Origin of the sequence: Carboxydocella sp. ULO1, from assembly GCF_002049255.1 — a bacterium.
GTDB lineage: Bacteria > Bacillota.
Genome location: NZ_BDLQ01000007.1, coordinates 55096 through 112096 on the forward strand (window position 1 = coordinate 55096; position 57001 = coordinate 112096).

The window sequence follows — 57001 nt, forward strand, 5'->3', positions numbered from 1 at the left end:
TAACAAAACTGGAACTAAAGCTGGACGGTCAGACGGTGGCCAGCCAGAACCTGACCATAAGCCCCGGTGATGGCAGGCCCTGGCAGGAACGGGGTCGGACCGTAGAGGTGGAAATCCACTGGCAGGTCCCGGCTAATCTGCCGGAAAAAGATAGCCATACTCTGACCGCCATCGTTAATGGGGACCGGCAGGCCCACTGGCTGAATCAGAGCCAGCCTTTTGTAGAAACCACTTATGCCGATAATACCACCAGTTTAAAGCTCAATGGTTCCCTGGTTAACCTTAGAATGCTCAGCTTATCTTACCCGTCTCCCATCAGTCCCGGACAGAGCTACCAGGGGACAGTACAGGTGGAAAACCAGGGTAGCCGCCCGTTATCGACAACACTGAAACTGACCCTTAACCAGCGTCAGGTAGCATTATTGCCTGTAACCCTGGTAGCGAAGGAAAAGAAGGCGGTCAGCTTTGCCATCAAGGCACCGAACACTACCGGTTCCTTTAACCTAACTGCATGGATTAATCCTGACCGTCAGATTAAGGAGAAAAACTATCAGGACAACAGTCTGAGCAAGGCCATCCAGGTTCGTCAGGAAGTTAGGGAAGAACAGGGCCAGCTGACCGTCAGCGGCAGGGCGGAACCGGCCCAGATCAAAGCCGGACAGGTATTTGCCCTGGTGGTGGAAACGGCCACCACCCCTTATACCTGGGAAGAAACTGTTTATGAACAGCAGCCTGATGGCAGTGTTGTAGAAAAGAAAGTTAGACGAAGTCGGCCCTGTCCGGGAGCAAAATATGTACAGGCCCGCTTTCCTGATGGACAGCAGGTGCTGCTGGAACCGACAAATCCGGCCGGGACACCGGCTAACACCTGGCAGTTGCCTGTTAATCCCCGGTCGAAAAACAGAGCTCGCATCCATTTCACTGATCCCTATTTACCGGATGGACTTTATCCGGTTACCATTATCGCTGCTGGTGCTGGCGATGATGGTAACCTTTCGGCCCGCACGGTGATAAAGGTGGTGATTAAGGGCAGTATACTGGAAGGAATTAAGAGCAGATTGACATATTGAGAGTTAAGGGACAGGTTTCGACAGTATATCGACAACCTGTCCCTTATTATTCGGTATAGGTTGGGAGAGCAAAGGCAATGATGGTGAAAAATGTCGCAAGAAAAAATGTCATCTCATACCAACTTCGACAAAGAAAATCAGCCCCGTAAGGTATAATTCCTTATGGGAAGGAGGTGAATAGAGGGAAGTGATTGATTGCATAAACCGGAGTTTTAAAGTTTTGAAAGGAGGAGCGCGGATGAGAAAAGGGTGGATTCTTTTGCTGATGACCGCATTGCTGCTGGTCATTGGCAGTGGCACGGCCTTGGCTGCGGCCTTTACTATGCCTTATGTGCCGCAGAATGAAGGTTTGTATGATACCACCTGGGAGTTTTTGAGCCGTCCTGATTGTGAACAGTGTCACGGCTCCAACCTGGCCGATCGCCACCATAGTATTGACTTTGTTAAAATCGAAGGTAATTGTTATCGCTGTCACGGGTTTGAAAATGGCACCATCCAGCCGGTGCCCCGGGAATGTACAACCTGTCACACCGAAAGCCCTCACCACAAGACCGTAGATGCGATTGAGGGCCGGTGTACTGCTTGTCACGATCCTAATGTAGTTAGTGACTTTGGTTCCAAACCACTGCCTACTTATGATGCATCCTTAATCACTCCGGCCATTGCTGATTGCCGGAATTGCCATGCTACCAATGCTTCGGCTGATTTACCCAAACCGATCTTCAAGCCTGGCCCGGTAGATGACCCGAGTGAAAATAGTACTCACCATTATGTAGCTAATGCGGGTATAGATTGTGCCAAGTGTCATTTCGGCAATGTCAGCGCCCCCGTGCGGGATTGTGAGCAGTGCCATGATATCGGCACTTTGCACACCATTAAAGGCCACACTGTTGATGAAACTGGTAACATGCTGGTGGAAAGATGTCAGGGGTGCCATTCCAATTTGATTGCCGAAATGGCTCCGCCCCAGCCAGTTGCTGTGCCTACTATCGACAGTTTTGATATTTATGAAGGACCGATACTGGCCAAGGTAACTGCAACCGGTACCAACTTTGGTGAATTTATTAAAGGTTATTCCAAAGTAATGTTTGGAAATGCTGAGGCTCCGATTGACTACTGGACTGATAACCAGGTAGTCTTTACTGTGCCCATGGTTAACTCAGGCAAGTATAATGTGCGTCTGGTAAACATGAAAGGTGAAAGTCCGCAGTATCGGGTCTTTACTGTTTGGGCCCGTCCGCAAATCAATAACGTCGCTCCAGCAGATGTAGTGTACAAAGCCGGTGGTGAGGTGACTATCACCGGTAAGAACTTCCTGGTTCCGGCAGTGGACAGTGTCAAGCTGAGCTATGGTGCTACTCAGATACCGGTAGAATTTACGGTAGTGGACAATAACACCATCAAGTTCACTGTACCGACTACCTTGAGTCCTGGTTCCTACAGTGTGAGGGTATCCAGCCCGGCCGGAGAAGCTTCCGGGGCTATAGGTGGTACCAATATATTGAATGTCTGGGGTGTGCCTTATCTGGGTTCGATCAGTCCTACTACCGCTAAAGTCGGTTGGACAATATCCGCTATTGGTTACAATTTTGGGGCGCAACAGGGTGCCAGCCAGATCCTGGTTGACGGGGTGCCTGTACCGGCTACCTTCTGGAGTTCTACAAAAATTCAGTTCAAGGTACCCGCTGGGCTTACAGTAGGATATCACAAAGTAAAAATTAAAACTTTTGGTGGCGTAACCGCAGAAAAGACTTTCAAGGTTTACTAAATATTTCAGCCGCACTTCCTCTGTGAAGTGCGGCTTTTCCCCTTAGCTAGTCAGGAAGGCAGGGATTTAAATGAAAAGAGCAATTTTATTTTTATATACCTTAATTTTATTTCTTCTAACCGGACAAGCCTGGGCCCAAACTACCCAGCAGCTGGGCTTTCCGGATCGTACCTATGGTGCACTCACAGAAATGGACTGCCGCAGTTGTCACGGCAGTACTACGCAGAACCGGCATCATTTGAGCTTGAAAGCACTGGTAGTTACCTGTGATTACTGTCACCAGTCTCAGGAGGGGAAAATAACCGCAGTCAGTGATTGCAAAATCTGCCATGTGAAAGACAGTCACCATCTGACTCAGGAAGCCCAGTTGGGTCAATGCACTGCCTGTCATTACGGGGATGTGGTAGATGACTATGGGTTAGCAACAACAGCAGTCACTGATGCGGATATCAATAAATGCCGGCTGTGTCATACAGAAGGGTTGACTTCTTTACACCATGAGGAGGGATTACAGCAGTGTTCCTGGTGCCACAGCAGCAATTCCGGGGGCATATCAGTAAGTCGCTGTCTTTCCTGCCATCAGTCCAGCAAGCTGCATCTCCTGCACGGTGGGGAATGCAACCAGTGTCATGGTAGTGGCACATCTCTGCCGGACCCGGAATTGCCCCAGCCCCGGCCGGTTTTGGTGCAAATAAGCGCTACCGAAGCCAGTCCTGGAGCAATTCTAAGCCTGAATGGAACCGGTTTTGGTGGTTCAGGCTGGGTACAAATAGGGCCACTAAAGGCAGAACTCTTACAGTGGTCGAATAACTATTTGCAAATCCGCCTGCCTGATCTCAATGCCGGCAATTATCCGGTAACAGTAGTTAACAGCAATGGCAGCAGCAATCAGCTCAATATTACTATCCTTGCGCCTGCGGTAGCAACCCGGCCGGAAATACATGGGATGCCGGATAAAACTTATGAAGAAGTAGGGGAAGAAGAGTGCCGGAACTGTCATGGTACCTCCACTGCGGACCGTCATCATCTGGCGGCAGCAGCTGATCAGCGGGATTGTTCTGCCTGTCATTTGCTGACGGCACCGGGACAGGTAGAAGTGGTAAGGAAGTGCCAGCAGTGTCATGCCAGCAGTCCCCATCACCGGAGAAATGAAGCTTTGAGCGGTCAGTGTACAGCCTGCCACTTGCCGGCACTGGTGCAGGACTGGGATATTAACAGTAATGGGACCATTGTGGAGAATACGGCCATGATACCGGGTTTACGCAGTTGTGAACAATGCCATCCTTATCCCGGGCCAGGGCAAAACCACCATGGTACTGGTCTGGAAAACTGCAACCTTTGCCACGAAATCAAGGATAAATGGGCCATCCGGCGCTGTCAGGCCTGTCATCGGTCAGAATTGTTGCATGGCCAGGTCGGACATAAGCTGGCGGCGGATTGTGGCAAATGCCATGCTGGGGGTCTGGCTTCATCCCTGGCTGAGGCGATTGCACCAAATGCTACACCGGTAGTGCTACAAATAGAACCTGAACAGAGTTACGCTGGCGATACAGTTACAATCAGTGGGGCTGGCTTTGGAACCGGGCCGGGTCAGGTGCAGATTGGCAGCACTCTGGCTGCGGTCACCAGCTGGAATGAGAACAATATCCAGATCACAATTCCGTCCTTGCCCCCTGGGAGTTACCAGCTTACAGTGGTGAAGAACGGCGTAATCAGTAATGCCCGCGGGTTTACGGTACTGGAATGGGCCCAGTTGAGTGGTCAGGTGATGTCAGCCAGCCTTGCGCCACTGGAAGAGGCGGTGGTTTATGTTGGCACCACCAGATTGCGTACCAATGAGAAAGGTTATTTCAGTCTCGGCAAGCTGGCACCAGGGGTATATAATGTTACGGCCCGCAAGGAAGGGCTAACTGCCCAGCAAGTTGTCAGCCTGGTCGCAGGGGAGAAAAAATCCATTCAGATGATTGCCAGCAAGAAAGGCTGGACATCAGAAAAAGGAACATATTACAGGGGAACAATCGCCAGGAAAAATACTGTATACACCAATGCACACAACGATGTTTCGACAAAATGGACTATAAAAAAATAGGCCAATCCCTTGATATTCTCCTTCGCTACCATTATAATGTTTGATATACAACAGTTTTACTGGCGAGGGAGGGTATGACGGTGGTAAACAGAAAAATTTACATTGTGGATACCACATTGCGGGACGGGGAGCAGACGGCGGGAGTAGTATTTGCTAACAAGGAAAAAGTACGGATTGCCCGCATGCTGGATGAAATCGGAGTGGACCAGATTGAATGCGGGATTCCGGTTATGGGTGGCGATGAAAAAGAAGCGATTAAGGAAATTTGCCGACTGGGTTTGCGCTGCAGTGTTATGGCCTGGAACCGGGCGGTAGTGCGGGATATCCAGGAATCCATTGATTGCGGTGTGGATGCAGTGGCTATTTCCATTTCCACCTCGGATATTCATATCAAATACAAGTTACAGACCTCCCGGGAATGGGTACTGGAAAACATGGTCAAGGCCGTGGAATATGCCAAAAGTCAGGGAGTTTATATTTCTGTTAATGCTGAGGATGCCTCCCGGACGGACATGGACTTCCTGATTCAGTTCGCCAAACTGGCCAAGGAAGCCGGGGCCAACCGCCTGCGTTACTGTGATACTATCGGCATCCTGGATCCTTTTACTACTTACAATAATGTCAAAACTCTGATCGACTCTGTAGGCATTGATGTGGAAATGCATACCCACAATGACTTTGGCATGGCCACAGCCAATGCCCTGGCCGGGGTGAAGGCGGGAGCCAACTACGTGGGCGTAACGGTAAACGGACTGGGCGAAAGAGCCGGTAATGCCGCTCTGGAAGAAGTGGTTATGGCCTTAAAAATCCTCTATGGAATCGATCTTAATTTTAAAACCGAGCGCTTCCGTGAATTATCCGAGTATGTGGCCATGGCTTCCAACCGGGAATTGCCGGCCTGGAAAGCTATTGTCGGTACCAACATGTTTGCCCATGAATCGGGGATTCACGCTGATGGTGCATTGAAAAACCCCCTGACCTATGAAGTCTTTAAGCCAGAAGATGTGGGTCTGGAACGGCAGATTGTGATAGGCAAACACTCCGGTACTGCTGCCATCAAGAAAAAATTTGCCGAATATGGGGTTAACCTGTCAGAGGAAGATGCCGCTGCTATTCTGGAAAAGGTACGGGCCACGGCGGTGGAACTGAAACGGTCCCTGTTTGATAAGGAATTGATCTTCATCTATGAAGAATATCTGGAAAAGAGGGAGCGCGGTGAGTTATAAAGTTGTTTTGTTACCTGGAGACGGGATAGGTCCCGAAGTAACAGCAGCGGCAGTGGAGGTGCTGGAAGCTACCGGGGTGGATTTTGAGTGGATTGAACTGGAGGCAGGGGCGGCAGTACTTGAACGCGAAGGTACCCCCTTGCCCCAGCGAGTTATCAATCAGATTAAGGAAATTGGTCTGGCCTTGAAAGGGCCAATTACTACCCCGGTGGGAACGGGGTTTCGCAGTGTGAATGTAACCTTGAGGCAGGAACTGGACCTTTATGCCAATGTACGCCCGGCCCGGAATCTCCCGGGGGTACCCAGCCGTTATACCGGGGTTGATATTGTCATCTTCCGGGAGAATACCGAGGACCTTTATGCTGGCGTGGAACACCGGGTGGGCAAGGATGCAGCTGAAAGCATTAAAATCATCACCCGGGAAGCCAGTATCCGCATCTGTGAGGCGGCTTTCAGCTTTGCCCGGCGGGAAGGCAGGCGAAAAGTAACGGCAGTGCATAAGGCCAATATCATGAAATTGAGTGATGGGCTCTTTCTGGAATGCGCCCGCCAGGTGGCGGCCCAGTATCCAGAGATTGAATTTGAAGATGTGATTGTGGATGCGGCCTGTATGAAGCTGGTGCAGGCGCCGGAGCAGTTTGATGTAATGGTGATGCCCAACCTTTACGGGGATATCGTTTCTGACCTCTGTGCTGGTCTGGTAGGCGGTCTGGGAGTGGCTCCCGGAGCTAACCTGGGGGTAAAGGCCGCTGTTTTTGAAGCTGTCCATGGCAGTGCGCCTCAGATTGCTGGCCAGAACCTGGCTAATCCCCTGGCTTTGATTTTAAGTGGCGCCATGCTGCTGGGCCATCTTGGCGAAGTGGAAGCTGCCCAGAGCGTGAGAACAGCAGTAGCCCGGGTCCTGCAGGAGGGCATTAAAACCCCGGATCTGGGCGGGCGAGCCGGAACCAGAGAAGTGGGCCGTGCCATTGCGGAAGCTTTAAAAAAGTAGACTATTAAGTAGACTATTTTTGGACTATTACCCCTCCCTGGACACAATTTCGTAACAGTTTCAGGTTAAAATGAAATTAGTTCAAGGAAGGGAGGGCAAGGCATGAACAAGGAACGCTGGCTGGCCCTGGTGATCGTGCTGGTAGCCATCATCGGCAGTATTGCTTACCTGGAAGACTGGTTTAGTATCGGCGGGCAAAAGCCGGTTGAAAAGCAGAAACTGACAGCCTTTCAGGTAACTTCTAATCCGCTGCAGACCTATGAACGCTGGTACAAGGAAAAACGGCCGATGGTGATCAAATTTCATGCCAACTGGTGACCGGCTTGCAAACAGATGGAGCCCGTGGTTTTGGCTCTGCAGAACAAATATGCAGGTCAGGTGGAATTCCTGATTGTCAATGTGGATGACCCGCAGGGGCAGCAGCTGGCAGCCCAGTTTGGGGTCAGTGCTATTCCAGCCTTTTTCTTCATCAATAGTCAGCAACAGGTAGTTGCTTCAGTAGTGGGGGCCCAGAGTCAGGCTCAAATGGAAGAGTATGTAAAGAAAATCATCCCCTAGCTCATGCGGGCCAGGGGATGATTTTTCTGCCTTTCCTGCCACCATTCCAGGATGCGGGAACGCAAACGGGGTGGAGGAGAGGGGTTTTCGGCAATACTATGACTGAGATCAACAAAACACAAAGGAGGGAAGAGCACACACCACCAGTTTTTACCCTGGGCCTGTCCTAACAAAACCCGGAGAGCCAGATAGCGGCCGGCCGGTAGATTGAAAGTTCCGTAGCTCTTGCTGGGAAAAGGGAAACGGCCGATTTCCACCCGGGCCTGATAAGGAAATTGTTGCGCTGCCAGGGTTTGATTGGCAATCCTGATAATTTCGGGCTCAGCTGCTATGACGATGGCCTGAGCCTGCTCCAGGCTGGTGGCCCTGACCAGGCGAGGAGTAAGATAGGCCAGGATGGCATCACGGACTTTCAGCTTAACTGCCTGGTCGGCAGTCTGATCGCTATTGGCGATAACGTGCAAACGCAAGAGCTGCTGGGGTGGGCCAACGGGGTTAGTTGCTGCAGTATCTGGCTGAAACAGGAAAATCCACGGTATGAGGAAAAAGCTAAGCAGTAAAAGCCAGAGTAAGGTTTTTTGGCTGTACATATTTTTTCCTCCTGTGATAGAATAAGTTCAGGGGGGATAGAGATTGATTGATCTTCACTGTCATTTGCTCCCTGCCTTTGATGATGGCGCCCGGGATTGGACGGAAACTCTGGAAATGTGTCAACTGGCCATTGGAGCCGGAGTGAAAATAATAGTGGCAACTCCCCACTGGCGGGAAGTTAAACGCCATGGCAGCCAGCGCATGTATCAACTGGTGGCAGAATTGAATCAGCGTCTACAGCAGCTGGACTGGCCCCTGGAAATCAAGCCCGGTTGTGAGGCTATGCTGAGTCCGGAATTGCCAGCAGCCTGGCGGCAAGGAAAACTGCCGGGGCTGAATGGAGGAGAGAGACTGTTGCTGGAACTGCCCTGGGATTATTTAGGGCATAACTGGCTGGAACAGATCTATCAATTGCAGCTGGCTGGAGCCAGTTTGGCTATTGCTCATCCGGAACGGACGCCAGCGCTGGCCTGTGATTGGTCCAAAATTCAGCGCCTGGCCGAGCTGGAAGCCGGTTTTCAAATCACCGCGGGCAGCCTGCTGGGGGCCTTTGGCACAGAAGCGGAAAAAATTGCCTGGCGGGTTTTGAAACAGGACTGGCCGGTAGCGGTAGCCGGAGATGCCCATGACGCCAGTTATTATGTCATGGCCCGGGCTTATGAAATGGTAAAGGGAAAACTGGGCCAGGCCAAAGCGGAGGCTGCCTTTATTTTCGTCCCCCGTTCCTGGCTTGGCGGGGCGGATGCTTCCTGAGCAGGCTTTCTAAGGCCTTCAGTTCTTTTTCTACTTCTTTCAGGACAGCGGTTTTTTTCATTTTCAGTTCCTCCTCATGTTCACTTTCTGATGAAATTATTGCCGCTTTAAAAGGGGTTTAAACAAAAATTTTTTAGTTTGACATAAGAGGTAGCATTTGTTATGATAAGTTATTGGAAATGAAAAAGGAGGAATGCACAGTGGCCAAGCGTTTGTTTACTTCTGAGTCCGTTACTGAGGGACACCCGGATAAAATTGCCGACCAGATTTCCGATGCGGTGCTGGATGCCATTCTCGCTCAAGATCCCAATGCCCGGGTGGCCTGTGAGACTTCGGTTACAACCGGTCTGGTACTGGTTTCCGGTGAAATCACTACCAGCTGTTATGTAGATATACCCAAAATTGCCCGGGAAACTATTCGGGAAATCGGCTACACCCGGGCCAAATTCGGTTTTGACTGCGATACCTGTGCTGTAATCACTGCCATTGATGAACAGTCCCCTGATATTGCCATGGGTGTGGACAAGGCTTTAGAAGCTAAAACCGGGGAAATGACCGATGAGCAGATCGAAGCCATCGGGGCTGGCGACCAGGGGATGATGTTCGGTTATGCTACCAATGAAACCCCTGAATTTATGCCTTTGCCCATCAGCCTGGCCCACAAGCTGACCCGGCGGCTGGCAGAAGTGCGCAAGAGCGGGCTTTTGACCTACCTCCGTCCCGATGGCAAAAGCCAGGTTACCGTTGAATATGAAGATGACCGGCCGGTACGGGTGGATACTGTGGTCATCTCCACCCAGCACAGCCCGGATGTGGATCTGGAAACCATCAAACGGGAGATGATTGAACATGTTATCAAACCGGTGATCCCGGCCGAATATCTGGATGAAAATACCAAATACTTCATTAACCCTACTGGCCGTTTTGTTATCGGTGGTCCGCAGGGGGATGCCGGTCTGACTGGCCGTAAGATCATCGTTGACACCTATGGCGGTATGGCCCGGCATGGTGGTGGCGCCTTCTCCGGTAAAGATCCCACCAAGGTTGACCGTTCTGGTGCCTATGCTGCCCGTTATGTGGCCAAAAACATCGTAGCTGCCGGGTTGGCGAACAAGTGTGAAGTGCAGCTGGCTTATGCGATTGGTGTGGCCAGGCCAGTATCCATCATGATTGAAACCTTTGGCACGGGCAAATTGCCGGAAGAAAAGCTGATTGAACTGGTGCGCAAGCACTTTGACCTGCGGCCGGCGGGTATTATCAAGACTCTGGATCTGCGGCGGCCCATTTACAAACAGACTGCTGCCTATGGGCACTTTGGCCGCAATGACCTGGATCTGCCCTGGGAGCGCCTGGACAAGGTGGAAGTCCTGCGGGCTGATGCCGGACTCTAGTTATTGCAGAAGAAATTACCCCGGGTGAGGGCCCGGGGTTTTCTTTTGGGACTATGGTCCTAAATTTTTTGGGACTGGTAGCAGGAATCCGTCTTTTTTAAGCGAATCTATTGATTAACACGAAGTAACAGGGGGAATAGCCCATGCCATCCCTGGAGGCACTGGACAAAGTTGTAAAAAATACCCTGCAAGCTATCGAAAACAGCAAACAACAAATCTACGATATTGCGGAAACAGCCCGCAAGGAAGTGGTACGGCTGGAACGGGAACTGGTCCTGCTGGAAAACCAGGTCAATGATGTAATTAAGGCGGTAGATATACTGGAATTGAAAGTCAAGCAGGCCAGGTTACGGCTGGCAGAAGTGGATAGCAGCCTGGGCAAATATTCAGAAGCGGAAGTAAAACGGGCCTATGATACTGCCAGTGAGCTTCAGACCCAATTGCTGCTGTTACGGGAACGGGAAAACCAGCTGCGCTCCAAACGGGACCAGCTGCAGGTGACATTGAAAAACATGCAGCAAACGGTAGCCAAGGCGGAGAATCTGGCTTCCCAGGTGGCTGTGGTCATGGATTTCCTTTCGGGAAGTCTGAATGAGGTCAACAATCAGTTAGAAGGGCTGGCACAAAAACAAAACCTGAGTATCCGGGTGATCAAGGCCCAGGAGGAAGAAAGAAAACGGGTGGCCCGGGAAATCCATGACGGACCGGCTCAGGCCATTGCCAATATTGTTTTGCGCATGGAATTTTGTGAGAAATTGCTCGAACTGAAGCCAGACAAAGTTAAAGGGGAACTGCAGAGTCTGAAAGAGCTGGTACGCAATACCCTGCAGGATATTCGTAAAATCATTTTTGACCTCAGGCCCATGGCTTTAGATGACCTGGGTCTGGTTCCGGCTTTGCGTCGCTATCTGGAGGATTATAAGAGCAAATATAATTTAAACACGGAATTTATCTTCTTTGGTTATGAAAGGCGCCTGGATAATGCGGTGGAAGTAGGACTGTTTCGCGTGGTCCAGGAAGCCCTCAATAATGTCTGGAAACATGCCCGGGCCAGCAAAGTTATAGTGCGGCTGGAAATGGGCCGGGATAGTGTTAACATCCTGATCAAGGATGATGGCCAGGGGTTTGATGTGGAACAAGCCCTGGCCAACAAGCAACGGGAGAGCCTGGGTTTGACCAGTATGCGGGAAAGGGTGGAACTGTTAGGAGGCACTTTCATCCTGCGCAGTCGACCAGGGCAGGGGACGGAGATTCTGCTGAAAGTACCGCTCAACGAAGGATAGGGAGGTTTAGCTATGGGGATAGTGAGGATTTTGCTGGTAGATGACCATCCTCTGATCCGGGAAGGCTTACGCAAGGTACTGGCTCTAGAGCCCAACCTGGAGGTGGTGGGGGAAGCGGGAGATGGGGCGGAGGCAGTGGCGAAGGCCCGGGAATGTCTTCCCGATCTTGTTTTGATGGATATCAACATGCCCCGTACTGATGGTATTCAGGCTATCCGCCAGTTGAAACAGCTGATGCCCCGGGTGAAGATCATCGCTCTAACAGTAGCGGTGGATGAACGGGCACCGGAGGTGATTAAGGCCGGGGTAGCAGGCTACCTGCTCAAGGACATCAGTGCTGATAACTTGCTGGCGGCAGTGGCCACAGTAACCGGGGGTGGAACCGTGATTGCTCCGGAGGTAATGGAAAAAATCAGCCACATGATGACCCGTCTGCAGGAACAACAGCTTTTGCAACAGCTTACCCGACGGGAAAGGGATATTCTGGGCATGGTGGCTCAGGGTTTGACCAACCGGGAAATCGGGGAAAGGTTGTTCATCAGTGAGAAGACTGTAAAAAATCATCTGACCCATCTTTTTAAAAAAATCGGGGTGGAAGACCGGACCCAGGCGGCGCTGTTTGCTGTGCGCATGGGACTGACCGAGGAACCCAATTCCTGAAGGCAGCATATCATGGCATAGACAAAAATCCCGGAGTGGGGTGGATTATATGTCATGGTGGCTGCCCTTTTTCTGTTTGCTGGGCTTAGTGGGCTTGCTGCTGTGGGGACTGTTTTACAGCCGCCGTCAACAACGGCAACCACAAATGAATGGGATTTCCGTGGTGCTATTGACCAGGAATAATGTGACTAATCTGGAAGGGGTGGTACGCTGGCTGCTGCAATACGAGTATCGTTATCACTGGTTGCTGCAGATTATCATCATTGACCAGGGGTCCTGGGATCAGACTCTGGCCATTGCCGATAAACTGGCGCGGGAACATTTTAATCTGCTGGTAGTAGAGCAAAAGTGGTTTCCGCTCATATCGCCTCGCCGTCTGGCCTATCTGGCAGCCCGCTACCAGCGGGTGGTTTTTCTGGATTTGCGGCAGCGGCAACAGGGGAAACGGGAATTGCAGACATTGTTGCGAATTTTTAATGAGCAGGCTTTTGGGACTTAAGATCCATAGACTAATACCCCTTCATTTATGTATACTAAAAGTAGGAGCCTGAAAGGCGAAGCGGAGGAGGGACCGGTATGGGAAAAGTTCAACGGTTTTGGCGGGAGGAGAAGGGGCAGGCTTTAAGTGAGTACACGCTGATTATCTCTCTGGTTGCAGCAGCTCTAGTATTATCTTTAATATTGTTTAAAGATAAAATTAAACCTTTGTACGAAAAAAACCATTTGTCTGGGACCTAAGTCCTAGAAAAATTAAAGCTGCGGTCCCATAGACATTTGTCCTAATTGGGTATATACTAAAATCAGAACAAGGCAATAAGACACAACGATAAAGGCAAACCCGGTGAAAGCCGGGGGCGCAAAGCCATGGGTCTAAGGCGTATAAGCGCTATGACTGCCAGGCTGCCGAATTGTGGAAGGTCGGTTTGTGACCCCCTTTCGCCGGGCAGCCGGTAAAAGGGGGTTTTTAGGTGTTGTGTCTTATGCATAAGGGTGAAAAAGAGCGAAGTTTAGCAAGGAGGGATTTGGTATGAACATCATCAAAAGATTGTGGAAAGAGGAGTCTGGTCAGGCAATGACCGAGTATGGTCTGATTATTGCTTTGGTGGCGGCGGCTCTGGTTGTAACGGTAATAGCTTTCAAGGATAAGATTAAGGCGGTATTTGAAGGACTAAGCTTTAGTGCTAGCTAAAAAAACCCCAAGGCCCTACGCGGTAGGCCGAGTGCCTCGGTGTAGGGCCCTATTTTTCCCGGGCGGAGGGATGAGTTTGTTCTGGGTTATCATCACACTTGCCATTTATTATGACTGGCGCTATCGGCGCATTCCCAACTGGCTGGTACTGTATACCCTGCCTCTGATCTGGGGCTGGCACTATTACCAGGGCGGTTGGCCTGAATTGAAAGGCTCTTTGCTGGGCTGGCTGGTTGGTCTGGGTCTACTAATCCTGCCCTTTCTGGTAGGTGGAATGGGTGCAGGAGATGTGAAATTCCTGGCGGCCATCGGTGCCTGGGCAGGGGGAAAAGTGGCGTTATATACTTTTCTGGCAGGGGCCATCCTAGGGGGACTTTGGCTGTGTGGCCGACTCCTCTGGCAACAGGGCTGGGCCGGGTTTAAACAAACCTGGTCTAAAGCAGGTGCCAGGCTATTTGTTGGTTTCTTTACCGGCCAGTGGTGGAAGGAAGAAACCAGCCAGACAGATCCGACGGCTATCCCCTATGCCATTCCTCTCAGCCTGGGCTATTTACTGGTGACACTCTGGTTAGGTAGGTGAGGAAAATGGGGATGGGAAGAAAAAGAGGGGAAAGGGGACAGGCACTGGTGGAAATGGCCCTTGTTCTGCCTCTTTTATTAATGTTGCTCTTTGGCATTATTGAATTCGGTCGCATTTTCCATGCCTATCTGACGGTGAACAATGGGGCCCGGGAGGGGGCGCGTCTGGCAGTGGTGGGGGCCCAGGATACAGCTATTATCGCCAGGATTAAAGATACAGCTGTGGGTCTGGATAGCAGTAAACTGCAAATCACCATCGCTCCTGCCTATAGCAATCGCCTGCGGGGGCAACCGGTAACGGTGCAGGTTTCCTACCCGGTACAAATCTTTGCCCCCATTATCGGTGAAATTATCGGTAACCCCTATACAGTAAGTGGCAGTGTGCAGATGCGGATGGAATAGGGGGGAGGAAAGATGAAGAGCAAAGAGAGCGGAGAAAGAGGGACGGCAATCGTGCTGGTGGCCCTGGCTCTGACGGGGCTGCTGGGGATGGTGGCGATGGTAGCTGATTTTGGCCAGTATTATCTCTGGGAAAACCGCCTGCAGACCATGGCCGATGCGGCGGCTTTGGCCGGGGTGCAGGAATTGCCGGATCATCCGGATGCAGCTGTGGCGGTAGCAGAACAATATCTGGCTGCCAATGGTGGTACAGAGTTACTTACGAAAGAGATTACCATTGGAGCTGATAACAAATCCATTACTGTGAATTTGAGCAAAGAAGTGAATTTTGCTTTTGCTCCGGTGCTGGGAGTAGAAAAAGGGCAGGTCAGCAGACGGGCGACAGCCCGGGTAGCCCCTGTTAAAGCCATGAAGGGTCTGGCCCCGCTGGCAGTAAAACAACAGAATTTTGTTTTTGGCCAGGAATATATCCTCAAAAACGGGGGCGGTGCTGGTGATAATGGCTGGTATGGGGCTGTTGCTTTAGGTGGACGCGGGGCTTCAACTTATGAAGATAATTTAAAATACGGTTACCAGGGAGTTATCGCTATTGGAGATATAATCGAGACGGAACCGGGGAATATGTCAGGGCCAACCCGACGGGGCATTCAGTACCGGCTGGGGACTATGACCGATAACAGTACCCCGGATAACATTGATCCCAACAGCCCCCGGCTTTTATATGTACCGGTAATTGACGATATACCCAAAAACGGTCGCTCTACCGCCCGGGTGGTAGGGTTTGCGGCATTTTTATTGAAAAATGAATTGCCCGGCAATGGCAATGATTGCCAAATAAAAGGTTATTTTGTCAGGGTCATTGTACCAGCAGAGCAACTGGATGACACTAGTGCTGGTTTCGGGTTATATGGGACCAGGCTGAGCGAGTAGGGGGAAAGAGCATGACACCGAAGAAATTGTTTGTTCTGGCTTTAATCTGCGGGCTGGGGGCAGCTCTGGCCACCAATTATTATTTGCAAACCATGAAAAAACAGATCAATAATGTAGTAACCGGCGAAGTAGTGGTTGCCAGGACGGAAATACCGGCCAAAACTGTGATCACCCAGGAGATGGTGGAAAAAAAGGTGTTACCGAAAGAGTATATTCATGCTCAGGCGGAACGGGATCTGAAAAAGGTAGTAGGCCGGATTACTCTGGATCGGATTGTGAGCGGGGAACAGGTTTTGGGGCCAAAACTGGTAGGCAAAGATGCCTACAAAGAAGGGCTAGCCTACACTGTACCTAAAGGTAAACGGGCCCTTACTATTGGAGTTAATAACATTACCGCATTGAATGGGCTGCTCAAACCCGGAGACCGGGTGGATGTGATTACCGTAATGAGTGTGCCGGTTATGGAAAACAACCAGGTGGTAGAGCGGCCTCTCGCCAAAGTTTATCTGGAAAATGTGGAGGTGCTGGCTGTTGACAGCCAGCTCACATCTGAGCTAAATACCCTGGAGCAAAAAGCGGAAAAAAGCAAAACCGATGGGGTAAAATCTGTGACCCTGGCGGTGACACCGGAGGAAGCGGCCAAACTGGCTCTGATTAACCGTAACGGGGTCATTCAGTTAGCCCTGCGTTCCCCTGTGGACCAGGATAAAAACAATGTGACTCCGTATCTTTCCACTGATTACAAGCTGAGATAGCGTGAGGGGGAAATCCCATGGGTAAGATCAGGATTATGATTGTGGATGATTATGCCGAGACCAGAGAAAATGTTAAGCGGCTCTTATATTTTGAAGACGATATGGAAATTGTCGGGGAAGCAGGAGACGGGAAAGAAGCGGTAGAAAAAGCGGAAAAACTGCGCCCGGATATTATCCTGATGGACATCAATATGCCGGTAATGGATGGGATTGAGGCTACAGAAACCATCTCCCTTCGGGTACCTACGGCGGCTATCATCATCATGTCAGTACAGGGGGAACAGGAATATCTGAAAAAAGCCATGATGGCCGGGGCCCGCGAGTATATGATCAAGCCTTTTTCCAGTGATGAATTGACAGAAACCATTCGCCGGGTGTATGACCTGGAGAAAAAGCGACGGGTCAACTTACATGTTGAAGATACGGCGAAAAAGCGGGAACCCCAGGTGGTAGTCGTTTTCAGTACTAAAGGTGGGGTGGGCAAGACTACTATTGCCACCAACCTGGCAGTAGCACTGGCCCAGGAGAGCCGGGGCAAAGTGGTACTGGTGGACCTGGATTTACAATTTGGCGATGTGGCGGTAATGATGAACATTGTGCCCAGACGGACCATCACCGAGCTGGTGCAGGAAATTGCTCACCTGGATAAGGAGACCATGGAAAGTTATTTGATCGAGCATCCCTCCGGGATCAAGGTTTTGCCAGCACCCAGCCGGCCGGAATATGCTGAGCTGGTGATTGCTGCTCATGTGGAGAAGATTATCAATCAGCTGAAGGAAGAATACGATTACATTATCATCGATACACCGCCCTTTTTCCATGAGACCAACTTGACGGCCCTGGATATGTGTAATCAGATTTTGCTTATCCTGGCCCTGGACCTGCCGACTATCAAAAATGTCAAACTCAGTCTGGAAGTACTGGATTCCCTGCATCACAAAGGCAAAGTTAAACTGGTGCTCAACCGCTCTTCTGGCGATATTGGCATCAATTATCAGGATGTAGAGAAAAGCCTGGGCATGTTAATTGCCGCCCATATACCCAGTGATGGCCGGGTGGTGGTGGCAGCGGTTAACCGGGGAATTCCCTTTGTGGTCTCTGATCCCCGTACCAAAATCTCTCAGGCCATACGCGACCTGGCCCACCTGGTAATCAGTGATCAGGGGTATCAGGAGGATTTGCAGAAAAAAGAGAAGAAAGGGGTCTTTTCCAGATGGTTTGGCTAAAGGAAGGTGAGACAGAATGTCCCTCTTGAAGCGTCTGGAAAAAGAAAAGGGCAGTGAAGGGGAAAAAAGCCGGGAACACAGCGGGTTTAGTGGAGCTTCCGCTCCTAAAGTTACCCGGGACCCCTATGCTGATTTGAAGGTACGCATTCATAAGGAAGTTATCAATGAACTGGAAGAAGAAATCAGCAAGGGCGGGAAAATGGAAGACCTGGATGAAGCTAAACTGGCCCAGCAAATTGAAGATGTGGTGCAGACTTTCCTGGATAAGGAGGCAGCCTTCATCCCCCGGCAGGACCGGCAGAAAATCGTGCAGGAAATCATCGATGAGGTGCTGGGGTTTGGTCCCATCAACCCCTTGATTAATGATCCTACTGTTTCGGAGATCATGGTCAATGGGCCCAATCAGGTTTATGTAGAGCGTAAAGGGAAACTGGAATTAACGGATATTAAATTCAGGGATAATGACCATGTTTTGCATATTATCGAAAAAATTGTAGCCCCTATTGGCCGACGGATCGATGAATCCATGCCCATGGTGGATGCTCGTTTGCCGGATGGATCCCGGGTGAATGCCATTATACCTCCCCTGGCCTTGAAGGGGCCGACCATTACTATCCGGAAGTTTTCCAAAGACCCCTTGAAAATTGAGGACCTGATCCGGTTTGGCACTCTGACAGTGGAAATGGCCAAATTTCTGGATGCCTGTGTTAAAGGGAAACTGAATATAGTGGTTTCCGGGGGTACGGGCTCGGGGAAGTGTATGCTTGGTAGAACACCGGTACTCTGGAGTGATGGCTGGAATTCTATCGGGAAAAAAGTGGACGAGGCCATGCTGAAACAGCCTCCATATACTGATGGAGATGGCTGGGAATATGTTGATACAAATTTAAAAGTCTTGTCTTTTGACTGGACAAAGGGTGAATATAAATTAGCGGAAAATGTTAGATTATGGCGTCATCGGGCACCAGATCAGATTTACAAGATCAAAACGGCAACTGGAAGAGAAATTGAGGTTACTCCAGAACATCCATTTTTCACTCTGGTTAATGGAAACATAACGGAGATAAAAGCAAGTGATTTATCTACAGGACTGATGATAGCTGTGCCGTCTTATCTTCCTATTCATCCTGAAAAAGTAAATATTTTAGATCAATTAATGGAATCTAATGGACTATATGTAAAGGATGATTTTGCAGATATTAAACCCATTTTAGCCCATGAAGAACTAAAAAAATTAGCTAGAAAACTAAATAAAAACTATTCTACTGTCCGGGAATGGTTTAAGGAAAATAATATTCCGATTAAATTTTGGTGGTTAATTAGAAAACATTTTAATAAAACGGAAGAGATAAATAGGGTTATTGTTAAAGCAAAAACTAGTAATGAAACAATTAATATTTCGCTTGATAAGTTTAATACAGATATATTCTGGCTACTTGGGTTACTTCTTGCTGATGGTCATCTAGGAAAAAAGTATCTTGAAATTCATGGAAATAATGTGGATTTACTGGAACAGGCACAAAGGATTGTTAAGGAAAATTTTGAAGTCTATGGGCAACTGGAATTTCCCAGAAACAGAACGCCGAGAATTAGATTTTATTCAAGTGCCCTGGTTGAAATTTTTGAGGGTTTGGGAGTGCCAAGAGGCAAAAAAGCAGATAAAATTAAGCCTCTACCATGGTGGTATAAGCTTGATAATGATAGTTTATCCGGTTTTATTAGTGGGCTTTGGGACGGCGACGGATATATAGGGAAAAATGCTCTGGAATATAGCAGTAAAAGTCCTGAATTAATAGAATTTATTAGACAGGCACTGCTTCATTATGGAATAATTTCTATCTACCGACGTAAAAGGGAACATCATTATGCAATTATAAGCGGTTTAGATAATATAAAAAGATTTTATGAATGTTTTTCTTTAAAAAACCGAAAAAAATTACAACACTTAACATTTTTGGCCCAAAGTCCAATTGTTTCAAATCAAAAAATAGGGCAGATTGCAAGTTATCCGGTTTTCTGGGACAAAATTATTGAAGTTGAATTAATTAAAAATACTGAGCCTTATGTTTATGATATTACAGTAAGTGATTTGCACAATTTTATAGCTGGTACGGGTGGGGGGTTTATTACCCATAATACCACTACCCTGAATGTCCTCTCCTCCTTTATCCCCAATGATGAGCGGATTATAACTATTGAAGACGCAGCTGAGCTGCAACTAAGGCAGGAGCATGTAGTTACCCTGGAAACCCGCCCCCCCAATATCGAAGGTAAGGGAGCTATTACCATGCGCGATCTGGTCCGTAACTCCCTGCGGATGCGTCCGGACCGGATTGTGGTGGGGGAGGTGCGCAGCGGTGAGGCCCTGGATATGCTGCAGGCCATGAATACCGGCCATGATGGCTCCCTGACCACAGGCCATGCCAACTCTCCCCGGGACATGCTGGCCCGGCTGGAGACCATGGTCTTGATGGCAGGGATGGAATTGCCAGTACGGGCGATCCGGGAACAAATTGCCTCAGCTATTGATGTTATTGTTCAGCAAAGCCGGCTCAGGGATGGCAGCCGCAAAATCACTCACATTACGGAAGTAGTGGGTATGGAAGGGGATACCATTGTGCTGCAGGATATTTTTGTCTATGAGCAAATGGGTGTAGATGATAAAGGCAAGATTATCGGGCGGCATCGGGCCACCGGCATCAGGCCCAAGTTTATGAGTAAACTGGAGGCAGCGGGTATCCATTTGCCTGAGGATATCTTTATCAATCGTTAGCAGGAGGTGAGGGCTATGGCAAGTTTGATTTTATTACTGACTTTTATCAGTGTGACTGCCTTTGTATGGGCCCTTTTCCTCTTGCTGACCAGAGAGCAGCGGGCACTGGCGGAAAGGCTGACCGTTTATACCAGTAAGTCTATATACGGGCGACGGGAGAAAAAAGAACGGCCGACTCTGAGCTGGAAGGAATTTATTAACCAGGGAGCCAAATTGTTTGCAGCCCGGGAGATAGCAAAGAAATGGGAAGCGGAGATGATCAAGGCCAATATTCCCCTGCGGGGAGAAGAATTTGTCTTTATTAATCTGTTAACTACGGTAGGTGGGGGGCTGGTGGGCTGGTTGCTGGCCAGAAATATCAGCGGAGGCATTATCCTGCTTATGCTTGGTTTTTTGCTGCCCCGCCTGCTGGTCAATTCTCGCAAAGCCAAACGCGTGCACATGTTTGATAACCAGTTAGGGGATGCGCTGCTGGTTATGTCCAATTCCCTGCGGGCCGGGTTTTCCTTTTTACAGGCGATGGATATGGTCAGCCGCGAAATGCCGGCCCCCATTTCGGAGGAATTTGCCCGGGCATTGCGGGAAATGGCCCTGGGGACTACAACTGAAGAGGCTCTGGAAAAAATGACCCAGCGCATCGAATCCGAAGATCTGGATCTGGTAGTTACTGCTGTTTTGATTCAACGGCAAGTAGGGGGTAACCTTTCGGAGGTGCTGGAAAGCATAGCCAACACCATTCGTGAACGGGTGCGGATCAAGGGCGAAATCAAGACCCTGACGGCCCAGGGACGAATTTCCGGGATGATTATTTCCCTGTTGCCGGTGGCTGTGGGAGGTTTTATTTTCCTCATCAACCCGGAATACATGATGCCTCTTTTTACCAGTCCTTTAGGTTGGAGCCTGATTATAGGCGGGCTGGTTTCCCAGAGTATTGGCATGTTGATTATCAAAAAAATCATTAATATTAAAGTGTAAGGGGGGGTGGGCATGGAGTTATTGATTTCTCTATTAAGTGGTCTTTCCTTTACCCTCCTGAGTTATGTTTTTCTTTTTCACCTTTACAGGGATAAGATTACCGTTCAGTCCCGTTTACAACAGGTGGGTTCCCTGTTGAGCTGGCGAAAAAAGTACCTGGATGAGAAGTTATCCCAGCCCTTTTTTGAGCGGGTGATTCGCCCTCTGTTAAACCTGGTGGCGGAAAAGCTGCCCAAAGGGACAAGAGCTGCTGATAGCAAGCAAAAGCTGGATTTGCAGAAAAAATTGTTGATGGCAGGGAATCCCTGGGATTTGACAGCAGGGGAATACCTGGCCCTGCAGTATGCCATGATGATTGGGCTGGCTCTGGTTTGCTTTTTCCTGGCCCTGCCCTCGGGGGCAAGCCCGCTGGTGCTGGTGCTGGCTCTGTTGCTTGGCGCAATCCTGGGTTATTTGTTACCCAACTATTACCTGGGGGTACTGGCTACCCGGCGTCAGGAACAAATCCAGGATACCCTGCCGGATATCCTGGATTTGTTGACCGTTAGTGTAGAAGCGGGTTTGGGGTTTGATGCCGCTCTGGTTAAAGTGGTGGAGAAAAGCAAAGGGGTACTGGCCGACGAGTTTTCCCGTTTGCTGCAGGAAATTAAGATGGGTAAGCCGCGGCGAGATGCTCTCCGAGATCTAGGGCTAAGGTCAGGAAACGAGGACTTGCAAACCCTGGTAGGGGCTATTATCCAGGCTGACCAGCTGGGGGTTTCCATCGGTAATGTCCTGCGTTTGCAGTCAGCGGAAATGCGGGGGAAACGCAAGCAAAGAGCGGAGGAAAAAGCAATGAAGGCCCCGGTAAAAATGCTAATTCCGATGGTTCTCTTTATCTTTCCTACCCTTTTCGTAGTGTTGCTGGGTCCGGCAATAATGCAGATGATGAAAACCATGGGCAACTGACAAGCGGGGTGACTTTATGGAACTGATCAATGTGACCAATCAAACCCAGATTGCCAGCCGGGTGCAAATAGCTGATACCTTCTGGAGGCGATTAGTTGGCCTTCTGGATCGCGAGAAGATGGCACCCGGGGAGGCCCTGGTTATCAGGCCCTGTCAGGGTGTGCATACCTGTTTCATGCGGTTTCCTATTGATGTAATTTTTCTGGATGATACCAATCGGATTGTGCATTTGATTACGGGCATGCCGCCCTGGCGCTTTAGCCCGGTGGTCAGGGAAGCAAGAGCGGTGGTGGAGTTGCCGGCAGGAACCATTGAACAGCTGGGCTTGAGAAAAGGACATGTGTTGCGCTTACTCGGAAGGATTATCTAAAATTATCTACAATTTAGCAGGAATTTTATGGCTATATGTCGAATGAAGTTAGAGCGAATTAAGGGAGGTGGCCGGATGAAGCGGCATACGAGCCCCTGGTTTGCCGTGTACGGCCTGATGGTGATTTTGCTGGGAGCAGCAGCTCTGGGGCTGATGCTACCGGGGCTGAAAGCTGATGACTGGCAGTCCTATGTTATTCTGCTGGCCATGGGCATGTTTCTGGAGTGGTTTGTGATTTCTACACCAAATGGGGACTTTTCCCTGAGTTTTGTGCTGGTGTTTGTGACATTTATCCTCTTTGGCACTCCCGCTACAGTTTGGATTTCAGCGCTGGCTACGGTTTTCGCCCGGGGGATTGTCAATCACGGCCATTCCATGAAAACGGTTTTGTTTAATGGCGCTCAATATGCCCTTTCGGCTTTGCTGGCCGGGATTGTCTATGAACAGGCAGGCGGCCAGATAGCGCCTCAGGCGGACAAGTTGATGGCCTCCAACTGGTTACCGCTGGCGGCGTATGTTGTATCCTATTTTGTAACCAACCATCTGCTGGTCAATATCTATGCGGCCAGAGAACAGGCTCGGGCCCTTTATCCCTACTGGCGGGATGTATTCAAACTGGAGCTGTTTACCTGTGCTCTTTCCATCTGCCTGGGGGCACTAACAGTATTACTCTATCGGGTAATCGGCAGTGCTGGTGTTTTTTTGCTGTTAGGGCTGATTATTCTGGTCAATGCCCTGTTGAAAACTTATTTTGAACTGGGACTGGCTCACCGTGAGTTAAAGGCATTGCATGAAATTGCCTTACAGGCTTCGCTGACTCTGAAAACCGGGGAGCTATTGCATAAAATTTTACATCAGGCACTGAAGGTGGTAAAATATCATACAGCAATTATTTATCTCTGGCGGGAGGAGCTGGAACAACTGGTTCCCCAGGTAGTGATCAGCAATAATCCCAATTACAAAGCCTGGTTGGAAAATAATACCGTTGAAGCCGGGGATGGCCTAATTGGCCAGGTTGTGCGTACCCGGCAAACGGTAATTGTTTATGATTGCAAACGGGATAAGCTGATCCGGCGCATGCCGGGGATCTACCAGATTATGCGCTCTCTCCTGATTTTACCCATGGTAGCTGATGATAAACTGGTAGGTGTGATGGTACTGGGTAAGAGAGAGCCCTTTGGCTTTAAAGAAAACCAGAAACAATTGCTGACCATCATGGCAGGGCAGGCAGCCCTGGCCACGGAGAGGGCCCTGCTTTATGAAAAAATCGAAAATATGGCCATAACCGATGGCTTAACCTGCATATATAATCACCGTTATTTTTATGCCCGGCTGGAGGAAGAATTTCAACGGGCCAAGCGCTATCATCATCCTTTTTCCCTGTTGCTGCTGGATGTGGATCATTTCAAGAAATTCAATGATACTTACGGGCATCAGGCCGGAGACAAGGTGTTGCAGCGGGTAGCGAAAGTACTGACCCGGGAAACCAGAAGGTCGGATGTGGTAGCGCGATATGGGGGGGAAGAATTTGCTGTGCTACTGCCCAACACAGAACTGTCCAATGCCGTGCGGCTGGCCAACCGGATTCGACTGGCAATTAAGGGAGAACCGGTGGAGATCGGCAGCAACCGCCCGCTGGTGAGTGTCACTGTCAGCATCGGGGTAGCGCAGGCTCCCATTCATGGCCACGAACCGGGGGAGCTGATTGAAGCTGCTGACCGGGCCCTCTATCATGCCAAAGGGGCAGGGAGAAATAGGGTTAGTACTGCTGAGGAAGCAGAGGAGGTAGATTGAAGTGGGAAGTTTGTTACAAAAGACCAGAGCGATGAATCGTCTCATCCAAAAAACAGCAGGTCAGCCGGTGGATTTCTGGGAGATGGCCCGCGTGCTAGCCCGGTTGACGGAAACGCGATTCTGGATTATTGGCCGGCGCGGTAAGCTGCTGGGGTGGTCAGATGCTACCGGGAGTGGGGTAAACCCTCTGGAAGCATATATTGAAGCTGATGGCCATCTGCAGGATGCCTTAAATGAACAATTCCTCAATTATAACCGGACCGAAATAACCGCTGGTGGCCAGGAAGGCTGGGTTAGAGCAATTGTCCCGGTTTTCGGTGGTGGTGACCGACTGGGGACCCTGATCTGTGAAAAGGAAGGTCAGGAATTCACTGATGATGATCTGATCCTGGCTGAATATGCTGCAACTATCACCGGAATTGAAATCATGCGCCTGAAAAATGAGCGTCTGGAAAAAGACACCAGAGATCGGGTGGCTATTCAGACAGCTATGGAAGTTTTGTCCTATTCGGAAATTGAGGCATTACGCTTTATTTTCCGTGATCTGGCCGGGGAAGAAGGGTTTGTGGTAGCCAGCAAACTGGCGGAAAAATACCATTTAACCCGTTCCGTGATCGTCAATGCCCTGCGCAAGCTGGAAAGCGCCCGGGTTATTGATTCCCGCTCCCTTGGTATGAAAGGTACATACATCAAGGTATTAAACCCCTACCTGCTGGATTATTTGCGTTTACATGACCCCATGGAAGCCGAGGAGGAGTAATCAATGCAGAGAAAGGTTGAGCGCAACCTGTGGATTATTACCGGGGTGACCAGTTTTCCTTTCGTTATTCTAGCTCTGGCCAACCCGGATAAGGTGGTATTTCCCCACTTATATATACTGATGGCAGTCGCCGGTATTTTCAACGGCTTATTTGTGCCATTCTTCTTAATGCGGGGGGAAGGTAACTGGTTGCGCTACACTCTGGCCATTGGGGGTAATTTGCTGATTTCATATTTCTGGATTAATTTTACCGGTGGGGTGGAAAGCATCTTTTATCCTGCCTTTTACCTGTTGCCGATTGTAGCAGCTACTTTGTATGCCGACTTCCTTGGCGCGATGGCAACAGCACTGGTAGCCGGTGGCTTATCTATTTATGCCAAAGGCCAGGCAACAGGCTGGAAGGTAACTATGTGGCAGGATACGCGGATGCTGGCCCAGATTGTGCTCTTTTTCCTGGTTGCCGCCATTGTTGGTTATCTTTTGAAGGTACAAAGGGAACAATTCCGCCGTAACCAGAAGATGAATGAGGAACTGGAAATCGCCTATAGTCAGCTGATGGCTTCCCACGACCAGTTACAGAGTTACACTAATATTATTGAGAAAATGAACCGGGAAATGGAGCAACTGGCCATTACCGACGAGTTGACCGGTTTATATAACTATCGTTATTTCCAGATGACACTGGATAAGGAATTGAAACGCAACCGTCATTCTTCTTTAACCTTGATTATGCTGGATATAGATGATTTCAAAACCTATAATGACCGCTACGGGCACATGATGGGTGATAAGATGCTGGCCGAGGTGGCCCGGACCATTAAAAGCCTGGTCCGGGAAATAGACACCGTAGTGCGCTATGGCGGGGAGGAATTTGCCGTTCTCCTGCCAGCCACCAGAAGTGAAGAAGGTTTCCAGGTGGCGGAAAAGCTGCGCCAGGCTATCGCGGCTTTAAGGGTGCCGACAGCAGATGGGTTGCAGACCAGTATCACCGTCAGTGCCGGGATTTCCTGTTTCCCGGTCGATAGCTTGAACAAGTCGGAATTGATCAGTCATGCTGACCTGGCCCTTTATCGGGCTAAAGAAGATGGACGAAATTTAAGCCGTATTTATGAGAAATTACAGTAAGAGCAAGGCCGGACGCTGTCCCTGCCGGGAGCAGCGGCGGCCTGCTTTTGTAAAGGGGTAGGGGGATGAAGGGAGAAATCCAGCCGGCGGGACGATTGTTAACAACCCAGGAGCTGAAGAAAATCGGTTTAACACCCCAGCAGGCCCAGGCTTTAGGAGCGGTAAGACTGAAGGGGGAAAATGAGCAGGGCCGATGTCAGCGCTGCGGAGCTGTGTTGACTGATCCTGCTTCCTGCCCTCTTTGTCGGGCAAGCCATGGCTGGTGTGAGGCCTGTGCAAATATGGGATTAATTACTTCCTGCACGGACCTGTGGTTGTTTCCCGCCGGGGAGCTAACCCCACCACAACCTGCTTTCAAGGTAAAGCTGGATTTTACCCTGACTCCGTTTCAGAAGCGGGCAGCGGCGGGAATCCTGGACTGGTTGCGGTTTTCTCCGGAAAAACAGGCCCTGTTATGGGCCGCCTGCGGGGCGGGGAAAACGGAAGTAATATTCCCCGCCCTGGCCCTGACTTTGAACCGTGGTCAGCGGGCCTTACTGGCAGTACCGCGGCGGGAAATTGTGGTGGACCTGCAGGAACGGATTAAAAAGGCCTTTCCGGCAGTTGATCTCACCTTTCATTATGGGGGACAACCGGAACTGGCCAGAACGGGGGCTCTGGTGGTTGCTACCACCCATCAGGTGTTGCGCTTTCGCCATTGCTTTGCCCTGGTGATAGTCGATGAAGTAGATGCCTTTCCCTACCGTCAGGATGAACGGCTGGAGCTAGGAGTAGAGCGTTCTTTGTCGCCCGGTGGTAAAATGCTGACCATGACAGCTACTCCTGACCTTAAAGACGTGGAGAGAAGGCGGCAGGCGCGCACCCTCTTTTATTTGCCCCTGCGCCATCACGGGCAGCCGCTGCCGGAACCGGAAGTACTCCCTGATAGCCGGGAGGAATTGTTGCTCTGCCTGAAGCAGGCGGGGCCCTGGCTGGTGTTCGTGGCTTCGGTTCGCGAGGCCCGGGAGTTAAGCAACTGGTTAAAGGAACAGGGAATTGCCGCCAGTGGGGTATGGGCGGCGGACCCGGCGCGGGAGGAGAAAATAGCCGCCCTGAAGACAGGGCAATTGCAGGCCCTGGTAACTACCACCTTGCTGGAAAGGGGAATAACCATTCCTGGCGTAAATGTAATAGTCTGGCGAGCTGACCGGGAAAGGATTTTTGAACGGGCAGCCTTGATTCAGATCAGTGGCCGGGTGGGCCGTACTGCCGACCGCCCCGGCGGTCGGGTAATCTGGCTGGCAGCACAGCAAACGGGGGCAATGCGGGAGGCCCTGGAGAGTATTAGATACTTGAACCGAATAGGCAGGGAAGGTGAAGGAAATGGGTAGACTTTTACGTCCTGTTATTAAAGAAATAGGCCGCTGGCTGTTTCCCGAGGAATTACCCTGCCCTTTTTGCGGCACAGTAGGGATGAAATGGCATCCCTGTCCTACCTGTCGCCGCCAGTATAAACTGATGCGGCAACAACAGCACTGCCCCCGCTGCGGCCGCCTGGGCTATCAGGGATTGTGTCCGGCTTGCCAGAGCAAAGGCTATTTTCAGGTCGCCAGAGGTACTGGCCCTTATGGGGGGATATGGCAAAAAGTCCTCTATGAGTTCAAGTACCAGGGCCGTCGCTCTCTGGGCTGGCATATGGCCCACTGGCTGGCAGAAACGGTACTGGCGGAGCCTGGCTTTAAAGGCAGCCAGCTGGTAGTACCGGTACCTGTGGGACCGCAAAAAATCCTGGAGCGCAAGTTTAACCAGAGTGCTGTTCTGGCGGAGCATCTGGCCTGGTTTTTGCATTTACCGGTAGAGGAGGTTCTAGTGAGGACCAGGGATACCAGACCGCAGAGTAAACTGGGGCGGGTAGCCCGTTTATATAACCTGAGAGATGCTTTTAGTCTCTTCAACCCTGATGTGGTAAGGGAGAGAAAGATAATCCTGGTGGATGATGTCTTAACCACGGGAGCGACAGCAGAGGAATGCAGTCGTATTTTACTTGCTGCAGGCGCCAGGGAGGTCAATGTCATCACCTGGGCTACTGGCCAGGGGGAGGTGGATGAAAATGGAACTAAAAAACTGTGAAGAGTGTGGCAAACTGTTTATGTCCGCCGGGGCTTTGCGTTGCCCGGAATGTTTGGACAGAGAGGAAGCAATTTTTTCCCGCATCCGGGATTATGTTTGGGAACATCCCGGAGTAACGGTGGATGATGTAGTTAGAGAACTGGGGGTAAAACCGGAAAAAGTGCTGGCTTATTTACGGGAAGGCCGTCTGGCCATCAAAGGCCTAACCTGTCAGAGATGCGGGGCGCCTTTCAACATGGGGCGAATATGCCAGCGTTGTGCGAAAGAACTGGAACAGAATGTGAACAGGACAATCAAGGGACATAGAGCCAAAATGCACACTGCCAGCATGAGAAGAGAGGAAAAATAAGAAAACGAGAGGAAGAAAGAAATATTTTAATTTTATGGCCAGGAATGCAAATTAAGGTCTTGGCTTTTTTCTTCGATTAATTGACAGGACAATTTTTGCATTTAAGGTCGGTGAAGGATATGATAATCTCCAACCAGCAAATTCAATATATTTTAAAAGCCTATGGTCAAAAACCTGTTAATAAGGGAACAGTTAAAACTGGCGGAACGGCAGCCGGGGAGGGGCGGGACCAGGCCCAGCTTTCTCCGGAGGCGAAAGCGCTGCAAGCTGCCCTGGCGGCAGTAAAAGAGGCACCGGAGGTCAGGGAGGAAAAAGTGGCGGAATTGAGGGAAGCCGTTCGTTCCGGTACTTATAACGTGTCAGCGCAAGAGATTGCCGATAAAATGCTGGGACGGTTACTGGTAGACGAGTTGGTCTAGGAAAGGTGGTGGCCCCATGGCAACAGCAGCCGGGGTTCTGCAGGAATTGACACAGGTGCTGGCCGGGCAGAGGGATGTCTACGGCCGGCTTTTGTCATTGGCCAGAGAAAAACAGGAAGCGCTGGTGAGAGGGGATTTGCCGGTTATTGAGCAAATCGTGGCTCAGGAAGAACAGCTAGTGGTTCAGGTTGGAAAATTGGAGGAAGCCCGCAATCAACTGGTGGAAGCGCTGGCAACTGAACTGGGGCTGGAAGACCGGCAGCTTACTATTTCCAAACTGCTGGAACTGGGGGCTGGGGATACTTCCCGCCTGCAGGGGATTGCAGTGGAGCTGACCCATGTCCTGGAGGACCTGGGCAAAGTGAATGAACAAAACAAACAACTGTTGCAACAGTCCTTGAAGTACCTGGACTTTACCGTTAACCTGCTGGCCGGGCAGGAGGATTTGCCGGTCTATCATGGCAAAGAGGGAAATAACCCGGGAGAGCGGCCACCGGCGCGATTATTTGACAAGAAGGTGTGAGGAGATGCGGAGCACATTTTTTGGACTGGAGATAGCCCGTTCAGCCATCCAGGCCCAGCAGCGGGCCCTGGATGTAACCGGTCATAATATTGCCAATGCCAATTCCCCCGGCTATACCCGCCAGGAAGCGGTACTGGGGGCAAAAGCGCCCTATACGGTACCGGGGATGAATCGCCCCACTTCACCGGGTCAGGTAGGAACCGGGGTAGCAGTAGAGGAGATCCGGCGTTTGCGGGATGGCTTTATTGATGCCCAGATCCGCACAGAGAATAAAAACCTGGGCTACTGGGAAGCTAAACGGGATGCGTTGCAAAAAATCGAGGTCATACTGAATGAACCTTCTGATGCCAGTTTGCGCAATGTTCTGGATCAATTCTGGCAAGCCTGGCAGGAGCTGTCCAAAAATCCGGAGAGCCTGGCGGTGCGTTCTGTTGTCCGCCAGCGGGGGATAGCTGTGGCGGAAACCTTTAACCATCTGGACCAGCTCTACCGGGAGCTGCAGTCTGACCTGAATGATAATATCAAGGTCAAGGTACAGGATATCAACTCCATCGCCCAGCAGATTGCGGAAATTAACCTTCAAATCTTGCCAATTGAGGCTCAGGGAGACCGGGCCAATGACCTGCGGGACAAGCGGGATCTGCTGCTGGACAAACTGGCCAAAATCGCTGATATTCGCATCAGTGAAAATAAACTGGGTCAGGTAAATGTATCTATTGGCGGACGGGAGATCGTAACCGGCAGTCAGGTTTCCTTGCTGCAGGCAGTAGCCAATCCGGCCAATAATGGTTTTGTGGATGTGGTCTGGGCTGATGACCGGCAACCGGTCAGATTCAGTGCCGGGGAAATTCAGGGCTTGCTGGAGGCCCGGGGTTATTCCGATCCATCCACAGGTGAGTTCAAGGGGATTATTCCCGAGTTGCGGAAAGAACTGGATATGATGGCTAAAACCATTGTGGAAGAGACCAATAAGCTGCACCGGGGCGGTTATGACCTGACCGGAAATCAGAATAACAACTTCTTCAAACCCTATGTGGAAGGGGTGTATCCTCCCAGTGGAATTTCCCTGGCCCAGGCTATGCAGGTGGATGATGCCATTCTGGGCAGCCTCAATGCCATTGCGGCCGGCAACACTCCGGAAGCGGGGGATGGCGAAAATGCTCTGGAGATTGCTCAATTGAAACATAAACAGCTAATGGATTTGACCAAAGGTCAAAGCGGGCTGCTCAGCACCTGGCAGACAGAAAAGCCCTACGCCACCCGAGCCGATGGGCTCACATCAGTCGCCTATTCCGGCACAACTAATATCCTGGGCGGACTGTTTAATTTAGCGGATTTCCAGCCCAATGCAGCCCTGGTCTTTAAACAGGGTGACAAATCCTTTACTATCAGTATCACCGACGGCGCCGGGGCAGACGCCCTGACTCCGGCTGGAATAGTGACAGTCAATGATTTGCTGGCCAAAATCAACAGTGAGGCTCTGGCTCAAGGAATGGATCTGACAGCTTCTCTGGTGGAAAAACCCCCTGCCTCTGGCCAGTATGTACTGGAAGTAAAGGCAGGAAGCAAGGGGCTGGATAAACAAATCACCATTGAGGAGCGCAATTTCCAGGGGGCTGCTACCTTTGGCTGGGCCAATGCCAATGTAACTGGCACTGTGGATGATTTCTATCGCTCCCAGCTGGGGAAAATAGGGGTAGACAGCCAGGAAGCCAGCCGTATGGTGGAAAACCAGCAATTGCTGGTGGATCAGCTGGAAAACCGGCGCCAGTCCCTGGTCGGAGTGTCCATCGATGAAGAGATGACCAATCTGATCCGTTTCCAGCATGGCTATAATGCGGCTGCCCGGCTGGTAACGGTAATCGATGAGATGCTGGATAAAATCATCAATGGCATGGGGGTAACCCGATAGGAGGTGAAGGGTTGTGCGCGTAACTAACCAGATGATGATCAATACCTTCCGTAGAAATCTCAGCAGCAGTATGCGGGAAATGGACCGCCTGCAGGAACAACTGTCCAGTGGCCGCCAGATCAACCGCCCTTCTGATGATCCGGTAGGTTTAACCTATGCCCTGCGGCTGCGGACTAATCTGACGGAAAATGACCAGTATCAGAGGAATGTTTCTGACGGCCTGACCTGGCTGGAAAATACAGATAGCGCCTTGAATGAGGCCGGCCAGGCTTTACAGCGGGCCCGTGAGCTCGCCGTCTATGGGGCCAATGGAACCCATAGCCAGGAGTCCCTTGATGCCATTGCCAGGGAGGTGGCTCAGATCCGCCAGCACCTCGAGGCGGTGGCCAATACGGAGGTAGCCGGCCGCTATCTCTTCGCCGGCACCAAAACTACTACTAAGCCCTATGACAATGGGACCTGGCAGGGCAATACAGCGGTGATGAAATATGAAATCGGTCCGGGAGTTACGGTGCCGGTGAATGTTAGCGGGGCCGAGGTGTTTGGAGATAATACCGACAGTGTGTTTAAGGCGCTATCAGATTTGGAAAGCAAACTGCTGGCAGGGGACACGGCCGGAGTGTCGGCCCAGATTGGGGTTATTGACCAGTGGCTGAACAAAAATCAGTCGATTCGGGCTGAAGTAGGAGCGCGGACCAATCGTTTTCAACTAGCCCAAAGCCGACTGGAAGATGGTTATATAAACTTCAGCACGCTTTTAACCAAGACTGAGGATATAGACACTGCCAAAGTAATAACTGAGCTTAAAATGCAGGAAGAAGTTTATCGGTCAGCTCTGGCGGCCGGGGCCAGGATTATTCAGCCTACATTAGTGGACTTTTTGCGCTAATTTTAAGGCCAGTGGTTAACACTGGCTTTTTTTAAAGGAGTGGTGAGCCATGCAATTCCGCATAACTCATGTATGGCCACGAATTGAAATAAATGCCATTCCGGCACAGCAACGGCTGGAACAGATACCGGCTAGGATTGAGATTACAACTCAACCTACCAAAACGGAAATGGTAGGGGAGCCTTTTCGGGTGGAAATCAATCAATATCCCTGTTTTGCTGAAACTGGATTGAAGAATGTGTTTGATCTTACGCGAGATGAGGCGGAGCGGGCTAAACAGCTGGTATTAGAGGGCATTGGAAGGCGGGCAGAAGAAGGAGATGAACTGGCCGCTATTGAACATAAGGGTAATCCCCTGGCCGAGCAGGCTGAGGCTGTTGCTAATCCACCGCCGGCAGAGTTCAACATTGCCTTCATTCCTCAGTCACGACCGGAAATCACTGTTAGTGGAGGTAAAAAGCTTTTGATCGAACCGGGAAAGGTGGAAATTAGTTTTCGGCCGGGACAGGTAATCCATGATTATCAACCGGGCAAAGTGGAAATCTACCTGGCCCAGAAACCAGAGTTGCAAATAGAATTTATCGGTAGCGTTGTAGACATACGCAAATAGGGGGAATTGGGATGGAAATTACCACCAAAGCTTTTGGCGTCATTAAAATAAATGAGGAAGATATTCTTAATTTTATTGGCCCTATTCTGGGTTTTGAAGATATCAAACAATATGTGGTGTTGCATGACCAGAACAACCCTGGTCCTTTCTTCTGGCTGCAGGCGGTAAACAGTCCGGAACCGGCCTTTGTGGTAGTAGAACCTGGCACAATTTTAGCAGACTATCATCCTGTTTTCCCGCCGGAAGAACTGGAATTACTGGAAATTGAGGAACCGGCGGATTTGCGGGTTTTATTGATTGTCCGGATTCCGGAAAATATTAAAGAAATCAGTGTGAATTTAAAGGCGCCTGTACTAATAAATGCGCGCAAAGGGCTGGCCAAACAGGTTGTGCTGGAAGACAAACGCTATTCAGTGCGCCACTATTTGCTGCCAGCCGCTCAAGGGGGTGAAACCCGTGTTGGTACTGAGTCGGAAAGCAGGTGAGTCCCTGGTTCTGGGGGAAGGGATTGAAGTAAAAGTGGTGGAAATCAAGGGGGATAGAGTGAAACTGGCCATCTCTGCTCCCAGAGAAATTGGGGTCTGGCGGAAGGAGGTTTATGAAGCGATCGTAGTTACCAACCGGGAAGCTCAGGGGGTAAATTTAGAAAGTTTGGCGGAGATGCAAAAAATCTTAAAATAAGTTGTCAATCAGAGTAATCAGGAGATATTTTTTTATAAACAATCTAGAATGCATATATTTTCTGAAATACGATGTAAATAAAAATTATCATCTTACGATAATATTATTGAGCAAATCACCCACCGTCATAGCGGCCGGATGACGGCGGGAAAAATTTCGGCATGGATGCCGAAAAATAATATCAAGGAGGATGAAAAATTATGAGAATTAATCACAACATTGCATCTCTAAACACCTATCGGCAGTTGACTGCTAATACTGCTGCAGCTTCCAACTCGATCGCCAAACTTTCTTCCGGTCTGCGCATTAACAAAGCTGGAGATGATGCTGCTGGTCTTTCCATCTCCGAAAAAATGCGGGGTCAGATTCGGGGTCTGCAACAGGCTTCCCGGAACGCCCAGGATGGTATCTCCCTGATCCAGACTGCTGAAGGTGCTCTGAACGAGACCCATGCTATCTTGCAGCGGATGCGGGAACTGGCAGTACAGGGGGCCAATGATACCAACGTTACAGCAGACCGAAGCGCCATCAAGGATGAATTATTGCAACTGAAGCAGGAAATTGATCGTATTGCAGCTAATACTGAATTTAACACCCAAAAACTGCTCCAGAAGAATGACTCTTATATCTTCCAGGTAGGAGCCAATTCCGGACAAAATATCAAGCTAGTTATTAATGCAATGAATGCATCAGCGTTGGATGCTAATTTAACCCAGGCTAAAATCAGCGGTTTGTCTACTTACGGTAACTTTACTTCCTTTGTAACAGTAGTAAATAACGCCATTACCAAAGTATCTACCGAACGTTCCAAGCTGGGTGCCTATCAGAACCGGCTGGAACACACCATCAACAACCTGGATACCAGTGCTGAGAACCTGACAGCTGCTGAATCCCGGATCCGTGATGTAGATATGGCCAAGGAAATGATGGAATTCACCAAGAACAACATCTTGACTCAGGCTGCTCAGGCAATGCTGGCGCAGGCCAACCAGCAGCCGCAAGGGGTTCTGCAGTTACTCCGGTAATAAGTTTATGATTGATACTAAAATAGGCAGCCTTTACAGGTTGCCTATTTTAGTATTAGTTTTAAGGAGAAATGGAAATGGGAGAAATAATCAAACTAGAAAATAGTCAATTTAAAGAGTTTCAAATCAATATACTGAACAGTAAAAAAGGTCAACCTTATGTAATTGTCAATGGCTTGTTTTTGCACAGCCGCTATGATCCAATTAAAGAGGCTCAACGTTGGGCAGAAGTTCATTACCAAAAAAACCATTTACACATTTTATTCGGTTTTGGTGCAGGGTATTTTGCTCAAGAACTTTTGCGACACCTGGATGAAAATGATTTTTTGCTGATCATAGAACCTGTTGCTGAACTCTTTCTAGAAGCAGCTAAATTTATTGATTTACACCAGTTTTATGCGCATGAGCGCGTACTTATTTTGGTTGGATTTGAACGCATGGAAATTGAACGTCATTTGCGCTTTATAATTAATCTGCAATATGCAGGTCGAGTGGAAGTTTTATGTTCTCCCAATTATGACAAACTTTTGCCTGAGGAAAAAAATCAACTGGAAAAACTGGTTTTGGAAGTAAGCAAACTGGAACTGGTAAATTTGAATACTATCAAGTATTTTGCCCAAACCTGGCAGGATAATTTTTTGTCTAATCTCTATTTTTCCTGGGAATCAATACCTTTTCGGCGTTTGGCAGGAAAACTGGATTGCCCTGTGGTAATTGCTGCGTCAGGGCCATCTTTAAATAAACAGCTCGAATTATTAAAGAAAATTAAAGATCAAGCATTAATTATAGCTGCAGGGTCAACCATTAATCCTCTGTTAAGCGGGGGAGTTAAACCCCATCTGGTAGTAACCATTGATGGCAGCACAGCTAACCTGAAACATTTTGAAGGGATAGAAATTGATGATATTCCCTTATATTATGCTTTGATTGTGCATAAAGAGATTCCGGCAAAACACAGGGGTATAAAAGTGGTTTTTAATAGCGATAACCAGCAACTGGCAGAATGGGCTGACCAGGTTTATGGAGAGCCTCTGGGCTATATCAGAGGCGGTCCTTCAGTAGCCAATTTTTGTTTTGACCTGGCCAGACAGATTAGTTCGGGGCCGATTTGTTTTATTGGCCAGGACCTGGCCTATACAGGCAATAAATCCCATGCAGAAGGAAACAAATATTTTAAAGAAGTACAGCTGGAACCGGAAAAAGTGGATGGTAAAAAATATTTGCGTACTAAAGGTTTTTATGGAGAAGAAGTTATTACCGATTATCCTTTTCTCAACATGAAGAAACAATTTGAAGACCAGCTGCTGACCATGCGAAAAGTCTACGGGGACCTGCGACCGGTTTATAATGCTACTGAAGGTGGAGTTTACATCGAAGGAATGGAACACATTAGTTTTAGAGAGTTTATCGAACGCTATTGTAACCGGGATGTCCGTGCTCACCTGGCCAGTCTCTATTTGCAAGATATTGAACCGGAACAGGTTAGGGACAGGATTGAGAAAAGTTACGAGGAGGAAATGGTTAAACTAAAACAAGTAGAGCGATTATGTCATAAGGCACTTGACTTATTAAAGGGGGTTTCCCGGCAAACTGAACATGTTAATGCCAAAATTCTGACTAAATTGGATAAAATAGATGAGGAATTGAATGAGTTGTTAAAGAGTAATTTAGTACATTTTGCCATTATGCCGGAAATTTTCCGCATCAATCATCTCTATCTGGAACCAGCCAGGGAAACGGCTGTGGAACGGACTAAGAGAATTCTGGATAAATCAGAGGCTCTTTACCGTTCCATCAATAAGGCTGTTATTTATGTTACTGAGATTATTGAAAAACTAAGAGAGGATAATGCAGATGAATAAAGAAGATTTACTAAATGAAACCATGGCCAGTTTGGCGGAATATCTGCCCAAATTGATTGCAGGTTGTCAAAAAATTGCCGAGCAATTTCATACTGCTGATGAAGCCAGTGCCATGCAATTACTGCCGGCAGCCATTGAAGGATTAGAGTGGGTTATCACTGCTGTAAGTGAATTGCAAAAATTTGGCCTTTTAACAGAGATTGATCCAAGCAAATTAACTATGCATTTTTCGGAACTGGAGTCAGCTCTCGCTAACCGCGATTATATTCTGCTGGGCGATCTGCTGGAATATGAGATTGTACCAGTCCTGGAAGAGTGGTTGGATAATTAATGAGCATTACCTGGGAGAAAATTATAAGCAGAACTGGTTTGCCGACGGTAAAAATCAGAGAGGGAAATAAGGAAATCTATTTACACAGTAAATACGACCCTTTACGTGAAGCCGAGCAGTGGGTTAAAGGCTGGACAGAGATGATGACCGGTCACCCTCAGGCCCTGGTGGTAATCGGGCTGGGGCTGGGTTATCATGTCCATATTCTGGCTGAACAATACCCCGATTTTCCTATAACAGTATGGGAATTTAACCCGCACTTCTATAATTGGATAAAAGAACAACACCTGCTCAGACTGTCCGAGAGAGTTAAAATCTATTGCAGTGAAAATATAGAAGAAATAAAGAATATATTATTACCTTTGCTTCTGGCTCCTGAAAATATGGTTTTTATTCACAATCATTCTCTGGCCCTGATGTCTGAGGCTCTGTCACCAGTTAAAAAAGTCCTGGAAAGTTATCTTTTACAACAGAGAGCTTATAAAAATCAGAAAAAGTTACTTGAAGAAAATTTTGCTCACAATCTTACTTTAAACGATCCTGGTCTTACAGCTTGCAATAAATTCATCAACGGCAGCCCTGTTCTTCTGGTCTCGGCAGGACCGTCTCTAACCAAACAACTCTCGATTTTAAAAGAAATTGCTGCAGAAGGCTCTATTAAAATTGCGACAGTGGGTACAGCCCTGAAGCCCCTGGTTAAGGCAGGTATAATACCGGACCTGGTAATGATTTCTGACCCCAATGAAAAAATTAGTGAACAATTTAATGTAGAAATTAATTTACCACTTCCACCTTTGTTTTATCTTTCAACGGCAAATCATTCTGTAGTGGCCAGTTATCAGGGGCCAAGGTATATTGTCTGGCAAAAAGGGTTTGTACCTGCGGAACTGGAAGCAGAGAAACGCAATCAACCCCTTATTTTAACCGGTGGCTCAGTAGCTACCTGTTTACTGGATCTACTGGTGAAATTGGGTGCATCCTCTGTTGGCCTGGTTGGACAGGACCTGGCTTATACAGACGGTTACAGTCATGCAGCAGATACGGTGGCGGCACGGCAGATAATCGCGGATCATAGCTTACTCTGGGTAGATGGTTATGATCAGCGGGGTAAGGTACCTACTTCCCTCAATTTGTTTTCTTACCTCAAATGGTTTGAGAATTATGCCCTTATGTTTCCTGGAAAGGAATTACTCTGGAACTGTACGGAAGGCGGAGCATATATTCCTGGTTGGCGGCATGAACCACTGGCGAGTTACTGGCGTTTTGCCTTAAGGAGGCGGCAAGAGGATGGAAGAGATTTATAAAGGAAAACGCATCCTGGTGACCGGGGGAACAGGCACGATTGGCAGTGAACTGGTCAGGCAGCTTTTGCAATTTCAGCCTGAAGTTATTCGCCTTTATAGTCGGGATGAATCGAAACAGTTTGAACTACAACATGAGTTTCGTTCACATACCAATATCCGCTATTTACTGGGGGATATCAGGGACAAGGAAAGACTCAAACGGGCTATGGAAGGGATTGATGTTGTTTTTCATGCGGCGGCTCTGAAACATGTTCCTGCCTGTGAGTATAATCCCTTTGAGGCAGTTAAGACCAATGTCCTTGGTACCCAGAATATTATTGAATGTGCTCTTGATGAAGAAGTGGAACGGGTAATTGCCATCAGTACAGACAAGGTAGCTAATCCTACCAATACCATGGGGGCAACCAAACTATTAGCAGAGAAACTCATGGCTGCTGCCAATTACTATAAAGGAGCCAGGAAAACTGTTTTTGCCTGTGTGCGTTTTGGCAATGTTATGGGGTCCAGGGGGTCAGTCATTCCTTTGTTTATCCAACAGGTTGCCCGGGGTGGACCTTTAACTATAACTGATCCGGAGATGACCAGGTTTATGATGTCCATTCCCGAGGCAGTGGCACTGGTCCTGAAAGCAGGAGAAATCGCTCGGGGCGGGGAGACCTTTATTCTGAAAATGCCAGCTTTAAGGCTGGGAGATCTGGCGGAAGTGATAATCGAAGAGGTTGCGCCAAAACATAATTATACAGCCAGGGATATCAGAATCGAGGTTATTGGTTTGCGAGCTGGAGAAAAACCCCATGAAGAATTGATGACAGCTGATGAGGCTACACGGGCAGTGGAACTACCCGGTATGTTTGTTATTTACCCCAGTATCGATCCGGCCAGTTATAATACCGAAGGTCAGTATCAGGCCTATCGTTCCGATGCCGGACCCTTGCTGACTAAAACAGAGATTAAAGAAATGTTATATCGATTAGGTTTACTGTACAAACGGGCGACTGACTGAGAGTCAGGAGGAAATGCGCATGATTGTATTAAAGGATAGGCAAATTGGGCCCGAACAGCCAGTTTTTATCATTGCTGAAGCAGGGGTTAATCACAATGGAGACCTGCAATTAGCGAAAAAAATGATAGATGTGGCAGCTGCAGCAGGGGCTGATGCTATCAAATTTCAAACTTTTAAAGCAGAGAAACTGGTGACCAGAAATGCGCCAAAAGCAGATTACCAGAAGAAATCTACTGAAACCGGGGAATCCCAGTTTGCTATGTTAAAAAAACTTGAGTTAAGTGAACAGGACCATTATGAGCTGTTTGCCTACTGTCAGGCTAAGGGAATCCGTTTCATGTCTACACCTTTTGATGAAGAGAGTTTGTTATTTCTACATTCGTTAGGGGTGGAGTTGTTTAAGATCAGTTCCGGAGATTTGAATAACCAGCCTTTTTTGCATAAAATCAACTCCCTTGGCAAACCCGTTATTTTATCTACGGGGATGGCTAATTTATCAGAAATAACCGAAGCGGTTCAAATACTTTCCAACTGCCCTCTTGTTTTATTGCATTGCACAACTGCTTATCCAACTCCTGTAGAAATAGTAAATTTGCGAGCGATCAACTTACTACAAGAAAAGTTTGGGCCGATGGTAGGATATTCCGACCATACACTGGGGACGGAAGTAGCAGTAGCTGCAGTTGCCCTGGGAGCGATCGTTATCGAAAAGCATTTTACTCTGGACAAAAACCTGCCGGGCCCAGACCAGCAGGCTTCCCTCAATCCCGAGGAATTAACTTTAATGGTACGGCAAATCAGAAATGTAGAAAAAGCACTGGGCAACAAAAGGAAGGAATGTACAGAAATAGAGACGGCCAATAAACTTGTAGCACGAAAGAGTATCGTTTCCAGTCAGTTTATTCCCAGCGGGGTGACTATTCGAGAAGATATGATTGCTATTAAGAGACCGGGTACTGGGATTGAACCAGGGTTATATAGCAAGGTCATTGGCAGAAAGGCAAAAGTGGATATTGCACCCGATCAGCCATTGACCTGGGATATGCTCGAATGATTTTGAGGTGAATTATGAGGAAAATTGCTGTAATTACCGGCACCAGAGCCGATTATGGTATTTATAAACCGATTTTGACAGCTATCAGCCAGCACCAGGAATTAAGTTTGCAGTTAATAGTAACAGGTATGCATTTGCACACCCGTTTTGGGCGGACTATTGAACAAATCAGGCAAGATGGTTTTGCCATAGCAGCGGAAGTACCCATTCTCTCTGAAACGGACGGTCCAGACGAGATGGCAAAGGCTATTGGTCGGGCGATTCTGGGGTTGACAGAAGCAATAGGTCAGCTTGAACCTGATTTGGGACTGGTACTGGGGGACAGGGGGGAAATGCTGGCTGCAGCCATTGTTTTTTCTCACCTGGGTATTCCTGTTGTCCACTTACATGGTGGAGAAGTTTCAGGAACGATCGATGAGTCGGTCCGTCATGCAATTACCAAACTGGCCCATATTCACTTTCCTGCCACTGAAAGCAGCAGAGAAAGACTGATTAAAATGGGGGAAAAACCGGAAAATATCTATGTCGTCGGAGCAGCCGGGTTGGATTATATTATCAATAAACAATATACCGCCAGAGAAATTCTCGTACAAAAATATCGGATCGATGAGAAAAGGCCTTTGCTACTGGTTTTACAGCATCCGGTCAACTGGGAATATACTGAGGCAGGCTGGCAAATGGAACAGACAATGCGGGCGCTGGAACGGCTACAGTTGCCAACTATTCTCATCCATCCCAATTCCGATGCCGGGCACCTGCGGATGCTGGAAATAATTAGGCAATACCAAAATAGGGCCTGGCTGCAAACCTTTCCCAGCATCCCTTCTGCCGATTTTCTGGGTTTAATGCAGATTGCTGCTGTGTTGATAGGAAATTCCAGCAGTGGAATTATTGAGGCCCCCAGCTGCGGTTTACCGGTTATAAATATTGGATCTCGTCAAGCTGGTAGAGAGAGAGCAACGAATGTGATTGATGTCGATTATAATGAGGAAATGATTTATGCTGCTATTATAAAAGCACTTAAAGATGGGCGTCGAACTTATGATAATCCATATGGAGATGGTAAAACCGGCCCAAGAGTTGCAGATTTACTGGCCAGAATTGAGATAAATCGGGATTTATTAAATAAACAGATAGCCTATTAATGGTGGGGGTTAAAATGGCTAAGTTGATTATTGTAGGAGCTGGTGGGCATGGGCGGGTGGTGCTGGATATAGTTTTAGCACAATCCCAGTGGGAGGATATTGTTTTTGTAGACCAGAATCCGCAATTGTTCGGGCAAAAAATAAAAAATATACCTGTCATAGGTAATATCGAAAAATTGCTGGGATTAAAGGAGGCTGGCTATACAGACTGTATAATTGCTATCGGAGACAATCAGGCGCGGGCGCAAATGGCTGAACAAGCAAAAAAAGCTGGACTGAAATTCATCAATGCCATTCACCCATCAGCCCTGATTAGTGTTACTGTCAGAATGGGGGTCAATAATGTAATTGCAGCTGGCAGTATTGTTAACACCGATGTGCAAATTGGTTCCAATGTAATAATCAACACTGGAGCCATAGTTGAACATGATAATATAATTGAAGATAATGTACATATTTCGCCCGGTGCTAGATTGGCTGGTAAAGTCCAGGTTGGCCGGGGTGCCCATGTTGGTATTGGTGCTACCGTTATTCAAAACATAAAAATTGGGGCAGAGGCGGTGATAGGAGCTGGTGCTGTGGTGATTTCCGATGTTCTGCCCAGATCTACGGTAGTGGGGGTTCCGGCCAGACAGCTTGAGAAACGGAGGTAAACTAGATGAAGATACCGCTTTCAGCTCCGGATATAACGGAGAGGGAAATAGACATGGTTGTGGAGGTTTTACGCTCAGGGCAATTAGCTTTAGGGCCCAGGATGATTGAATTTGAAACCCGGATGGCAGAATATACAGGCGTAAAACACGCCATCGCTGTTAACAGTGGTACTAGTGGCTTGCATTTGGCAGTTAGAGCATTGGGGATCCAGGAAGGGGATGAGGTAATTACTACCCCTTTTAGTTTTGTTGCCAGTGCCAACTGCCTGTTATTTGAGCGCGCTCGCCCTGTGTTTGTGGATATTGAACCTGAGACATATAATCTGGACCCAAACAAGATTGAAGCTGCCATAACTGAAAAAACCAGGGCTATTTTACCGGTCCATGTTTTTGGACAGTGTTGTGAAATGGATAGAATCCGAGAGATCGCTGCCAAATACAATCTCACGATTATTGAGGATGCCTGTGAGGCAATAGGAGCCGAATATAAAGGCAGAAAAGCAGGAAGCTTTGGGGAAGCAGCGGTATTTGCTTTCTATCCCAACAAACAGATGACCACCGGTGAGGGTGGGATTATCGTAACAGACAGGGATGATATTGCCGAACTTTGCCGTTCTATGCGCAATCAGGGCCGGGGTAAAGAGGGACGCTGGCTGATACATGAACGATTGGGCTATAATTACAGAATGGATGAGATGAGCTGTGCCCTGGGTTTAGCTCAGTTGAGCCGGATTGAGGAGATTATGGCCAAGAGGGAAAAAGTAGCACAGGAATATAATATGCGATTAAAAGAGCTGGATGAAATCAAGATACCTGAAGTAAAACCGGAAAATAAAATAAGCTGGTTTGTTTATGTGATTACATTAGCGGAAAATATTAACCGGGAGTTATTTATGCATGAATTGCAAGCCGAAGGGGTTGCCTGCCGGGCTTATTTTGAACCCATACATTTACAACCTTTTTATTGTGAGACATTTGGATACCGCAAAGGGGATTTTCCTGTATGTGAAAAAATAGCCAGCAAAACTGTAGCCCTACCTTTTCATAATAATTTATCTGAAACTGAAATCGATTATGTAGTCAATGTTATAAAAAAAGCCATTAGAACAGCTAAAAAATAATGAGAATAAGAGTTATTTAAGCCAGATGGCATTTGTTTTTTTTGGGTTGTTTACGATAATAAATTTAAGGATAATTGTGCGGAGGGATTATCATGAAGATTGATAATCGGGTGGTTAATAATGTTAATAATATTGAGCCAGCCAGGATTAATAAAGAAGCGAAGTTGCCGGAAGAAAGTCAACAGCAGACTGATATGAAGATTGAAAACCAGGAGCAAATGTTGCAGCTGGTTATAGAAAAGGCAAATAAAGTTTTGGAAGGATCAGAAAGACATTTTGAATATGAAGTACACAAACCGACTAATCAAGTGGTCATTTCGGTGATTGATGATAAAACAAAAGAAGTTATACGGGAGATTCCACCCAAAAAATTACTGGACATCATCGCAAAACTCTGGGAGCTAGCCGGAATTATTGTAGACAAAAAGGCCTGATTTGAAAGTGGGTGAATACCATGAGCGGTAACTTGCGGATTGGAGGTCTGGCTACAGGCCTGGATACAGATCAAATCATCAAAGATTTAATGAAAGCAGAACGAATACCAGTCGATAAATTAAAACAGCAGAAACAGATTATCGAATGGAAAAAAGAAGATTATCGCAGTTTGAATTCGGCACTGGCTGCATTACGTAATGAAGTTTTTAACCTGAAACTGGAAGGGACTTTTCGGGCCAAAAAAGCAACATCTGCAGATGAAAAGGTCGTTCAAGCCTATGCCAGTTCAGCAGCAGTTGTAGGTAATTATAAAGTGACTGTGCATAGTTTGGCCCAGGGAGCAAGCAAATCATCAACAGCGGCACTGGGGGTTGCGACTAATCCCAGTCAGAGTCTGACAGCGGTTAATTTAACTTTTCGATTAAATGGTAAAGATATTACAATTAATGCCGGTGATAATATTAATCAAGTTGTGAGCAAAATTAATGCTGCGGGAGCAGGGGTTAATGCTTCTTATGACACTACAACAGACAGACTTTATTTGGTAACTACTGCTATTGGAGCGACAGCACAAATCGATTTTTCCGGTACAGTAGCAGGCAGTGACGGTGCCAATTTTTTAACCAATACTTTAAAACTCAATGTATCCCTTGATGCTGCAAATAATGATACAACGAAAGTCATAGGGAAAAATGCGATAATTGATTTTAATGATGCAACCAATTTAACCTTTGGCAGCAATCAGGTTACAATCGCTGGTATAACCTTAGATTTAAAAAGCGAATCTGCTACACCGGTTAATATTAGTGTTAATGCTGATGTGGATTCGGTAGTAGCCAAAATAAAAAGTTTTGTTGACAAATACAATGAAACTATTGAGCTTTTTAACAAAAAGTTTTCGGAAGAGCGTTATAAGGATTACCTGCCTTTGACTGACGAACAGCGGCAACAGCTCTCCGAAACTATGCAACAAAAATGGGAAGAAAAAGCCCGAAGCGGCTTGCTGAAAGGAGATAGTTTAATAAGTTCTGCGCTGGGTGGGATGAGGAGTGTGTTAAGCAGTATTATCCAGGGCCTACCCAGTAGTTTCAACCAGTTATCCCAGATTGGTATTACTACTGGCTTATATCAGGAAAATGGCAAACTTTATTTGAACGAGTCGAAATTAAGAGAAAAACTGAATACCAACCCTGATGATGTGATGAACATTTTCCGTAAGGATAGTACAGTAATAGCGGAAAAAGGGATAGCCATACGTTTATATGATGAGATCAGCAACCAAATCAACAAATTTTCAGCTAAAGCGGGGTCAATTTACACATATAGTTTGGTTGATAATAGCACCCTTGGAAAAGAACTTAAAGAAATTAATAACAGAATTAGCGCAGCAGAAGATCGTTTAAAAGAAAAAGAAGACCGCTACTATCGACAATTTGCAGCTTTAGAGCGGGCTATTAACATGATGAACGCACAAAGCAGCTGGTTAGCTTCCCAGTTTGGTGGCGGAAAATAGAAAGCGGGGGATTAAGTAATGACAGTAACCAATCCGTATCAACAATATCTTGATAACCAAATAAACACGGCAACCCCGGAAAAACTCCTTTTAATGCTTCTGGATGGTGGGATCAGGTTCTGTCAAAAAGCTGTTCAGGCAATAGAGCAGAAGGATATCAGTGAAGCTCATACCAACCTGGTAAAGGCCCAAAATATAGTCCTGGAACTACTGGCAACCCTGGACAGGAGTTATCCCATTGCGGAAAATTTAGCAGCTCTTTACGATTATATGAATCGTCGTTTAATTGAAGCCAATATTAAAAAAGATGCAACTATCATTAATGAGGTTACTGGTTTTTTCAAAGAACTGAAAGAGGCTTTTGCCCAGGCTGCCCTGATTGCAAAAAACAACAATAACAGCATGGTCCGAGGTGGCCTGAATGTGGCAAAATGAGATAGAACGGGTGCTGATCCGTCTCCTCGATTTAACAGAAGAGATCATCACTCTATTGTTGAATAAAGAAATAGATAAACTGGAAGGCTTATTGACGGAGCGCGGAGATTTATTGCAATGGCTAGGAAATGTCCAAGAAAATAATATTTCTGCTTACAGCGATCTCATGACCACAATCAGAGAGAAAGATCAGGCGATGCTGGAGCTGGCTTTAAAGACAAAAGAGGAACTGGCCAGTCAGATAAAATTTCAGCAACAGGCCCGAAAAGCTGTCTGGACTTATGAAGCGGATAATAATTTCATTCTCGATGCCATTTTCTTTGACCGCAAAAAATAATTCCTCTTTCCTCTTGCACTTTCATCAATTACCAGCTATAATAAGATTATACCTTTGCTTGAGTAATAGCCATATTACCTGGGCGAAGGGAATAATACCTATTCAGGAAAGAGGGATTTCTACATGTACCAAGACAAGACTCTCGTGTGTAAAGACTGTGGGCAGGAATTCGTTTTCACCGCTGGTGAACAACAATTCTATGCCGAAAAGGGTTTCGAAAACGAACCCCAGCGCTGCCGTTCCTGCCGGAACGCTCGCAAAAACAACCGGACCGAAAGACCTCAGCGGGAAACCTATGCTGCTGTTTGCGCTGAGTGCGGTGCCGAAACTCAAGTTCCCTTCATGCCCAGAGAAGATCGTCCTGTCTATTGCCGTGACTGCTACTCTGCCAAGCGGGCTGCTCTGTAAGTAGCGCCTGTGCTGTTACAATAAACGGGATAACAAGGGAAGAACGACCCGGAGTTTTAGCTCCGGGTTTTTTCTTTCGACAGAATTTTTGTAGCGAAAAAGTTGTCCTAAAAGTTTTCCACAGAAAAAAGGTTTGAAATAACAGTTATCCACTGACTTATCCACATTATCCACAGGTTTTTATTCACAACCGGGCAGGAAGAGACCAGTCGATAGCGAAAGAAGAATAATAATGTCATTAAAAATGTCGAAAGAGGTTTTAAGATGTCAGCAAAGGTTACTTACTGGAAAAAGTGGATGGTAGTTTTCTTTTTACTTTGCTTTTATGTCCTGGCTGGCTTGTTTTTCTGGTCGGAAAAAGGAATATCTGCGCCTGAAGCAACAGAAATTCCCCATTTACCGGTGCCCATTGCCAGGGAACCGGTACTGGTAACCGGCCTGGGACAGGGGCCAGGCGGAGTAATAATCAACCGCCTTACATCTGTCTTGAATATTGACCATACCTTTCGATATAAAGCGGAATACAGGGATTTAACCGGTTATAAAACCCTGATCGTTGTTATTGATTACAATGTTCACAGCATGAAGGCGGCTTATACGGACTGGCAGGAAGAGAGGCAGCGGGTTTTGAATCTGGTGGCGGTGGCCAGAGGGCAGGGGATGAGGATAATTGGAGTTTTGTGCCAGCCGGGGCCGGATTTAACCGCCATCTGGCCCTATCTTGATTATTTGCTGGTTATTGAAATAACACCCGGGCAAGATTGGCAACTGGAAACCTATCAAGGACTTTTAAGCCGGGTATCCAGTTTTGAACAGGCCAAAATTCCTCTCAATGCAGTTTTTCGCTAAGGAGGCAAACTGATGGCGAAAAAGATTCTGGTGATATGCTTTTTAATGCTTGCCCTGGTAGGACCGCCTCTGTTTCAACCTCTGGCAGAGCTGGCAGTGAACTATTATGAAAAGGCCGGGATAAGCGGAGAGGGTATGGTGCTACTGGGGCTGGCTTATGGCTTTTTATATTACTTTCTGCTGGACCTGGTACCTATGCTCTTGTCCTTTACCCTCTGGAAATTAAGCTGGCCCCTGGGGAAAAAGGTGGCGGCCATAGTGGCGTTCCTGGCCTTTATAGGGGCGGAAAGCTATGCTTATTTTTTAGGGGGTGAGACTCCACCCTGGTTTTTAACCCTGGCCATCTGGTTCTGGAGTTTTGCACTGGTCATGGTAATAACTATGGCAAATTATAAACCGCCTTTAACGGTATTATTTTTGATGCCGTTAAGTTTAGCTACCATGGAATGGCTGCGCTTTTGGCCCCTCTGGCCGCAGGGGCAGTTAGCCTACGCCCTGGCCGAGGTAAGCAGTTTTCTGGGTGATGCCACAGCCATCAGCCTGATTCTGGTGAGTCTGGCCATATTGACTGCATTGCTGACCATAGTGGCCACCCAGTTACAGGCTATGTACTATCATAGTTATAAGGCCGCTGTTCAATCAGGGGAAGAACGCTTACGCTGGCTGGAATTGCGCAATTTACAGGAAATGCACACTCTTGTGCATGACCTCAAGACACCCTTGACTACTATTGCTGGCCTGAATTCTCTGGTGGGTCTTCTAACGGTACAGGAACAAATCCGGGAGTACAGTGAAAAAATCGCCCAGGCGGTGGATAATGCCAGTGCCATGGTTTCGGAAATCCTGGCAGAGGCTAAAAGAACCAGGATTTCCGTCGGAGATCTGGTCAATTACATCAGGGCCCATGTATTGCCCCGTTATACCGGGCAGACGGTGATTTTTGATATCCAGGGAGCAGAGCGGGAATTAGCGATTAACCATATTCGCATCACCCGGGCCTTGATCAATATCCTGGAAAATGCCTTTGAAGCAACTGCCCATCAGCCGGATGCCCGGATTAAGTTCAGCACCAGAGGGCATGACGGTTGGGTGGAATTTATTATCGAAGATAACGGTCCGGGCATGGAACCGGAACAGCTGGAAAAGATCTGGGAGTGGGGGTTTTCCACCAAAAAACAGCCATCGGGGTTAGGGTTGTTTTTTGTCAAACAGGTGATAACTCAACATCAGGGGAAAATTGAGATCAGCTCAACAAGAGGTCAGGGGACAAGGATAAAAATATTGCTACCGGAAGAGCGGGAAGGAGGTAGTTTGCTTGGCCAAAATCCTGATTATCGATGATGATGCCGCTATTCGCTATACTGTCGGGGAAATTTGCAAATTTGCCGGCTGGGAAGCGATAGAAGCGGAAAATGGGGCTCGCGGGCTGGAGCTGTTCACCCGCCATCATCCGGATCTGGTGCTGGTGGATTACCACATGCCGGCCTTAGATGGCCTGGAAACCGTTGAGCGTTTGCGGGAACTGGATAGCCATACACCGATTATTGTCCTTACAGTGGACGAACGGCAGGAAATCTGTGATGCCTTTCTGGCTGCAGGGGCCAGCGATTTTGCCTTAAAGCCTATTAAAGCCCCGGACTTGATTGCCCGTTTGCGGGTTCACTTGCAGTATGGTCAACTGCGGCGGGAACAGGTTTCAGATTTACCAAAAGGCATGAGTGCCAAAACCCTGGAATCCATTGCTGCTTTTCTGCGCCAGCAAACCGAACCTCTGACCATTGAGGAGATTCAGGCCGGGGTGGAGCTGGCCTATCCCACTGTCCATCGCTATCTCATGTATCTGGTGCAGGAAGGGAAAGTGGTCATTTGCTGTGATTACGGTCGGGTAGGACGGCCCAAAAACAAGTATATTTGGCAAAAGGATTAAAACATGGCATAATATTAGTACAGCCATCTTCTGGAGATGATTTTATGCCAGAGCGAGTATTTTTGCCCAATTGGGATGAATTGAGAGCGAGAGAGCAGAAGAAAATCGAAGAGTTGCAGCAACTGGGCTGGCAGAAAGCACGAATTATTGCCGATTATTTAAAACAACAATGGCAGGTAGAAAAAGTCTGGTTGATCGGCTCACTGGCTCAGGGGAGATTTGGTGTCAATTCGGATCTGGATCTGGTAATTAGTGGATTTAAAGATCAGCAACGATATTTCAAGGTCCTGGATGATTGCCTGAGACTGGCAGATCCTTTCAGTGTAGATCTTTTATTAGCGGAGGAACTGCCTCCCGGCTGGGAGAAAAACCTTTATTATTCATCATACTTATGGCTTTCAACTGGTCTGGAGTCGTATGGAACCATTGGTCAATGAGTTACCGGAAGTATACCAGGAAGCTAAAAAACAAATTAATGCCTTTATTCAGTATTTCAGTAAGCCTGGCAATTAGTTCAGGCTTTTTTCTTTTCTGAGATAAATATGAGAAAAAATAGCAAAGTATTTATATTTATGCCATAATAGCAGCAAAGAAACAAAGGTGTAATAGAGCAGAAAGATTGAATACAGGAGCGGCGAAAATGAAGACAGAGGAAATTTTGCTGGAAATCAAGGATTTGCGCACATATTTCTACACTCCGGAAGGGGTGGTCAAGGCGGTAGACGGGGTCAATCTCAGGCTCAACAAGGGCGAGACCCTGGGGGTAGTGGGAGAATCAGGTTCCGGAAAATCCATTACCGCTATGTCGATCCTGGGGCTAATCCCCAAACCGCCGGGTAAAATCGAGGGCGGGGAGATCTGGTTCAATGGCGAAAACCTGCTCACCAAATCGGAAAAAGAGCTCAGGGCCATTCGGGGTAATGATATTGCTTTCATTTTCCAGGACCCGATGACCAGCCTCAATCCCCTGCTGACGGTAGGGGAACAGATTGCAGAAGCTATTCGTTTACATCAAGGGCTGGGTCGCAAGGAGGCCTGGGCGAAAACAGTGAAGATGCTGGAACTGGTGGGTATTCCGGAAGCGGAACGCCGGGCTCAGAGTTATCCCCACCAGTTCAGTGGCGGGATGCGGCAGCGGGCCATGATCGCCATGGCGCTTAGCTGTAATCCTAAACTGCTGATTGCTGATGAACCTACTACGGCCCTGGATGTAACCATCCAGGCCCAGATTCTGGACTTGATGCAAAAACTGAAAGAGGACTTCCATACCTCTATCCTGCTTATCACCCATGACCTGGGGGTGGTGGCGGAGATGTGTGATGATGTCCTGGTGATGTATGCCGGGCGGCCGGTAGAATATGCCCCTGCTGAGGTTCTGTTTGCCGAACCGAAACATCCCTATACCTGGGGCTTGCTGGGCTCTTTGCCAGACCTGGAGGCCGAGGAGAAAAAGCCGCTGGAGCCCATTGAAGGCGGACCGCCGGATTTGCGCAATCTGCCAGAAGGATGCGCTTTTGCTCCTCGTTGTAAGCACAAAAGCTCCCTCTGTGAGAAGAAAAGGCCGCAGTACAGGGAACTGGCACCGGGCCACCTGGTAGCCTGTCATCTCTATGCCGAGGAAAAAACGGAGGTTTAAGCCATGACCCAGCCATTACTGGAAGTAATCGATTTGCAAAAACATTTTCCCATTACTAAAGGTTTTATCCGGCAGAAACAGGTGGGGGCGGTGAAGGCGGTAGATGGTGTTTCCTTCAGTGTGGCCAGAGGGGAAACCCTGGGTTTAGTAGGGGAATCGGGTTGTGGCAAATCCACTACCGGGCGTTGTGTTTTGCGGTTATTAGAGCCCACAGGCGGGAAAGTGTTGTTTGAGGGTCAGGACCTGCTGGGACTGAGCCGGGAAGAAATGCGGCAAAAACGCCGGGAAATGCAGCTGATCTTCCAGGATCCATATGCAAGCTTGAACCCGCGCCTGACGGTAGGGGAGATTATCGCTGAGCCCCTGCTGGTTCACGGGCTGGCCGATCGTAGAGAGGCGGCCCGGGAAGTCAAGAGGCTGCTGGATGTCGTGGGATTGCCCCATTACCATGCCGAGCGTTTCCCCCATGAGTTTTCCGGCGGGCAGAGACAGCGTATCGGTATCGCCCGGGCCCTGGCTGTTAAGCCCAAACTGGTTGTTTGCGATGAGCCGGTATCAGCCCTGGATGTATCCGTGCAGGCTCAAGTAGTTAACCTGCTGGAACAATTGCAAAAAGAGTTTGGCCTGACCTATATCTTCATTGCCCATGACCTGAGTGTGGTAAAACACATCAGTCACCGGGTGGCAGTAATGTATCTGGGCCGGATTGTGGAAATAGCTTCAGCCGGGGAGCTATACCGCAATCCAATGCATCCTTACACCCGGGCCCTGCTTTCCGCCATTCCCTTACCTAAACCGGGCCGCAAGGCGGAACGCATTATCCTGCAAGGGGACGTGCCCAGTCCGGTCAACCCGCCAGCGGGGTGCAATTTCCATACCCGTTGCCCGCTGGCCAGAAAGAGCTGCCGGCAGGAGGTACCACGTTTGCAGGAAGTGGGACAGGGACATCAGGTTGCCTGTCCGGTAGTAGTGGGCAGTCATTGAGGTCAGGCAAATATCAATATGAGGAGGTTGAGAGTTGTGAAAATGCGGAAACTGTGGTCCCTGGCCCTGGCTGGTGTGCTGGCTTTAAGTACTCTGCTCAGCGGCTGCGGTGGCGGCAAAAGCGCCGACAACGGCGGCAAACCGGCAGGGGAAGAGAAGAAAGAAAAAACCTTCATCTTCGCCAAGTCCGGTGACCCCGTCGGTCTGGACCCCATCAATGTTACCGATGGTGAATCCATCTATGTTACCCAGCAAATTTTTGACACTCTGGTAGAATACAAGCAGGATAGCACTGAGATCCAACCGGCACTGGCCGAGTCCTGGGAAGCTTCCAAGGATGGGCTGGAATGGACTTTCAAACTGCGTCAGGGAGTTAAGTTCCATGATGGTACGCCCTTCAATGCCGAAGCTGTCAAATTCAATTTCGATCGCTGGCGCGACAAGAACAATCCCTATCACCAGGGAGATTTCGAATACTATGCCGCTATGTTTGGCGGTTTCCCCGGCATCATCAAGGAAGTTAAAGCTGTAGATGAGTATACCGTCAAGTTCATTCTGGAAAAACCCAATGCTCCTTTCCTGGCCAACCTGGCTATGGCTGCTTTCGGTATTTCCAGCCCGGATGCCATCAAGAAATACGGTCAGGACTACTTCAAAAACCCGGTGGGCACCGGTCCCTTTAAGTTCGTGGAATGGAAAAAGGATGACAAAGTAGTCCTGGTTAAGAATGAAGAATACTGGGGCGAAAAAGCTAAAGTTGACAAGGTTATCTTTCGCACCATCCCTGATAACAGTGCCCGGCTGATGGAACTGAAAGCTGGCACTATTGATGCTATGATCGGGGTGAACCCCGATGATGTAGAAGGAATCAAGAATGATCCCAATCTGCAGTTATTGCTGCGTCCTTCTATGAACGTAGGCTATCTGGCCATGAACACCGAGAAAAAGCCTTTTGATAACGTAAAAGTACGCCAGGCTATTAACCATGCCATCAACAAGCAGGCTTTGATCGATGCCTTCTATGCTGGTCTGGCCAAGCCGGCCAAGAACCCCTTGCCGCCTTCTCTCTGGGGTTACAATGATGAAGTGAAGGACTATGAGTATGATCCGGCTAAGGCCAAAGCTCTGCTGGCTGAAGCAGGTTTCCCCAATGGCTTCAAGACCAGGCTCTGGGCCATGCCGGTCGCCCGGCCCTATATGCCGCAGCCCAAGCAAATTGCTGAAGCCATTCAGAAGGATCTGGCGGCTGTGGGCATTCAGGCTGAAATCGTAACCTTTGACTGGGGTACTTATCTCCAGAAAGGGGAAAACGGGGAACACGAACTCTATCTCCTGGGCTGGACCGGGGATAATGGTGACCCCGACAACTTCCTCTATGTTCTGCTGGACAAGGACAACACTACCAAAGGTTCTGCTTCAAATGTTGCTTTCTACAAGAATGACAAGGTTCATGACCTGCTGATTAAAGCCCAGCAGGAATCCGACCAGAACAAGCGGGCTGAGCTGTACAAGCAGGCTCAGGTGCTGATTAAAGCGGATGCTCCCTGGGTACCGCTGGTTCATTCCACCCCGCCGGTTGCGGCCAGGAAAAATATCAAGGGCTGGGTACCTCATCCCACTGGTAGTGAATGCTTTAACACCATTGACAAAGAGTAAGCTGGTAAAGACAGAGGAGAGGCCGGTTGCGGCCGGCCTCTTGCTCTCTCTTTCAGGGAGGAAAATTCATGGCACAATATATTGTTCGTCGCTTGCTCCAGATTATTCCCGTCTTTTTTGGTGTAACCCTGCTGGCTTTTTCCTTAATCCATTTTATTCCCGGGGACCCGGCCCAGATCATGCTGGGCGAACGGGCTACACCCGAGGCGCTAAAAGAACTGCGAGAACAATTGGGTTTAAATGACCCTTTATATATTCAATACGGCCGTTTTTTAAGCCACATTCTGACTGGAGATCTGGGCCGTTCCATAGTTACCAATGAACAGGTAAGCAAGGAACTGGCTACTTTTTTCCCGGCCACCCTGGAACTGACTCTGGCGGCCATGCTGGTGGCGGTGATCGTCGGTCTGACTGCGGGTATAATTGCGGCAGTGAAACAATACTCTTTTTTTGATAATATCTCCATGGTAGGAGCTTTGTTCGGGGTTTCTATGCCCATCTTCTGGTTAGGTCTGATGCTGATCTACCTCTTTGCCCAGACTTTAGGCTGGTTCCCTCCTTCCGGACGCCTGAGCACTGAATATACTGTTCCAGTGATTACCGGCTTAATTACTGTGGACGCCTTGCTCAGCGGGGATATGGCTGCTTTTAGGGATGCCCTCTGGCACCTGGCCTTGCCGGCGCTGGCTCTGGGCACTATCCCCATGGCTATCATTGCCCGCATGACCCGCTCCAGCATGCTGGAAGTGTTGCGGCAGGATTATATTCGCACCGCCCGGGCCAAAGGGCTGGCGGAGTGGCTGATTGTGCTCAAGCACGCCCTGCGCAATGCCTTCCTGCCCGTTTTAACGGTAATCGGCTTGCAGTTTGGTTCCTTGCTGGGTGGAGCTGTAATGACGGAAACCATCTTCTCCTGGCCGGGAATTGGCCGCTATATCTATGCTGCCATAATGGCCAGGGATTTTCCGGTGGTGCAGAGCAGTATTGTTTTTATAGCCATGCTGTTTGTGTTAATCAATCTTCTGGTCGACCTGCTTTATACCTATATTGATCCCCGCATTCGTTACAGTTAAGGAGGAGCGCCATGAGCCAGAACAAAGGAGGACTATGGGCTGACGCCTGGCGTCGGCTAAAGCGGAATAAAGTTGCCCTGCTGGGTGCGCTGATTGTGGCTATCTTGCTGTTTACTGCTCTGGCTGCCCCGCTCATCGCTCCTTATGACCCCGTTCATGATGGGAGCTTGAAGGAGCGCTTGCAACCACCCAGCGCCAAGCACTGGCTGGGAACGGACAAGCTGGGCCGGGATATTTTTAGCAGGATTGTTTATGGTGCCCGCATCTCTGTTGAAGTGGGGGTTATTTCTGTAGGCATCGCTTTGATAGTAGGCACCCTGATGGGGGCGTTGGGCGGCTATTATGGCGGCTGGCTGGATTCCATCCTGATGCGTATTGTTGATATAATGCTGGCATTTCCCAGTGTCCTGCTGGCAATCGCTATCATGGCAGTGCTGGGGCCCAGTCTGGAAAATGCCATGGTGGCCATCGGACTGGTGAATGTGCCAACCTTTGCCCGGGTGGTACGGTCTACTGTTCTGGCGGTGAAAGCCACTGAATATATCGAGGCGGCCAAAGCTATCGGGGCCAGGGATGCTCGCATTATTTTCCGCCATATTTTGCCCAACTGCATTGCGCCCATTATTGTAACAGCTACCCTGGGCATCGGTACAGCTATTCTCGATGCCGCCGGCCTCAGCTTTCTGGGCCTGGGGGCTCAGCCACCTACACCGGAATGGGGGGCGATGCTGGCCGATACCCGGGATCTCTTGCTTAAAGCGCCCTGGGTGGCCATATTCCCCGGGATTGCCATTATGCTGAATGTACTGGGCTTTAATCTGCTGGGAGACGGTTTGCGGGACGCCCTGGATCCCAGGTTGAAACAGTAAAACGCATTGCCCGGTGGAGGTTAAATAACAAAGCCGCAGGCTTTGCCTGCGGCTTGGATTTTTACTGGGTAATGGAGGCATTAACAGTTGTAGTAGCCTGAGCAGTTTGATTCAAAGCTGAGGTAGCGGCAGCCAGTTCAGCTTCCAACTTTTTGATTTTAGCTTGTAATTCAGCGATTTTACGTTTGGCTTTTTCCGCTTTGGCTTTGGCTTTCAGTTCCTGTTTCAGTTTCTTTTCCTGGGCTTTTAATTGAGCCAGTTCCCGCTTGTCTTTTTTCTGTTCTTTCTTAATTTCATTTTCCCGTTTGACAATTTCCTTTTTCAGCATCCTGGCCAGCTCATTGATCCGGTGAATGCGTTTCACATAGGTCTTACTGTCTTTAGTTTTCTTGAAATCAGCCACTGCATCTTTTTTCAGACTATTGATAGCCTGGGCCAGAACCCGGATATCTTTTTTGCTGGTGATCAGCTTGTTCAGCTCAGCCTTGAGTGCTGTATCGGTCGGATTGTCCAGCAGCTTAACCAGCACCGCTTTTACCTGCAGAACCTGCTGCTCAAAAGGATTGACCTGGGTAGTAGTAGTGGTATTGCCATAGGTGTCGGAAGTAACAGTGGTCTGGGTTGTAGCATCAGTGGTAGTGGTGGTTTCCCCTTCAGCAAAAACAGCGGAAACAGGACCAAGAGCCAGGATTGCGGCAACAAAAGTGGCCAGGAATTTGTGTTTGATAGTCATAAGACATACCTCCTTTTAATGCTCAAAATTTTACCTCCTGCCAGAGCAGGAGGTAAATCGCCTCGCACTCGGGCAGCTGGCTGGCCTGGCAACGGAGTTGCGGTAGCCCCTTTAGCTTTGCGTCACCACCTTTCGATGGTTTTGCCTTTTTCCTTTTCGCTATATTATACGAACAGGCAATCATTTTTGGGGGGACCTAAGAAGTTTTTCTAAAAAATTTTTTTCGACAACAAAACAGGAAATCCTGCTCCAATGGGGAAAATAAGTAGCAGAGGAGGTTGAGAATATGGTAGAGATCGGCTTCAAGGCCCCTGATTTTACCCTGCCCGCTACCGGGGGACAGGAAATCACTTTATCCCAATTAGCTGGCAAAAAGGTTGTTCTTTATTTTTATCCTAAAGATAATACTCCTGGTTGAACCAATGAAGCGGTCGATTTTAATGACCGGATGGAGCAGTTTGCTGCCATCAATACCGTTATTCTCGGAGTAAGCCGGGATTCCATAGCCAGTCATGAGAAATTTGCGGCCAAACTGGGTCTGAAATTTCCTCTGCTCAGTGATAGTAACGGGGAAGTATGTCAGTTGTATGAGGTATTAAAAGAAAAGAATATGTATGGCAAGAAAAGCATGGGGATTGAAAGATCCACTTTCCTGATCGATGCCGATGGTGTTATCCGACAGATCTGGCGCAAAGTCAAGGTAGCCGGCCATGCCGAAGCTGTCCTGGCTGCAGCCAGGGAGCTATCAGAGCAATAATTCCAGGGCTAGATAGACCCCGGCTCCGATCAGGCTGGTAGCTGGCAAAGTGAGAAACCAGGCGGTAATAATCTGTCGGGCCACCCCCCATTTTACCCCGCGAAAGTTTTTGGCTGTGCCCACTCCCATGAGTGCGGAAGCGACTACATGAGTAGTGCTGACGGGTAGGCCAAAGCGGGAAGCCAGCAATATTACC

General features: G+C 48.5%; 62 protein-coding genes, 2 pseudogenes and 2 riboswitches (1 of these 66 cut by a window edge). Of the genes and pseudogenes, 61 read left to right on the forward strand and 3 right to left on the reverse strand.

Annotated features, from left to right (window positions below; genetic code table 11):
- The 7 genes and pseudogenes from ULO1_RS01050 to ULO1_RS01080 all read left to right on the forward strand — a co-directional run.
- Positions 1 to 1070: CARDB domain-containing protein (locus ULO1_RS01050; RefSeq protein WP_200806915.1), on the forward strand; the 1070-nt coding region annotated here is incomplete at its 5' end.
- A 238-nt stretch (positions 1071 to 1308) separates the two neighbouring features.
- On the forward strand, positions 1309 to 2838 hold the full coding sequence (locus ULO1_RS01055) for an IPT/TIG domain-containing protein (RefSeq protein ID WP_079932744.1): 1530 nt from the start codon (positions 1309 to 1311) through the stop codon (positions 2836 to 2838).
- A gap of 70 nt (positions 2839 to 2908) precedes the next feature.
- On the forward strand, positions 2909 to 4927 hold the full coding sequence (locus ULO1_RS01060; protein WP_078666110.1) for an IPT/TIG domain-containing protein: 2019 nt from the start codon (positions 2909 to 2911) through the stop codon (positions 4925 to 4927).
- A 74-nt stretch (positions 4928 to 5001) separates the two neighbouring features.
- Positions 5002 to 6153 carry a homocitrate synthase gene (gene nifV, locus ULO1_RS01065; protein ID WP_078666109.1) on the forward strand — a complete coding sequence of 384 codons (1152 nt, stop codon included), beginning with the start codon at positions 5002 to 5004 and terminating at the stop codon, positions 6151 to 6153.
- Entirely contained in the window at positions 6143 to 7144 is a 1002-nt protein-coding gene (locus tag ULO1_RS01070) for an isocitrate/isopropylmalate dehydrogenase family protein (RefSeq protein WP_078666108.1), read from the forward strand. The genes nifV and ULO1_RS01070 overlap by 11 nt, the downstream gene beginning before the upstream one ends.
- A gap of 102 nt (positions 7145 to 7246) precedes the next feature.
- Positions 7247 to 7462 carry a hypothetical protein gene (locus tag ULO1_RS01075; RefSeq protein ID WP_078666107.1) on the forward strand — a complete coding sequence of 72 codons (216 nt, stop codon included), beginning with the start codon at positions 7247 to 7249 and terminating at the stop codon, positions 7460 to 7462.
- A 12-nt stretch (positions 7463 to 7474) separates the two neighbouring features.
- Positions 7475 to 7702: pseudogene (locus ULO1_RS01080) on the forward strand (thioredoxin family protein); the annotation flags it as partial.
- Here ULO1_RS01080 and spoIIR read toward each other — a convergent pair.
- Positions 7699 to 8292 (reverse strand): stage II sporulation protein R, encoded by a 594-nt coding sequence (gene spoIIR, locus ULO1_RS01085; RefSeq protein WP_078666105.1) that lies wholly within the window; start codon positions 8290 to 8292, stop codon positions 7699 to 7701. The pseudogene ULO1_RS01080 and the gene spoIIR overlap by 4 nt on opposite strands.
- A gap of 43 nt (positions 8293 to 8335) precedes the next feature.
- On the opposite strand from spoIIR, the gene ULO1_RS01090 reads away from it, so the two are divergent.
- From ULO1_RS01090 to nikC, 53 genes and pseudogenes are all read left to right on the forward strand, one after another.
- The gene (locus tag ULO1_RS01090) at positions 8336 to 9046 is read left to right on the forward strand and encodes a tyrosine-protein phosphatase (protein ID WP_078666104.1); all 711 of its coding nucleotides are present in this window, start codon (positions 8336 to 8338) and stop codon (positions 9044 to 9046) included.
- 200 nt (positions 9047 to 9246) lie between these two features.
- A complete protein-coding gene (gene metK / locus ULO1_RS01095) occupies positions 9247 to 10437 on the forward strand; it encodes a methionine adenosyltransferase (protein ID WP_079932747.1) in 1191 nt (396 codons plus the stop codon).
- Between the two features lie 143 nt (positions 10438 to 10580).
- Positions 10581 to 11720 carry a sensor histidine kinase gene (locus tag ULO1_RS01100; protein ID WP_079907165.1) on the forward strand — a complete coding sequence of 380 codons (1140 nt, stop codon included), beginning with the start codon at positions 10581 to 10583 and terminating at the stop codon, positions 11718 to 11720.
- 12 nt (positions 11721 to 11732) lie between these two features.
- The gene (locus tag ULO1_RS01105; RefSeq protein WP_078666101.1) at positions 11733 to 12380 is read left to right on the forward strand and encodes a response regulator transcription factor; all 648 of its coding nucleotides are present in this window, start codon (positions 11733 to 11735) and stop codon (positions 12378 to 12380) included.
- A 49-nt stretch (positions 12381 to 12429) separates the two neighbouring features.
- Positions 12430 to 12879 carry a glycosyltransferase family A protein gene (locus ULO1_RS01110; protein ID WP_079907167.1) on the forward strand — a complete coding sequence of 150 codons (450 nt, stop codon included), beginning with the start codon at positions 12430 to 12432 and terminating at the stop codon, positions 12877 to 12879.
- Between the two features lie 77 nt (positions 12880 to 12956).
- The gene (locus tag ULO1_RS14490; protein WP_107754147.1) at positions 12957 to 13118 is read left to right on the forward strand and encodes a Flp family type IVb pilin; all 162 of its coding nucleotides are present in this window, start codon (positions 12957 to 12959) and stop codon (positions 13116 to 13118) included.
- Positions 13119 to 13201: 83 nt separating this feature from the next.
- A riboswitch (cyclic di-GMP riboswitch) is annotated at positions 13202 to 13288 on the forward strand.
- A 119-nt stretch (positions 13289 to 13407) separates the two neighbouring features.
- Positions 13408 to 13569, forward strand: a complete 162-nt coding sequence (locus ULO1_RS01115; protein ID WP_078666099.1) for a Flp family type IVb pilin — start codon at positions 13408 to 13410, stop codon at positions 13567 to 13569.
- Positions 13570 to 13645: 76 nt separating this feature from the next.
- Positions 13646 to 14149 carry a prepilin peptidase gene (locus ULO1_RS01120; RefSeq protein WP_159446804.1) on the forward strand — a complete coding sequence of 168 codons (504 nt, stop codon included), beginning with the start codon at positions 13646 to 13648 and terminating at the stop codon, positions 14147 to 14149.
- A gap of 11 nt (positions 14150 to 14160) precedes the next feature.
- The gene (locus ULO1_RS01125; protein ID WP_200803498.1) at positions 14161 to 14550 is read left to right on the forward strand and encodes a TadE/TadG family type IV pilus assembly protein; all 390 of its coding nucleotides are present in this window, start codon (positions 14161 to 14163) and stop codon (positions 14548 to 14550) included.
- A gap of 12 nt (positions 14551 to 14562) precedes the next feature.
- The gene (locus ULO1_RS01130; RefSeq protein WP_078666096.1) at positions 14563 to 15477 is read left to right on the forward strand and encodes a TadE/TadG family type IV pilus assembly protein; all 915 of its coding nucleotides are present in this window, start codon (positions 14563 to 14565) and stop codon (positions 15475 to 15477) included.
- Between the two features lie 11 nt (positions 15478 to 15488).
- Entirely contained in the window at positions 15489 to 16232 is a 744-nt protein-coding gene (cpaB, locus tag ULO1_RS01135) for a Flp pilus assembly protein CpaB (protein ID WP_078666095.1), read from the forward strand.
- Positions 16233 to 16249: 17 nt separating this feature from the next.
- Positions 16250 to 17458, forward strand: a complete 1209-nt coding sequence (locus ULO1_RS01140) for a response regulator (RefSeq protein ID WP_078666094.1) — start codon at positions 16250 to 16252, stop codon at positions 17456 to 17458.
- A gap of 16 nt (positions 17459 to 17474) precedes the next feature.
- Positions 17475 to 18215: pseudogene (locus tag ULO1_RS15070) on the forward strand (CpaF family protein); the annotation flags it as partial.
- A gap of 3 nt (positions 18216 to 18218) precedes the next feature.
- On the forward strand, positions 18219 to 20231 hold the full coding sequence (locus ULO1_RS15075) for an ATPase, T2SS/T4P/T4SS family (RefSeq protein ID WP_278308111.1): 2013 nt from the start codon (positions 18219 to 18221) through the stop codon (positions 20229 to 20231).
- A gap of 15 nt (positions 20232 to 20246) precedes the next feature.
- Positions 20247 to 21206, forward strand: a complete 960-nt coding sequence (locus ULO1_RS01150) for a type II secretion system F family protein (protein WP_079932752.1) — start codon at positions 20247 to 20249, stop codon at positions 21204 to 21206.
- Positions 21207 to 21218: 12 nt separating this feature from the next.
- Positions 21219 to 22154, forward strand: coding sequence for a type II secretion system F family protein (locus ULO1_RS01155; RefSeq protein WP_079932754.1), 936 nt, complete (start codon positions 21219 to 21221; stop codon positions 22152 to 22154).
- A gap of 16 nt (positions 22155 to 22170) precedes the next feature.
- Positions 22171 to 22524: a DUF192 domain-containing protein gene (locus ULO1_RS01160; protein WP_078666090.1), complete on the forward strand. Its 354-nt coding sequence runs from the start codon at positions 22171 to 22173 to the stop codon at positions 22522 to 22524.
- A gap of 75 nt (positions 22525 to 22599) precedes the next feature.
- The gene (locus ULO1_RS01165; protein ID WP_159446805.1) at positions 22600 to 24318 is read left to right on the forward strand and encodes a GGDEF domain-containing protein; all 1719 of its coding nucleotides are present in this window, start codon (positions 22600 to 22602) and stop codon (positions 24316 to 24318) included.
- Between the two features lies 1 nt (position 24319).
- The gene (gene codY / locus ULO1_RS01170) at positions 24320 to 25078 is read left to right on the forward strand and encodes a GTP-sensing pleiotropic transcriptional regulator CodY (protein ID WP_078666088.1); all 759 of its coding nucleotides are present in this window, start codon (positions 24320 to 24322) and stop codon (positions 25076 to 25078) included.
- 3 nt (positions 25079 to 25081) lie between these two features.
- A complete protein-coding gene (locus ULO1_RS01175) occupies positions 25082 to 26203 on the forward strand; it encodes a GGDEF domain-containing protein (RefSeq protein WP_078666087.1) in 1122 nt (373 codons plus the stop codon).
- A 65-nt stretch (positions 26204 to 26268) separates the two neighbouring features.
- Complete coding sequence (locus ULO1_RS01180; RefSeq protein WP_079932759.1) at positions 26269 to 27573, forward strand: DEAD/DEAH box helicase; 1305 nt, start codon at positions 26269 to 26271, stop codon at positions 27571 to 27573.
- Positions 27566 to 28312, forward strand: a complete 747-nt coding sequence (locus ULO1_RS01185) for a ComF family protein (RefSeq protein WP_079932761.1) — start codon at positions 27566 to 27568, stop codon at positions 28310 to 28312. The genes ULO1_RS01180 and ULO1_RS01185 overlap by 8 nt, the downstream gene beginning before the upstream one ends.
- Complete coding sequence (locus ULO1_RS01190; protein ID WP_079932763.1) at positions 28287 to 28661, forward strand: hypothetical protein; 375 nt, start codon at positions 28287 to 28289, stop codon at positions 28659 to 28661. The genes ULO1_RS01185 and ULO1_RS01190 overlap by 26 nt, the downstream gene beginning before the upstream one ends.
- A 119-nt stretch (positions 28662 to 28780) precedes the next feature.
- Complete coding sequence (flgM, locus tag ULO1_RS01195; RefSeq protein ID WP_079907177.1) at positions 28781 to 29080, forward strand: flagellar biosynthesis anti-sigma factor FlgM; 300 nt, start codon at positions 28781 to 28783, stop codon at positions 29078 to 29080.
- Between the two features lie 16 nt (positions 29081 to 29096).
- Positions 29097 to 29603 (forward strand): flagellar protein FlgN, encoded by a 507-nt coding sequence (locus ULO1_RS01200; protein ID WP_079932766.1) that lies wholly within the window; start codon positions 29097 to 29099, stop codon positions 29601 to 29603.
- 4 nt (positions 29604 to 29607) lie between these two features.
- Positions 29608 to 31515, forward strand: coding sequence for a flagellar hook-associated protein FlgK (gene flgK / locus ULO1_RS01205; protein ID WP_159446806.1), 1908 nt, complete (start codon positions 29608 to 29610; stop codon positions 31513 to 31515).
- Between the two features lie 13 nt (positions 31516 to 31528).
- The gene (gene flgL / locus ULO1_RS01210; protein WP_078666080.1) at positions 31529 to 32404 is read left to right on the forward strand and encodes a flagellar hook-associated protein FlgL; all 876 of its coding nucleotides are present in this window, start codon (positions 31529 to 31531) and stop codon (positions 32402 to 32404) included.
- Positions 32405 to 32453: 49 nt separating this feature from the next.
- Positions 32454 to 33014 (forward strand): DUF6470 family protein, encoded by a 561-nt coding sequence (locus tag ULO1_RS01215; RefSeq protein WP_078665878.1) that lies wholly within the window; start codon positions 32454 to 32456, stop codon positions 33012 to 33014.
- A gap of 11 nt (positions 33015 to 33025) precedes the next feature.
- Positions 33026 to 33499, forward strand: a complete 474-nt coding sequence (fliW, locus tag ULO1_RS01220; protein WP_079907181.1) for a flagellar assembly protein FliW — start codon at positions 33026 to 33028, stop codon at positions 33497 to 33499.
- On the forward strand, positions 33471 to 33695 hold the full coding sequence (csrA, locus tag ULO1_RS01225; protein ID WP_078665876.1) for a carbon storage regulator CsrA: 225 nt from the start codon (positions 33471 to 33473) through the stop codon (positions 33693 to 33695). Before fliW ends, csrA begins: the two co-directional genes overlap by 29 nt.
- A 200-nt stretch (positions 33696 to 33895) precedes the next feature.
- Positions 33896 to 34720, forward strand: coding sequence for a flagellin Hag (hag, locus tag ULO1_RS01230; protein WP_079932771.1), 825 nt, complete (start codon positions 33896 to 33898; stop codon positions 34718 to 34720).
- A 77-nt stretch (positions 34721 to 34797) separates the two neighbouring features.
- Positions 34798 to 36582: a motility associated factor glycosyltransferase family protein gene (locus ULO1_RS01235; RefSeq protein WP_159446807.1), complete on the forward strand. Its 1785-nt coding sequence runs from the start codon at positions 34798 to 34800 to the stop codon at positions 36580 to 36582.
- A complete protein-coding gene (locus ULO1_RS01240) occupies positions 36575 to 36913 on the forward strand; it encodes a hypothetical protein (RefSeq protein WP_078665873.1) in 339 nt (112 codons plus the stop codon). The genes ULO1_RS01235 and ULO1_RS01240 overlap by 8 nt, the downstream gene beginning before the upstream one ends.
- Positions 36913 to 38217 carry a motility associated factor glycosyltransferase family protein gene (locus tag ULO1_RS01245; protein WP_079907186.1) on the forward strand — a complete coding sequence of 435 codons (1305 nt, stop codon included), beginning with the start codon at positions 36913 to 36915 and terminating at the stop codon, positions 38215 to 38217. The genes ULO1_RS01240 and ULO1_RS01245 overlap by 1 nt, the downstream gene beginning before the upstream one ends.
- On the forward strand, positions 38210 to 39220 hold the full coding sequence (locus ULO1_RS01250; protein WP_078665880.1) for a UDP-N-acetylglucosamine 4,6-dehydratase family protein: 1011 nt from the start codon (positions 38210 to 38212) through the stop codon (positions 39218 to 39220). The genes ULO1_RS01245 and ULO1_RS01250 overlap by 8 nt, the downstream gene beginning before the upstream one ends.
- A 19-nt stretch (positions 39221 to 39239) precedes the next feature.
- Complete coding sequence (neuB, locus tag ULO1_RS01255) at positions 39240 to 40274, forward strand: N-acetylneuraminate synthase (RefSeq protein WP_174183002.1); 1035 nt, start codon at positions 39240 to 39242, stop codon at positions 40272 to 40274.
- Positions 40275 to 40288: 14 nt separating this feature from the next.
- Positions 40289 to 41419 (forward strand): UDP-N-acetylglucosamine 2-epimerase, encoded by a 1131-nt coding sequence (gene neuC / locus ULO1_RS01260; protein ID WP_242946635.1) that lies wholly within the window; start codon positions 40289 to 40291, stop codon positions 41417 to 41419.
- A gap of 14 nt (positions 41420 to 41433) precedes the next feature.
- A complete protein-coding gene (locus ULO1_RS01265; protein ID WP_159446808.1) occupies positions 41434 to 42072 on the forward strand; it encodes an acetyltransferase in 639 nt (212 codons plus the stop codon).
- A 5-nt stretch (positions 42073 to 42077) separates the two neighbouring features.
- Complete coding sequence (locus ULO1_RS01270) at positions 42078 to 43193, forward strand: DegT/DnrJ/EryC1/StrS aminotransferase family protein (RefSeq protein WP_078665868.1); 1116 nt, start codon at positions 42078 to 42080, stop codon at positions 43191 to 43193.
- Between the two features lie 92 nt (positions 43194 to 43285).
- Positions 43286 to 43627 (forward strand): flagellar protein FlaG, encoded by a 342-nt coding sequence (locus ULO1_RS01275; RefSeq protein ID WP_079932779.1) that lies wholly within the window; start codon positions 43286 to 43288, stop codon positions 43625 to 43627.
- A gap of 20 nt (positions 43628 to 43647) precedes the next feature.
- On the forward strand, positions 43648 to 45141 hold the full coding sequence (gene fliD, locus ULO1_RS01280; RefSeq protein ID WP_079932781.1) for a flagellar filament capping protein FliD: 1494 nt from the start codon (positions 43648 to 43650) through the stop codon (positions 45139 to 45141).
- An 18-nt stretch (positions 45142 to 45159) separates the two neighbouring features.
- Positions 45160 to 45576 (forward strand): flagellar export chaperone FliS, encoded by a 417-nt coding sequence (fliS, locus tag ULO1_RS01285; protein ID WP_079932784.1) that lies wholly within the window; start codon positions 45160 to 45162, stop codon positions 45574 to 45576.
- Positions 45563 to 45913 carry a hypothetical protein gene (locus ULO1_RS01290; protein ID WP_079932787.1) on the forward strand — a complete coding sequence of 117 codons (351 nt, stop codon included), beginning with the start codon at positions 45563 to 45565 and terminating at the stop codon, positions 45911 to 45913. Before fliS ends, ULO1_RS01290 begins: the two co-directional genes overlap by 14 nt.
- Before the next feature lie 123 nt (positions 45914 to 46036).
- Positions 46037 to 46321, forward strand: coding sequence for a zinc-ribbon domain containing protein (locus ULO1_RS01295; RefSeq protein ID WP_078665863.1), 285 nt, complete (start codon positions 46037 to 46039; stop codon positions 46319 to 46321).
- A gap of 264 nt (positions 46322 to 46585) precedes the next feature.
- The gene (locus ULO1_RS01300) at positions 46586 to 47170 is read left to right on the forward strand and encodes a DUF6305 family protein (protein WP_078665862.1); all 585 of its coding nucleotides are present in this window, start codon (positions 46586 to 46588) and stop codon (positions 47168 to 47170) included.
- A 12-nt stretch (positions 47171 to 47182) separates the two neighbouring features.
- Entirely contained in the window at positions 47183 to 48511 is a 1329-nt protein-coding gene (locus tag ULO1_RS01305; RefSeq protein ID WP_079932790.1) for a HAMP domain-containing sensor histidine kinase, read from the forward strand.
- Entirely contained in the window at positions 48486 to 49097 is a 612-nt protein-coding gene (locus ULO1_RS01310; RefSeq protein WP_078665860.1) for a two-component system response regulator, read from the forward strand. Before ULO1_RS01305 ends, ULO1_RS01310 begins: the two co-directional genes overlap by 26 nt.
- Before the next feature lie 44 nt (positions 49098 to 49141).
- The gene (locus ULO1_RS01315) at positions 49142 to 49534 is read left to right on the forward strand and encodes a nucleotidyltransferase family protein (protein ID WP_079932793.1); all 393 of its coding nucleotides are present in this window, start codon (positions 49142 to 49144) and stop codon (positions 49532 to 49534) included.
- A 203-nt stretch (positions 49535 to 49737) separates the two neighbouring features.
- Positions 49738 to 50733 carry an ABC transporter ATP-binding protein gene (locus ULO1_RS01320; protein WP_079932796.1) on the forward strand — a complete coding sequence of 332 codons (996 nt, stop codon included), beginning with the start codon at positions 49738 to 49740 and terminating at the stop codon, positions 50731 to 50733.
- 3 nt (positions 50734 to 50736) lie between these two features.
- On the forward strand, positions 50737 to 51717 hold the full coding sequence (locus ULO1_RS01325) for an ABC transporter ATP-binding protein (protein WP_079907203.1): 981 nt from the start codon (positions 50737 to 50739) through the stop codon (positions 51715 to 51717).
- Positions 51718 to 51759: 42 nt separating this feature from the next.
- Complete coding sequence (locus ULO1_RS01330; protein WP_079907265.1) at positions 51760 to 53373, forward strand: ABC transporter substrate-binding protein; 1614 nt, start codon at positions 51760 to 51762, stop codon at positions 53371 to 53373.
- Between the two features lie 68 nt (positions 53374 to 53441).
- Positions 53442 to 54446 carry an ABC transporter permease gene (locus ULO1_RS01335; RefSeq protein WP_078665855.1) on the forward strand — a complete coding sequence of 335 codons (1005 nt, stop codon included), beginning with the start codon at positions 53442 to 53444 and terminating at the stop codon, positions 54444 to 54446.
- An 11-nt stretch (positions 54447 to 54457) separates the two neighbouring features.
- The gene (gene nikC / locus ULO1_RS01340) at positions 54458 to 55315 is read left to right on the forward strand and encodes a nickel transporter permease (protein WP_079907206.1); all 858 of its coding nucleotides are present in this window, start codon (positions 54458 to 54460) and stop codon (positions 55313 to 55315) included.
- Between the two features lie 61 nt (positions 55316 to 55376).
- On the opposite strand, the gene ULO1_RS01345 is transcribed toward nikC, so the two are convergent.
- On the reverse strand, positions 55377 to 56048 hold the full coding sequence (locus ULO1_RS01345; RefSeq protein ID WP_078665853.1) for a hypothetical protein: 672 nt from the start codon (positions 56046 to 56048) through the stop codon (positions 55377 to 55379).
- A gap of 68 nt (positions 56049 to 56116) precedes the next feature.
- Positions 56117 to 56204, reverse strand: a riboswitch (cyclic di-GMP riboswitch).
- A 130-nt stretch (positions 56205 to 56334) separates the two neighbouring features.
- Here ULO1_RS01345 and ULO1_RS01350 point away from each other — a divergent pair.
- Positions 56335 to 56805, forward strand: a complete 471-nt coding sequence (locus ULO1_RS01350; protein WP_078665852.1) for a peroxiredoxin — start codon at positions 56335 to 56337, stop codon at positions 56803 to 56805.
- Here ULO1_RS01350 and ULO1_RS01355 read toward each other — a convergent pair.
- Positions 56794 to 57001, reverse strand: the 3' end of a protein-coding gene (locus ULO1_RS01355) for an inorganic phosphate transporter (protein WP_078665851.1). Its footprint extends 785 nt past the window's final position; 208 of the gene's 993 nt are visible here — the last part of the coding sequence; its start codon lies beyond the right edge, outside the window; it ends in the stop codon at positions 56794 to 56796. The genes ULO1_RS01350 and ULO1_RS01355 overlap by 12 nt on opposite strands.

Coding starts and splice junctions, on each gene's coding strand:
- ULO1_RS01055 (WP_079932744.1), top strand. CDS start 1,309: ATGAGAAAAGGGTGGATTCTTTTGCTGATGACCGCATTGCTGCTGGTC.
- ULO1_RS01060 (WP_078666110.1), top strand. CDS start 2,909: ATGAAAAGAGCAATTTTATTTTTATATACCTTAATTTTATTTCTTCTA.
- nifV (WP_078666109.1), top strand. CDS start 5,002: ATGACGGTGGTAAACAGAAAAATTTACATTGTGGATACCACATTGCGG.
- ULO1_RS01075 (WP_078666107.1), top strand. CDS start 7,247: ATGAACAAGGAACGCTGGCTGGCCCTGGTGATCGTGCTGGTAGCCATC.
- spoIIR (WP_078666105.1), bottom strand. CDS start 8,292: ATGTACAGCCAAAAAACCTTACTCTGGCTTTTACTGCTTAGCTTTTTC.
- ULO1_RS01100 (WP_079907165.1), top strand. CDS start 10,581: ATGCCATCCCTGGAGGCACTGGACAAAGTTGTAAAAAATACCCTGCAA.
- ULO1_RS01105 (WP_078666101.1), top strand. CDS start 11,733: ATGGGGATAGTGAGGATTTTGCTGGTAGATGACCATCCTCTGATCCGG.
- ULO1_RS01110 (WP_079907167.1), top strand. CDS start 12,430: ATGTCATGGTGGCTGCCCTTTTTCTGTTTGCTGGGCTTAGTGGGCTTG.
- ULO1_RS14490 (WP_107754147.1), top strand. CDS start 12,957: ATGGGAAAAGTTCAACGGTTTTGGCGGGAGGAGAAGGGGCAGGCTTTA.
- ULO1_RS01115 (WP_078666099.1), top strand. CDS start 13,408: ATGAACATCATCAAAAGATTGTGGAAAGAGGAGTCTGGTCAGGCAATG.
- ULO1_RS01125 (WP_200803498.1), top strand. CDS start 14,161: ATGGGAAGAAAAAGAGGGGAAAGGGGACAGGCACTGGTGGAAATGGCC.
- ULO1_RS01130 (WP_078666096.1), top strand. CDS start 14,563: ATGAAGAGCAAAGAGAGCGGAGAAAGAGGGACGGCAATCGTGCTGGTG.
- cpaB (WP_078666095.1), top strand. CDS start 15,489: ATGACACCGAAGAAATTGTTTGTTCTGGCTTTAATCTGCGGGCTGGGG.
- ULO1_RS01140 (WP_078666094.1), top strand. CDS start 16,250: ATGGGTAAGATCAGGATTATGATTGTGGATGATTATGCCGAGACCAGA.
- ULO1_RS15075 (WP_278308111.1), top strand. CDS start 18,219: ATGCTTGGTAGAACACCGGTACTCTGGAGTGATGGCTGGAATTCTATC.
- ULO1_RS01150 (WP_079932752.1), top strand. CDS start 20,247: ATGGCAAGTTTGATTTTATTACTGACTTTTATCAGTGTGACTGCCTTT.
- ULO1_RS01155 (WP_079932754.1), top strand. CDS start 21,219: ATGGAGTTATTGATTTCTCTATTAAGTGGTCTTTCCTTTACCCTCCTG.
- ULO1_RS01160 (WP_078666090.1), top strand. CDS start 22,171: ATGGAACTGATCAATGTGACCAATCAAACCCAGATTGCCAGCCGGGTG.
- ULO1_RS01165 (WP_159446805.1), top strand. CDS start 22,600: ATGAAGCGGCATACGAGCCCCTGGTTTGCCGTGTACGGCCTGATGGTG.
- ULO1_RS01175 (WP_078666087.1), top strand. CDS start 25,082: ATGCAGAGAAAGGTTGAGCGCAACCTGTGGATTATTACCGGGGTGACC.
- ULO1_RS01180 (WP_079932759.1), top strand. CDS start 26,269: ATGAAGGGAGAAATCCAGCCGGCGGGACGATTGTTAACAACCCAGGAG.
- ULO1_RS01185 (WP_079932761.1), top strand. CDS start 27,566: ATGGGTAGACTTTTACGTCCTGTTATTAAAGAAATAGGCCGCTGGCTG.
- ULO1_RS01190 (WP_079932763.1), top strand. CDS start 28,287: ATGAAAATGGAACTAAAAAACTGTGAAGAGTGTGGCAAACTGTTTATG.
- flgM (WP_079907177.1), top strand. CDS start 28,781: ATGATAATCTCCAACCAGCAAATTCAATATATTTTAAAAGCCTATGGT.
- ULO1_RS01200 (WP_079932766.1), top strand. CDS start 29,097: ATGGCAACAGCAGCCGGGGTTCTGCAGGAATTGACACAGGTGCTGGCC.
- flgK (WP_159446806.1), top strand. CDS start 29,608: ATGCGGAGCACATTTTTTGGACTGGAGATAGCCCGTTCAGCCATCCAG.
- ULO1_RS01215 (WP_078665878.1), top strand. CDS start 32,454: ATGCAATTCCGCATAACTCATGTATGGCCACGAATTGAAATAAATGCC.
- fliW (WP_079907181.1), top strand. CDS start 33,026: ATGGAAATTACCACCAAAGCTTTTGGCGTCATTAAAATAAATGAGGAA.
- hag (WP_079932771.1), top strand. CDS start 33,896: ATGAGAATTAATCACAACATTGCATCTCTAAACACCTATCGGCAGTTG.
- ULO1_RS01235 (WP_159446807.1), top strand. CDS start 34,798: ATGGGAGAAATAATCAAACTAGAAAATAGTCAATTTAAAGAGTTTCAA.
- ULO1_RS01240 (WP_078665873.1), top strand. CDS start 36,575: ATGAATAAAGAAGATTTACTAAATGAAACCATGGCCAGTTTGGCGGAA.
- ULO1_RS01245 (WP_079907186.1), top strand. CDS start 36,913: ATGAGCATTACCTGGGAGAAAATTATAAGCAGAACTGGTTTGCCGACG.
- neuB (WP_174183002.1), top strand. CDS start 39,240: ATGATTGTATTAAAGGATAGGCAAATTGGGCCCGAACAGCCAGTTTTT.
- neuC (WP_242946635.1), top strand. CDS start 40,289: ATGAGGAAAATTGCTGTAATTACCGGCACCAGAGCCGATTATGGTATT.
- ULO1_RS01265 (WP_159446808.1), top strand. CDS start 41,434: ATGGCTAAGTTGATTATTGTAGGAGCTGGTGGGCATGGGCGGGTGGTG.
- ULO1_RS01270 (WP_078665868.1), top strand. CDS start 42,078: ATGAAGATACCGCTTTCAGCTCCGGATATAACGGAGAGGGAAATAGAC.
- ULO1_RS01275 (WP_079932779.1), top strand. CDS start 43,286: ATGAAGATTGATAATCGGGTGGTTAATAATGTTAATAATATTGAGCCA.
- fliD (WP_079932781.1), top strand. CDS start 43,648: ATGAGCGGTAACTTGCGGATTGGAGGTCTGGCTACAGGCCTGGATACA.
- fliS (WP_079932784.1), top strand. CDS start 45,160: ATGACAGTAACCAATCCGTATCAACAATATCTTGATAACCAAATAAAC.
- ULO1_RS01290 (WP_079932787.1), top strand. CDS start 45,563: ATGTGGCAAAATGAGATAGAACGGGTGCTGATCCGTCTCCTCGATTTA.
- ULO1_RS01295 (WP_078665863.1), top strand. CDS start 46,037: ATGTACCAAGACAAGACTCTCGTGTGTAAAGACTGTGGGCAGGAATTC.
- ULO1_RS01300 (WP_078665862.1), top strand. CDS start 46,586: ATGTCAGCAAAGGTTACTTACTGGAAAAAGTGGATGGTAGTTTTCTTT.
- ULO1_RS01305 (WP_079932790.1), top strand. CDS start 47,183: ATGGCGAAAAAGATTCTGGTGATATGCTTTTTAATGCTTGCCCTGGTA.
- ULO1_RS01315 (WP_079932793.1), top strand. CDS start 49,142: ATGCCAGAGCGAGTATTTTTGCCCAATTGGGATGAATTGAGAGCGAGA.
- ULO1_RS01320 (WP_079932796.1), top strand. CDS start 49,738: ATGAAGACAGAGGAAATTTTGCTGGAAATCAAGGATTTGCGCACATAT.
- ULO1_RS01325 (WP_079907203.1), top strand. CDS start 50,737: ATGACCCAGCCATTACTGGAAGTAATCGATTTGCAAAAACATTTTCCC.
- ULO1_RS01330 (WP_079907265.1), top strand. CDS start 51,760: ATGCGGAAACTGTGGTCCCTGGCCCTGGCTGGTGTGCTGGCTTTAAGT.
- ULO1_RS01335 (WP_078665855.1), top strand. CDS start 53,442: ATGGCACAATATATTGTTCGTCGCTTGCTCCAGATTATTCCCGTCTTT.
- nikC (WP_079907206.1), top strand. CDS start 54,458: ATGAGCCAGAACAAAGGAGGACTATGGGCTGACGCCTGGCGTCGGCTA.
- ULO1_RS01345 (WP_078665853.1), bottom strand. CDS start 56,048: ATGACTATCAAACACAAATTCCTGGCCACTTTTGTTGCCGCAATCCTG.